The organism is Sphingobacterium paludis, from assembly GCF_004364125.1.
In the GTDB taxonomy this organism is placed as follows: domain Bacteria; phylum Bacteroidota; class Bacteroidia; order Sphingobacteriales; family Sphingobacteriaceae; genus Sphingobacterium; species Sphingobacterium paludis.
Window position 1 is genome coordinate 346,028 of record NZ_SNZV01000001.1, and the last position, 57,671, is coordinate 403,698.

Here is a 57,671-nt window from a genome sequence, read left to right on the forward strand (position 1 = left end):
GGTGCTTGGTAACCTGCGTCTTCCACATCAAAGCCCTTTGCTGGAAGCTCATCACCGGTGGGTGGATCAAGTTTTACTTCTTGGCCATCACGGTTTGTCAATGTATCGGTTACGGGGTTAAATCCAAGATCGCCGGATATGGCAATTGCAGCTACCATTTCTGGGGAAGTGACAAAAGCATATGTATTGGGGTTGCCATCGGCACGTTTGGCGAAATTACGATTGAAGGAGTGTACAATTGTGTTTTTTTCCTGTTTATCGGCACCTGCTCTATCCCACATCCCGATACATGGTCCGCATGCATTCGTAAAGATGGTTGCATTTAAATCTTCAAAAGTCTTGAGTAAGCCATCGCGGTCTGCGGTGTATCGTACCTGCTCCGACCCTGGATTTATACCAAACTCTGCTTTTGTAATCAAGCCTTTATCAATCGCCTGCTGTGCGATAGACGCTGCGCGCGACAAATCTTCGTAAGACGAGTTGGTACAGGATCCGATCAATCCCCATTCCACCTTGGTTGGCCAGCCGTTTTTCTCAGCCTCATCGCGCATGCGCGATACCGGTGTGTACAAGTCTGGCGTGAAGGGGCCGTTTAGCGAAGGCTCTAGTTCAGAGAGGTTGATCTCAATCAGTTGATCGAAGTATTGTTCTGGATCGGCATATACCTCGGGGTCGGCGGTCAAATGGGCCTTGATCGCATTTGCTGCATCCGCCACTTCCGCACGATCGGTAGAGCGTAAATAACGTTCCATTGACTCGTCATAGCCGAAGGTTGATGTCGTTGCACCAATCTCTGCGCCCATGTTACATATGGTACCTTTACCTGTACACGACAAGGATTCGGCGCCTTCGCCAAAATATTCAACGATGGCACCGGTACCACCTTTTACGGTAAGAATACCTGCAACTTTTAAAATTACATCTTTCGGTGCAGACCAACCGCTTAACTTACCCGTTAGTTTAACCCCAATTAATTTGGGAAATTTTAGCTCCCACGGTAAACCAGCCATAACGTCACAGGCATCCGCACCACCCACGCCGATCGCGACCATACCTAGGCCACCCGCATTTACGGTGTGCGAGTCTGTGCCGATCATCATTCCACCTGGAAAAGCGTAATTTTCGAGCACGACCTGGTGAATAATTCCAGCTCCAGGTTTCCAGAAGCCAATACCGTATTTGTTTGAAACAGAAGATAAGAAATTGAATACCTCCGAGCTTTCATTTTTTGCACGCGTCAAATCTTGCTCCGCGCCATCTCTGGCCTGGATCAAATGATCACAATGTACCGTCGAGGGAACAGCCACCTTAGGGCGCCCAGCCTGCATAAATTGCAAAAGTGCCATCTGGGCCGTTGCATCTTGCATAGCCACGCGGTCTGGTGCAAAATCAACATAAGAACTTCCGCGTTCGTAAGCCTCCGTTGCATTTCCATGCCACAGGTGGGCATATAAAATTTTCTCTGAAAGGGTTAAAGGTTTATTTACTACCTGACGTGCAGCGTTGATGCGCTCTTCGTACTGGCTATAAACCTTTTTGATCATCTCTATATCAAATGCCATATCGCTTAAATTTTATTATCAATTCTCAATTTTGTATGTTGAGTAGGATATAACAACTATCCTACCAACTCTTTCACTGGAGGCGCAAACTTTGTCAAATTAATGCCTTTTACTGCATTTTTGTATTCCTCTACGTTTGGAATGCGTCCTAAGATCGCTGAAAGAACAACGACTGGCGTGGAGGCCAATAACGATTCTCCTTTTTTACGTTCCGAATCTTCAACCACCCGTCCTTGGAAAAGACGAGTCGACGTTGCCAATACGGTATCTCCTTTAGCAGCTTTCTCCTGATTTCCCATACACAAGTTACATCCTGGACGTTCCAAATACATAATGTTTTCGTATTCTGTACGGGCATTGCTTTTTGGCAACAGATCACTGAACTCAAAACCAGAATAACGCTGCAGTATTTCCCAATCACCTTCAGCTGTTAACTCATCGATAATGTTGTAGGTAGGTGCCGCAACGACTAAAGGTGCATGAAAGGATACTTGACCCTGTTGCTCTTCCAGATTTTTAAGCATCTGCGACACGATTTTCAAGTCGCCTTTGTGCACCATACAGGATCCTACGAAACCAAGATCGACCTTTTTCTCGCCAGCATAGTAGGAGAGGGCGCGGATGGTATCGTGGGTATACCGTTTTGATACGTCTTCGTTGTTAACATCCGGGTCCGCGATCATCGGTTCTGCGATTTCGTCAAGATCGATAACCACCTCTGCGTAATATTTTGCATTGTCATCTGGCATCAAGGCTGGTTTTTCGCCAGATTTAATTTCAGCGATGCGTTTATCGGCCTTGTTGATTAGACCCTGAAGCACATGGCGCTCATTCTCCATGCCTTTATCGATCATGATTTGGATTCTGCCCTTCGCAATTTCCAATGACTCGATTAAGGTATCATCAAGTGATATACAGATGGAAGCTTTTGCTTTCATTTCTGCGGTCCAGTCGGTGAAGGTAAATGCCTGGTCGGCTGGAAGAGTGCCGATATGCACCTCAATAATCCGCCCTTGGAACACGTTTTCGCCAGCAAACTGTTTCAGCATTTGCGATTGCGTAGCGTGCACCACGTCACGGAAGTCCATGTAGTCTTTCATTTCGCCCTTGAAGGTAACTTTTACCGATTCTGGAATAGGCATAGAGGCTTCGCCTGTAGCGAGCGCTAGGGCAACTGTTCCGGAGTCGGCACCAAAAGCGACACCCTTTGACATCCGCGTGTGCGAGTCGCCACCAATGATAATAGCCCACTCATCCACCGTGATGTCATTCAAAACTTTATGGATAACGTCAGTCATCGCATGGTATTCACCTTTCGGATCACGCGCTGTAATCAACCCAAACTCGTTCATGAATTTCATCAACTTCGGAATGTTTGCTTGCGCTTTTTTGTCCCATACGGATGCGGTGTGGCAGCCCGATTGGTAAGCACCATCCACGATTGGGGAAATAACCGTTGCGGCCATCGATTCCAACTCTTGGGCGGTCATCAATCCTGTCGTATCTTGCGAGCCAACGATATTGACTTCAACACGAACGTCAGATCCAGCATGCAAAACCTTGCCTGGCGTAGTGCCCACTGCATTTCTATTGAATATTTTTTCTACGGCAGTAAGTCCTTGCCCTTCTACAGAAATTTCCTTGGAAGGTGCAAAAACTGGTGTTGCCTCGACGCCTAAGATTTTAGCAGCGACAGTTTGTATCTTTTTACCGAAGACGATAGCATAAGAGCCGCCGGCACGGATAAATTCTACCTTTTGTGGCGTGAAGGCTTTTGAAACGTCGATAAGCTCCTGCTCTCCGTTATATAGTTTCTTCGTTTTGGTGTTAATTGTTAATACGGTTCCCGTGGCTACGGAATAGGCTTCTTCAAGAATGGGTTCGCCTTTTTCGTTGCGCAACACGTTGCCCTCCGCATCTGTTTTCTTAACCCAATTTTTTAAGTCGATACCGATACCCCCTGTTACGTCTACGGTAGTCAAGAAAATTGGGGATATGCCATTGGTACCGCCTACGATAGGGGCGATGTTTACGAAGGGTACGTATGGGCTTGCTTGCTTGCCTGTCCAGAGTGCTACGTTATTTACACCGGACATACGCGAAGAACCGACACCCATGGTGCCTTTCTCTGCGATAAGCATAACGCTAGCGTCTGGATGTTGAGCCTGCAGGGCTTTGATCTGATCTTGCGCCGCCGGCGTGATCATACATTTACCGTGAAGTTCGCGGTCAGAACGTGAGTGCGCCTGGTTTCCCGGTGATAGTAAATCGGTGGAAATATCACCTTCGCCAGCAATAAACGTGACTACCTTGATCTCCTCCGCTACTTCGGGTAGTTGCGTAAAGAATTCGGCCTTGGCGTAGCTCTCCAATATCTCTCTAGCGGTGGTATTTCCTTGCTCGAAAGCTTCTTTCAGCCGCGCAATATCTGCATCGTAAAGAAATACTTGTGTTTTTAAGACGTTGGCCGCTTGGCGGGCAATGTCTGCATCGGCTCCCAACGCAAGATCCAGTAAAACTTCAATAGAAGGGCCGCCTTTCATATGCGAAAGGAGTTCGAAAGCATAGACCGGTGATATTTCTTCTACCAACGTTTGTCCGACAGCGATTTCTTTTAAGAACTTTGCCTTTACGCCCGCTGCACTCGTTGTGCCGGGTAACGTATTGTAAATAAAAAAGTGGAGGGCGTCTTTTCGGTTCGGATTGGTGCTGTCGTTTATTAGTGTGATGATTTCACTTAGTAGATCAGCGCCGTCAATTGGTTTAGGATGAAGGTTTTGCTGTTTTCTTTCAGCAATTTCTTGTAAATAGTCGTTATAAATACTCATTTTCTTAGAAGTAATTTCGAGGATTGTGCGCAGCGGTAAACGATTACAGCTGCTCTAGTCAATCTGTCGCGAAGCTCTGCCGACATAACACCGTACATGGCCCTTTGAACAGGTTTCTGTACGGAATGCTTTTTGTTAAAACATAACCGGTTACGCGATTTTTTGAATCACGACAAAAATACAAAAAAGAATAGGTTTTAGGTAGATTAACGCCAAGCGAAACGTTAATTTGGAATAAATCCAAACAATAAGATGACACTTTCGCGTGAGGCAAGAAAAAGGGGATGTATTGCTGGAAAGCGGCCGTAAAGCCGCCTTCTTTTAGCTTATGTTTAAATGCACGCGTCAACTGAAGATAGCCCAAGGGCTGCTGATTGCACAGCCTTAGGTTGCGAATCGCTTATGCAGATTGGATACCTGATTCGATATGCTTCAGTTCTTTGACGGCTACGATAGGGTCTGCCGCCCCAAATACGCTGCTTCCTGCTACCAATACATCTGCACCGGCATCAAGCAAAGCTGCTGCATTTCCGGTGCCGACACCGCCATCTATTTCGATCAACAATGCTGGGTTAACGTTTGCTGCCAATTCCCGTAGTTCTTTGATTTTGGTGTAGGTTTGTGGGATGAATTTTTGCCCACCGAATCCTGGATTAACCGACATGATACATACCAGATCAAGATCAGCGAGGACATCTTTCAGCAAGCTTACCGGTGTATGCGGATTTAAAGCGACGCCAGCCTTACAACCCAATTCACGAATAGCGGAAAGCGTTCTGTGTAAATGATGGCAGGCTTCGTAATGCACCGTAATTACGGCAGCGCCAGCGTCTTTACACGTCTTGAGGTAACGATCTGGATCCACAATCATTAAATGCACATCTAACGGTTTTTGGGCATGCTTAGCGATGGCCTGCATAACCGGAAAGCCAAAAGAAATATTCGGAACGAATACGCCATCCATGATATCGATGTGAAACCAATCTGCTTCGCTGTTGTTTACCATCTGCACGTCGTCGTAAAGTCTTGCAAAGTCTGCTGCTAGCACGGAAGGAGCAATCAAATGTTTTGTTGTAGACATCTTTCTTTTTTCTGCAAAGATAAGTATGTGAGCGGGATTTATCTGCGAAATTTCGTAAATTAATCCCTCCAGCGATTCCGAACATAAATTGTACCTTTGTTTGATATTGCGGTATTAACACATAAAAAACGTATAGTAAGTGGCTAAACTCAAGATTAATTATAGCAGAGAAAAAACGCAGAACAATTCTTTTTTGGTCAAGTTTGCCATGGTCGTGTTGGCGATCATGCTGATATGTATTTTTCTACCGAAGCAGCCTCGATTCCGGTACGAATTTCAAAAAGGAAAGGCGTGGAACCACGACAATCTTATTTCGCCCTACAATTTTGCTATTCTGAAGACACAGGAGGAACTGATTCGGGACAAGGAACAAATCTTAAAAACAGTACAGCCGATCTACACACTAAACGTTAGTGCCAGCAAAGAACAAATCGACCAGTTTAACACCGATATAGCAGAGAAATGGCAGATAGGAAGCATGGACTCCACGGGGCAGGGTACACTCGAGACGTATCAGGCTGTCGGAAATGCATTGCTCAATTATGTGTATAATCGCGGCATCGTATCGCTGAATAACCGCTACCAAAATAAGGGGGAAAATGGTGGAAATGTGGAGAAAACGGAGAGTCAATACAACTTTACATTGATTCATGAGAACATTGCACAGCAAAAGAACACTGCTGATATTTTTACGATTGAAACGGCGAACCAATATATTAAGCAATCTCTGGCTAAAAATGGGCGCATCAGTCAAAAAGATTGGCTTTCCGAAATATTGAAAAACTACGTCACGATAAACTACGTTTTTGATGAAAATTTAACGAATAAGGTAGAACAAAACGCCTTAGCCAATATTTCCAGCACGCGCGGTGTGGTGCAAAAAGGTGAACTTATTGCCGAGAAGGACAAGATTATAAATAATGAGACGTATCAAAAGCTGGAATCCCTACGGAAGGTATTTGAGGACGAGGCACGTATAAGTGGAAACCAAAATTTTGTGGCTTTCGGGCAGTTTGTCATGATCTCCATGTGCATAGCCCTGCTGATGGTGTTTCTCTACTTTTTTAGGTCGTCTATATATGATAACAACCGATTGGTTTTTATCGTTATGATCGTGATTGTATCCATGCTTGGCGTGCTCTCGTGGGCCTTGAAGATGAAGATTCCAAGCCTGTATTATATTCCATATTGTAGCGTGCCTATTATATTTAGGGTGCTTTTCGATACGCGTGTCGCGCTGAATATTCACCTGCTTATGGTGCTTATTGCGGCGCTGTTTGTACCGAATAGCTATGAGTTCGTTTTCTTACAATTTATCGCGGGGATGGTCGCTATATACAGTATAAAAACCTTGGTAAAGCGCGAACAATTTTTGGTGTCCTCTTTGATTATTTTGGCGACCTATATTGTGGCGTATGTAGGGCTTGTGCTGACCCGTAATGGTTCATTCAACAGTATCTATTGGGTCGATATCGCCCCGTTTATTGTGAGCGTGGGACTCACGCTGCTTGCTTATCCACTTATTTACGCCTTTGAACGCCTGTTCGGTATCGTCTCTGACTTAACCCTGATGGAGTTAACCAATAGTAATTCGCGGGTATTGCGCGAGCTTTCCCTGAAAGCCCCCGGTACGTTTCAGCACTCGTTGCAGGTCGCTAACCTGGCTGAGGCTGCCATTTACAAAATTGGGGGGAATCCGCTCTTGGTTCGCGCAGGCGCGCTGTATCACGATATCGGAAAAATGTTAAATCCGCTGTTTTTTATTGAAAACCAACGCTCAGGTGCCAATCCGCATGAGGAGCTGACACCTGAACAGTCGGCGCAGATTATCATCTCCCACGTGCACAAGGGGGTAGAGATGGCAAAAAAGAATTTGCTTCCCGAGGTGGTCATCGACTTTATACGCACGCACCACGGCACCACGCGGGTGGACTATTTTTATAATGTCTTTGTGAAAAAAAATCCGGATAAGTTGGTGGATGAGGGGATCTTTCGGTATCCCGGACCTGTTCCGTTTTCCAAAGAGACGGCTGTACTGATGATGGCGGATTCGGTGGAAGCGGCATCCCGCGCGCTGAAAGAGCCTTCGGAAGAGTCTATTAACAAGTTGGTGGACAAGATTATTGATTACAAGATAACGCAGCGCCAATTTATCAATGCGAATATTACCATGCGGGATATCACGGAGGTTTCTGAAATCTTTAAATCCATGCTGAAAAGCATTTATCACGTGCGGATTGATTACGACGTAAACAAAAAAACTGCCCCAGCCGAGGAGTAGAAAAAAATCGATTTGACAATCAGATCGTTATTGTTTTTTGTTAAAAAATGCCTTTTAAAGCTTTGCAGAATAAAATTTTTGCGTTATGTTTGCACAGTCAAAATAAGGAGAGGTGCCTGAGTGGCCGAAAGGAACAGTTTGCTAAACTGTCGTACTGGAAACGGTACCGCGGGTTCGAATCCCGCCCTCTCCGCAGACGTTACAAAAGTTCAACGGAAGTTGGACTTTTGTGGTTTTAGGGCAAGCTGAGGGATGAAGACCCGGCGGGTTCGAACTTCTCTCGTTTAGGGCAGAGTTTGGGGTTTGCGGGGCTAAACATATCCCGCCCTCTCCGCAGACGTTCAAAAGTTCAACGGAAGTTGGACTTTTGTGGTTTTAGGGCAAGCTGCGGGATGCGAACCCGGCGGGTTCGAACTTCTCTCGTTTAGGGCAGAGTTTGGGGTTTGTGGGGCTAAACATATCCCGCCCTCTGCGCAGACGTTACAAAAGTTCAACGGAAGTTGGACTTTTGTGGTTTTAAGGCAAGCTGCGGGATGCGAACCCGGCGGGTTCGAACTTCTCTCGTTTAGGGCAGAGTTTGGGGTTTGCGGGGCTAAACATATCCCGCCCTCTCCGCAGACGTTACAAAAGTTCAACGGAAGTTGAACTTTTGTGGTTTTAGGGCAAGCCGCGGGATGCGAATCCGGCGGGTTCGAACTTCTCTCGTTTAGGGCAGAGTTTGGGGTTTCGGTCTCTGAAAATTCAAGCTCGTTAAAGGCGGAGAGGTGTTTGTTCGCCTGCCTTCAGAAAAAGCTCTTTGACCGCTTGGCCCTTTAATCGGATGGCGACGGTCTGATCTATTTTTGAAACGAGCATAGCCTCAATTTGATCACCTTCCCACTTGAGTTCACGCACGATAATTCCGCCACGTAGGGCTAAATCCGTGATTGACCCTTTATGCCAGCTATCAGGTTTACACGGTAGCAACGAAATAAGGCCCGGCTCAGCATAGGTAAGCATTTTCATGACGAGTGAGGGATATCCGCCACTGATATCAAGATTGAACGTCTTTTTGGGATCGTGCGTGGAAACCAGATTGTTATTCCAGTAACTATTTCCTAACCAGGTGAGCATGTCATAGGCCGTTTCGTTTTCGCCCAGCGCCGTTGCGGCGAAGGCCAATTGGATCATGCCAAAAGCCATAATCCCTCCGTTTTCCTGACGGCGAATTTCCATTCTCCTGTCGATTACTTTTTTACTGGCTAGTCGTAACTCTTTATTGTTAACGATCAGGGGGTCGTGAAGGTCGAATAGCCCGAGCAGATGGGATGCATGACGATGATTATGGTTGTCTGCCAGATCATCCCACACCCATTCCCGAAGTTCTCCTTCGGCATTAACCTGGTAGGTCGGCATCTTACTTAACATGTCTTCCCATAACGCTATTTTTTCTTTATTTATGCCCTGCTTTTGGCTTACACTGATTAAGGCTCGTAGCAAAGCATTTACGGCCATCACGTCCATTGTAGCATTGATACACGCTTGGCTTTTATAGTTAAGCGGATGGTTTTCTGGGGAGTAAGAAGGATTAAATACATATTTGCCGTCTGTACCTTCTTTTAAAAAATCGCTGTAGAATAAGGCTGATTCCTCCATAAAAGGCAGCGCTCTGGTGCGCAGAAATTGCTCATCTTGTGTATATAAGTAGTAGTCGTAATAGAACATGGAGTACCAAGCGGCGCCAATGGTCCAAAAGGTCATCGGCCAGGTCGCATCCCAATGGTTGTTAAGCCCATGCGTACTATAGCGTGAAGGTACGTGGATGCCCCGGCAGTTATAAAGCTCCTTAGCATTGGTTCTGAAATCTTCTAGGTAATTTTCAAGATTGTCAAATAGCGGTAACATCAGCTCGGGGGTGTTGGCTTGTAGAAAGTGGGAAATGGCCACGGGCAAATTGCCGTTGGTGGTATAGTCACCTGACCAAGGCGGGGTCATTGTAGCTCCCCATATACCTTGTAGATTCGGTGGATTTATTCCTGTGGCACTGATTGCATTATAGCGCGCTGCATCAAAAAGCTTTTCGATCAACGCAGGATGTTCTCCGCCAAGCTCCAGCAGCTCTTCGGAAGATTTCATGCGGTCTTGTGCACTTGCATGCAGATCCAGCCGGACTTGATTGAACAAGGACTTGTGTAGCTTACGGTGCTCTTCTAATAAGTGTTCATAATTACTGCCAAACTGTGTAAGGGACTTTTGGATCGACACGACTTCATCTTCCTTCATTGTCTTGGATGGTTCAATACGTGCTAAAAGTACAACTTCAGTAGCATCATGGATTGTTAGTTGATTGTTTTGCGCCGATATTTTACCATTAGCATGTGTGACCTTGATGGCTCCATGGTAGCCTAGATAGCTTCCTTCCCAGGGATTATTGTACCAAGCTCGGCAGGTTATGCCGCTATCGATTGCAGATATCTCCATCCGCTTTATTCCTAGGTTGTCGTCCAATTGGTACTTCCCTTTTCGAGCATCATCATGGGTAAGGATACGCTTAATATCCAACGTTGTGTTTATTTCAGCACCTTCGAAAGCCTGTAATCGTATTACGACGACATTATCGGCTCGCGAGACGAAGGTTTTACGACTAAACTCGCCTTGATCGTTTTGCCATTGTACATCGATCTCGCCAGATTCAAAATCCACCGATCTGCGGTATGTATTGACTTTGGTGGAATCACTGACTAGGTTAAGCTGGAAACCGGGGATGAAACAATCGGTCGCGTGCTTTCCGTTGTATCCTTCAGAATTGGCAAGATCAACGACAAACTGTGCGCCTTCCTCGAATTTTTTTGCTAGCATAAGCTCCCGGATCTCATCAATATGCTTGCCTTGTGATACTGGCTTAAGCGGTTTGTGCAAGGGGAGATACAGTAGGGCATGGTTAAAGACGATGGACTCGTTGTACGGTGATCCCTGGACCATCACGCCCATTCTACCATTTCCAGACACGAGCGATTCTTCCCATTTCTGCGCGGGCCTATTACTATGAAAACCACGTGCAGGTGCCTCATGGGAAATTTGACTGTTGCTCTTACAGGCTCCTAAAACGATCAATAGCGCTAAGGCCATGCGTTTGTGTTTCTTGTTCATAAAATTTATCATCATAGGTTTGTGTATAACATTCGTAGTTTTGCGTGTTTGTTAATCTAAATTTTTTTCGACCAAAAAGGACTGCAGATCGACCCGTCCGCCATCATTTGTAAGGCCGGCTCTGCTGCAAAAGGTTCCAATCTTGGCGCCGATCCAATGTCCTTCCTTTAAATTAAACGAGCCGCCCAAAGTGGTATACGTCTCGCCATCTGTGCTGAAACTGAAGCTGGCCTGTTCACCATCGTGGACGGATACTCGCAACGAAATGGTTTCTGAATCTATACGTTGCGAAGCGTTTATCTTCTCCTTTGCACCTTTGTCGGCACCGTAACAGTCTATTTGTTCCAGTAGATAGCCACTCTCGGTTCGTTTCAAGGCGATAAGGCCGTAGTCCTTGCCCATAATTAACAAGCCGGTACGCTCCTCGGGTTGCTTGGGATCCAATTTGGGCTTAATTTCAAGTGACGCGGTGAAGTTCGCAGCAGGCATTTTCTGTAGCAACAGGTTGGGGACATCCCAAAGGTTTTTATAAGCTTCTGGCAGCGGAACGGAATATAGCGATAGCACTTTGCGTTTTGCATCGGCAAAATGCCACCAGTCTTGTGGATTGGCGTGCCATTGCCATTGAAGTCCCAACTGATTTGTCGCGAACTGATCGGATTCCTGTGGATTTATTTGCGTATTATAGGCAGAAGTTGGTTTGCGGTAAACCAATACAGGATTACCTGCTCCGTCACCATCCTCATCCAGCCCGATGACAGGCCAGTCATCTTTCCAAGCCATTGGCTGAAGATGTACGATCCGTCCAATAGTACCTACGTCTTGGAAGTGAAAGAACCAGTCCTCGCCATTAGGCGTGTCCACCCAAGCTCCTTGGTGGGGACCATTTACCGGTGTGTTTCCCTGTTGTAAAACAATTTTTCTTTCATATGGTCCAAATATCTCTTTGGAACGTAAAATAGTCTGCCAACCAGTTGATACGCCACCAGCTGGAGCAAAAACGTAGTAATATCCATTTCTTCGGTGTAATTTCGGTCCTTCAATGGTTGGATCAACGTCATGACCATCATAAATTATCCTGCTACTACCAATCGTCTTTTCTCCATCAGCAGATAGTTTACTAATGGCCAGTAGACTTTTTATGCGGGCCCTACTTCCAGCAAGGCCATGAACCAGATAGGCCTGGCCATCTTCATCCCAAAATGGACAGGCGTCAATAAGGCCCTTGCCTGCTTTAACGAGCTTGAGGGGCGTCCATTCTCCGAGGGGGTTCTTAGCCTTCGTCATGTAAATGCCGAAGTCAGGATCGCCGTAGTAAATGTAGAACTCGCCTGTGTGATAACGAATAGCTGGTGCCCAGATGCCGTTTCCATGCTGCGGCCGGTCAAAGAAGTTCTCCGGATGAAAGCCCGGAGCGCGAAGTTCCCGAACCGCGTGGTTAACAATCGTCCAGTTCACCATATCTTTTGAATGCAGTATGGGCAGGCCAGGTAGGGAGTTAAAACTTGACGCGGTCATGTAATAATCCTCGCCCACGCGACATACATCCAGATCCGAATAATCAGCGTGGATGATCGGATTTTTGTAGGTTCCGTTGCCTTGATCCGGAGACCAGACGGCGGAAAGGGCAGTTGACTTTTGTTGAGCGTGCAAGATGCAAATTGTCATATGGAGGACAACAAGTGTTTTTAAAAATTTAAGTAGCATAGCATGATATTGTTTTGTTGGCGGCGTGTCAGCCTCGGTTTACTTGACAAACTTAGCTAGTGCTTGTCGGGAGGAAGTTCATAAATTGATCAAAAAGTCTCAATTTTCCGGCGTACCCGAATGCTATTCCTTTGGGAATAGTTCATCTCGGCTTTCCCGGCGCTGCTGTGGGGAACATTGATGGGATGGTTAAGCGCAGTGCCACGGAAGAAGTAACTTACGCCGCTTTTGTTTTGTTCATGTTGATCTGACTACGAGCAAAGGGCAAATTGAATTGGAACTTTTCCAATAGCCATGTGGGCCATCAATTCCAACCATTTTGTTGGCCGGTCGTGGTATTCCTAGATTTCCTGTCGAAAGAAGCAAGACGGTGAAAGTTTAGAAAATACGAATGGTATATTGCTGATTTTTATCGCTTTAAATATGGGTTGTCAAATTTTAAACCTATTATGTCAATTTTTGAACCTGCCAAGCCCTGTGTAACAATATTTTTGCTATAGCTAAATGGCCTAGCACGCAAGCATACATGCGACGATAGGCACCAATTGTGATTTTTGACTTGGCTTCACTGCAAGCCGAGCCATGTAGGTAGCATATATAAACCAACACATAATAATACAACCATTGTAAACACAGCAAATCTATGAGACATAAGATCATTATGACAATTCTCGCATTTACCTTCATTTTACAAAGCTGGGGGCAAACAAGTAACACCATTACGGGGGTGGCGCTAGACGCAGACGGGAGGAAACCGCTAGCCAGCGTCACCGTTTCGCTATTGAGCGGGGGTTCAGCAACATCGACATCTACAAATCAAGTGGGTGAGTTTTCCTTACGCGTAAGTGAGCAAAGCGGACGTATTCGAGCTTCGCTAGTTGGCTACGGCGATGAAGAAGTAGCCTTCCAGCAAGGACAACCGGTGACTATTCTAATGCGCGCAGCGCAGTCTGAGCTGGATCAGGTCGTCGTGGTGGGCTACGGAACGGTGAAAAAGCGCGATCTCACCGGTTCCGTCGTATCGGTTAAAGGGGATGAGATTGCCAAGGTGCCATCGGCTAACATCATCGAATCGGTACAGGGCAAGGTACCTGGCGTCGACATCACGCGTAGTAATGGGTCAGCCTCTGCTGGCGTCAATATTGCGGTGCGCGGAAATCGTTCCATTACGGCGCAAAACGGGCCGTTATTTATTGTCGATGGTGTGCAGTATAGCAATATTCAGGATATCAACCCAAATGATATCCAATCGATGGAGATTCTGAAAGATGCGTCATCTACCGCCATTTACGGCTCGCGCGGGGCCAACGGCGTCATTATCATCACGACGAAACGTGGCGCCACAGGCAAAGCGCGTATCGATTTTAATGCTTATGCGGGGTTAAACCAAGTAGACCGATATCCTTCGGTCATGGATTTAAACCAATGGGTTCGTTTGCGTCGCGAAGCCTACCGCGCAACCGGCAGGTGGAATTCGGAAGCCGACGACAATATTGTCTTTAACGATGCGGAGCTTGCTGCCATTCGTAACAACGAGTATATCGATTATTTCGATTTATTGGTTAAGAATGGTTCCCAGCAGAATTACCAAGTGAGCGTGAGCGGGGGAAATGAAAACACAACGGTATATTTCAGCGGTGATTACCTAAGAGAAACCGGAATCTTCGAACGCGATGCGACGGATCGTTTTGGTGCTCGTCTAAATATCGACCAGAAGCTAGGAAGTTACTTTAAAGCGGGGATGCAAGCGAATGTGACCCGATATGAGATTGAACAACGGAGGGATCCTTTGAATCAAGCCAATAAAATCAATCCGTTGGGACGGCTCCGTGACGACGACGGTAACTTAATTTTGTATCCACTCAACGGATCAGCCATTTCGCCCTTGGCCGATCTAGAACCCAATGCCTACGCAGCGCAGACGAACAGAACACGCGTATTGACGAATGCTTATGTGGAGCTGACTGGTTTAAAAGGTTTCACGGCTAGATCCAATATCGGGATCACGCTGAGCAATTCTCGGGATGGTGTGTATGCCGGATCGTACACCATTGATCGCAACGGTGGTTTTTCACAGGCTACGTATGATGCGGACAACAGCTACCTGATCAACTGGGAAAATGTGCTAACGTATCAAAAGGAACTGGGGGATCATAATTTTACGCTATCTGGTGTTAATAGCTTTTTGTTAAACCGCTCCGACAACATCAATGCCTCCGGGCAAGATCTGTTGTTGGATGGACAACTGTTTTATGCCTTGGGGAATGCTCGCCGAAATCTAGCGACCAATACCAACTACGTCATGAACAACCTGCTTTCTTTCGCGGGCCGACTGAATTACAGTTTTAAGGGTAAATATCTGCTAACGGCTACTGGACGTTGGGATGGCTCATCGATCTTGGCCAAAGGGCATCAATGGGCATTCTTTCCTTCCATAGCGGCTGCTTGGCGTATTGTCGATGAAGACTTTATGAAAGAACAACAGCTGTTCTCGGAGCTCAAGCTACGCGCGACCTATGGTAAGGCTGGAAATTCGGCTGTAAATCCATACGATACGCAAAACAGCCTTACCCGTGTGGCCTTTGCTTATGACGATGTTGCGGCGACCGGTTACACCTTTTCTCCGCAAATCGGCAATCCTTTTTTGGGTTGGGAGATTACCGCTACATCCAACCTAGCGCTTGACTTTGGATTTTTAGGCAACCGGTTGAATGGATCGATCGATGTATATGATTCGCGCACGACGGATCTGCTGCTGAATCGTGGATTGCCGCCCACAACAGGCGTCACCTCTGTGATACAGAACGTCGGTAAAACGAGAAACCGTGGTATAGAGGTCGCGTTGAATGCTGAAGTATGGAAGAATACGGCCTTCGGCTGGAACACGGCCATTTCGTTTACCAGCAATAGGGAGGAAATCATGGAGTTGGTGACAGCAGACGATGATATCGGTAACGGTTGGTTTATCGGTCATCCTACTCAAGTATTCTACGATTACGAAAAACTGGGCATCTGGCAATTGGGACAAGAAGAAGAGGCAGCACGTTATGGGCAGAAACCGGGCGATATTCGGGTGCGCGATATGAATGGAGACGGTCAGATCGATGCTACGAATGATCGTCGGGTACTTGGTAACCCACGCCCGAATTGGCTGGCTGGGTGGGACAACAACTTTACGTATAAAGGTTTTGACTTGAATATCTATGTGTTTGTACGTTGGGGGCAAATGTTGAATCCGGATTTTTTGCGTCGCTATGATCCGCAAGGCTTAGGACAAAGTACGGCCGCCATCGATTACTGGACACCGGAGAACCCAAGTAACGACTACCCGCGTCCAAACTCGGGAATGTCGCTAGGCAGCATGTTGTTCTCCAGTTCATTGGGCTATGTGGACGGTAGTTTTGCACGGATTAGAAATATATCGTTGGGTTATACTTTTCAGGGAGATCGTTTAAAATCGAAGTACCTGCGTTCGCTGCGGATATATGGCACAGCACGCAACCCTTTTACCTGGACACGATCCAGTTTGCTAAACGAATACGATCCAGAGCGGGGCGGATCGGAGAATTTCCCTATGACCAAGCTGTTTGTTTTTGGCGTAAATGTTGGATTTTAATAAACGGAACCATGAAAAAAATAAGTATAAAACTATTATGCAGTGCTATCATCACCTTTATATGCGGTAGCTGTTCAAGTCTTTTAGATGAATACAATCCTAGCGGAATAACATCAGAAACGGTGTACAACACACCCGAGGGGTTCGAAACCTTAGTGAATGCAGCTTATTCCTATCAGCGTTGGTGGTATGGCAAGGAGGAGGGCTTTAGTATGGCAGAGATGGGCACCGATCTGTGGATGAGCGGTGCTGGCGATGCCCATCCGGCTCTAACGCGCTATGTGAATCTGCAAGGCAACAATCCGGCGATATTGGCCGAATGGAAAGCGCTTTACGCTGCGGTTAACGTTTGCAATGCCGGTATTGGTCGCATTGATGCAGCGGGCTTTGAAGAGGGCTTGAAAACCGTGCGCAGCGCTGAACTTCGCTTTCTACGTGCTTTCTACTACTGGCATATTGTGGAGACATGGGGTGCTGTTCATCTGAGCACGGAAGAAACATCGGGCATTGTGACCGAGGCTATAAAAACGCCAGTGGAAACCTTCTATAGCTTGATTGAGGAAGATCTGTTGTATGCGGTAGCGCATTTGCCGAATACGACTGCCGACTATGGACGCGTAACGGCGCCGGCAGCCCGTGCGTTTTTGTCGCGTGTTTACCTTTCTCGTGGAAACGATCGTGCGGCAAGCGACTATGCAACCTCCGTAATCCATGGAAATTTTGGTTTCGCATTGGTCAACGACTACGCCAGTTTGTGGTCCATGGCTAACCAGAAAAATTCAGAAGTAGTTTACGCCGTGAATTATTCTGCCGACTTCGCCCTGAACGATAAAAGCGACCCTATTTTGAACCCCTTGGGGCATAACCGCGGAAGCAATAGCGGGCACTTACTCTACATCATGAAGTATGATACGGAAACCGGTATGAAGCGCGACTTGGCCAATGGCCGGCCGTTTAACCGGTACATGCCTACACGCTTCTTGCTAGACCTTTACAGCGATGCAGATAGCCGTTATGAAGGCTCGTTTAAAGAAGTGTTTTACGTTAACAACCCGAGTGGATCGCTTGCCTTGGGCGATACCGCGGTGTACGCTACCCGACGCGCCGTGGCAGCACAGGGTGAGCCCTATAAGCTTTATGACAGGAATTACATTTACAATGCCAACGGCACGGTGCGCGATCAATTGCGCTACCCCACCTTGCGTAAATATTTGGATAACACCCGCAACTCGGCCGATGAAGCGCAAAGCTCCCGCGACGTTTTCGTAATTCGATTAGCCGAAGTTTATCTCAATGCGGCGGAAGCACAGCTGAAATTGGGGAATCTGGATTCAGCAGCCTATTTCGTTAATATTGTACGCACACGCGCCGCGAAGACGGGCCGTGTGGCAGAAATGCAGGTTGCACCGGCACAGGTAACCCTAGATTTTATCTTGGATGAGCGCGCAAGGGAGTTTGCGGGTGAGCAGATTCGCTGGTTTGATCTTAAGCGCACGAATACGCTACTGGATCGCATCGGCCGATACAATCCGGATGTCGCACCAATCGTCAGGGATTTCCATAGCGTGCGGCCTATTCCACAAGAGCAGTTGGATGCTATCTCCAACAAAGATCAATTTGTTCAAAATCAAGGATATCAATAAACGTAAAAGGAAGTGATATATAAAAAGAGATGTTTATGCGGAGAATAAAGGTACTTATTGCTTGCTTTCTGTTTTTAGGCAAAGCTGTTGCACAGCAAAATGCTATCGCTATGGCCGATTCAGAGATGAAGCGAAATCCGGAAGCTTGGATGATCGATTTTTCCACCGAACTGAAATGGAACTACTGCCATGGATTGCTCATGCAGGCGCTATTGCAAGTCGGGGAGCAGGTAGGAGATGAGCGTTATTACGAATATGTTTATCCTTATGTAGACACCATGGTGCTGGTCGATGGAAGCATTCGCACGTACCGACCTGAAGAGTACAATATTGATCGCGTCAATACGGGGAAAATTCTTTTTCCCATATTGGCCAGAACGAAAGAAGTACGTTTTGAGAAGGCGCTGAGGCTACAGCGCGAACAGATGCGTACCCATCCGCGTACAGCTGGCGGTAGCTTTTGGCACAAGAAGGTGTACCCCAATCAAGTATGGTTGGATGGGCTGTATATGGCAGGGCCGTTTTTAGCACAATATGCTGCTGAAAACGGTGATCAAGTGCTATTTGATGATGTTGCCTTGCAACTACTGGACGTCCGCAAGCATATGTATGATCCACAAACGGGGCTGTACTATCATGGCTGGGACGAGAGCCGGAAACAGCGCTGGGCCGATAAAACTACCGGTCTTTCGCCAAACTTTTGGTCGAGGAGTATAGGTTGGTATATGATGGCTATCGTCGACGTACTAGACTATTTACCGGAACAGCACCCCGCTAGGCCGAAGATCATTCTTCTTTTTCAGGAGCTGGCGGCTCGTGTGGAACACTTTCGGGATCCCGAATCGGGCATGTGGTATCAAGTCACTGATGCTTTGGATAAAAGAGAAAATTACTTGGAATCCACAGGATCTATTATGTTTATCTATGCTTGGGCGAAAGGTGCCAAAAATGGGCATTTGGATGCTAGTTATTTAGAAAAAGCAGAAGAGGCCTATGGGCAGTACGTCGACCGTTTTGTGAGGAAGGAAGTAGATGGTACGCTTTCTATCACAGATTGCTGCGCTGTAGCGGGTCTAGGTGGCGATAAAAACTATCGGGATGGTAGCTTTGCATATTACATCAGTGAACCGGTTCGAGATAATGATCCAAAAGCCGTTGCTCCCTTTATCATGACCAGTCTGCTGCTCAATAAGTAATTGATACAGAGGTTGATGGTGTGCCACGTAATTTTAGCTGGCAAAGATTGCCGGATGTTTACTTTTTTTGTCGATAGATCTTAGTCCGGCGTCTACTAGTTGCCATGTCTTACATCCTACGACAGCAATCCTGCTATTTCGGTAGCATCATCATCTTTTTTAATCTACGGATTGACGAAGTTGATATGAAAAAACAAAGAAACGAATCAATATGAACGATAATAGAAAACGACTGCTCCTAGCGTTGGTGTTTACTGTGCTTTTGCAATTTTCGTTGCCTGCGCAAGATAAATTGAAACTTTTTTATGATAGCCCCGCAGCAGACTGGAATGCTGCATTACCCTTAGGCAATGGCCGGCTTGGCGCTATGGTATTTGGTGGCGCCGCGCGTGAAGAAATACAGCTCAACGAAGAGACGATCTGGGCCGGGGAGCCTGGGAACAACGTTACCCGGGGTAAGCGTGCCGTGATTCAGGAAATTCGCGATTTGCTCGCGAATGGAAAAGCACGTGAAGCACAAGCGCTGTCAAATGAAGCTTTTCCACGAGCGGCACCAGAAAATCTGGATTATGGGATGCCTTATCAAACTTTTGGTAGCCTACACTTGGATTTTGCGGGGCATGATCAACCTAAACAATATTACCGCGAACTGGATATTGAAAATGCGGTAGCTCGAACAACGTATACCGTTGCCGGCGTAAGGTACGCTAGGGAAATATTTACGTCGTTTGATGATGATGTCGTGATCGTCCGCCTGACCGCCTCGAAACCCAACAGCCTGTCCTTAAAGGTGTCACTAACGAGCCCACAGTTGGTTCATCGCGTAGAAACGCGCGCTAACAATCTCCTGCTTTCGGGCCGTTCTGGATCGGCAGACCGCAAGATTGGAAAGGTACAGTTTACCGGTGCCGTTCGTCCGATTCTTGATGGTGGGAAATTAGAGGTAGGGGACGATACCTTGGAGATTAAGGAGGCCACTGCGGTGACCTTATATGTCTCGATAGCGACCAATTTTAAAAAATACAATGACCTTGGCGGCGATGCTTCGCTAAAGATGCAGAAACGGTTGGACAAAGCTGCAAAGCGTCAATATAAGGAGGCGTTAACTGCGCACATGCAGCTTTACAAGAAGCAGTTTGCGCGTGTTTCGATTGACTTGGGGACATCTGCCCAAGCGCTTAAAACGACCGACCGGCGTATTCATGAATTTGCTTCGGCCTCCGATCCGCAATTGGTCGCGCTTTATTTTCAGTTTGGGCGTTACCTGCTTATTAGCTCTTCACAGCCGGGTGGGCAGCCGGCCAACCTGCAAGGGATATGGAACCACAAACTTAATCCTCCATGGGACAGCAAATACACGGTAAACATCAATACCGAGATGAATTATTGGCCAGCAGAAGTGACCAATCTCAGCGAAACACACGAGCCGCTGTTTTCTATGTTGGAAGATTTGGCCGTGACGGGCCAGGAGAGTGCCCAAGCTATGTATGGCGCCCGAGGTTGGGTGATGCACCACAATACCGACTTGTGGCGTATTACAGGAATTGTAGATGGCGGTTTTTATGGGATGTGGCCCATGGGTGGTGCCTGGCTAAGTCAGCATATCTGGCAGCATTACCTGTACCAGGGCGATCGGAAATTCTTGGAGAAGTATTATCCTGTTTTGCAAGGGAAAGCACTGTATTATTTGGATGTGCTACACCAGGATCGATCCGGGAAGTATCTCGTCCTGAGCCCCTCCATTTCGCCGGAAAATAGCTACATGGATGGTGGCGTGGGTGTTTCTGCAGGTACCACGATGGATAATCAATTGATCTTTGATGTATTTCATAATTTTTTACAAGCGGCTGAAATCCTTGCAAAGGATGGTCAGCTGTGTGATAGCGTGCGCCAGGCGTTGGCGCACTTGGCACCCATGCAAATTGGTCAATATGCGCAATTGCAGGAATGGTTGGAAGATCTAGATCGGAAAACCGACCGTCATCGCCACATTTCCCACCTGTATGGTCTTTATCCCGCAGGGCAGATTTCGCCCTTCCGAAATCCGGAGCTCATGGAAGCCGCACAGAACTCCTTGACCTATCGCGGAGATAAGTCTACCGGCTGGTCAATGGGTTGGAAAGTAAATTGGTGGGCGCGACTATTGGACGGCAATCGGAGCTATAAACTGATAAAAGATCAGCTCAGCCCGCCGGAAGGCGAAACAGGGCAAGGTGGAGGAACCTATCCAAACCTATTGGATGCGCACCCGCCGTTCCAGATCGACGGTAATTTTGGTTGTACATCGGGTATTGCTGAAATGCTGCTGCAGTCCTATGATGGAAATATTTATCTTTTGCCCGCGTTGCCCGATGCCTTGCCGAATGGTAAGGTGACGGGGTTAAAAGCACGTGGCGGGTTTACCGTCGACTTGGCTTGGCAAAATAGCGTGCTTACCCAAGTTAACATTCATTCGGCGCTAGGAGGCACATGTAGGATACGCTTGCCGAAGGGACTTACGCTGCGGGGCAATGCTCCGATGACGGAGGCTACGACGGAAAATGATAATCCATTTTACAAAGTAAATGCTATTAAAAAGCCGTTGGTGTCTAACAAAGCCCAGCTGAAAGGGATTGATGTACCGGCAACCTATCTTGTAGATTTTAAAACACAACGCGGTAAGGAATACGTTTTTACAGTGGAAAAATTGCGCGTGCCCAATCCGTAGCTCATGCGTGGAGGCGATAAGCGACGCTGTGTTTGACCCTTGTAGGCGCAGGATGCATAAGATGAAAAAAAGACCTATATTGTCTACCTACAATAGCGCTAACAAACTCAATGTAAACATGGTTTTCCGATACTCCCTTTTGGTATGCATAGCTTTTTTCCAGATCTCTGTTGCAAAGGGACAGGAAATCGTGGAAATTACACCTTACACCGGCGAGCAAGGTGCTTCTCATCGTGCCATATCCAGTATCCTGAAAGATGACGATGGTTTTATGTGGTTTGGGACTTGGAACGGAATCAATCGATTTGATGGAAATACGTTCAAGACATTTGATTCCTTTACACCAGAAAAAGGTGTTTTTCCAGCGAACCGGCGGGTGGTGGACATTGCGGATAGCAGGGACAAAAGTCATATCCTTTGGGTAGTAACCTATGATAAACAAGCCTACTGGTTCAATAAAGAAACAGAAACCTTCTACTCGCTAAGTAGCGAAATCAATCGAATACTTGGGGAAAATTTTGGTATCACCAAGATCTACCATGTAGATAAAGGAGCGGTATGGCTTGCCACAGAAGACGAGGGTGTCATCGTGTGCAATTTTGAAAATAACAATCCGGAAGTTTATCATTTGAGCCAAAAGGCTCTCCCTGGCTCAGCTATTCCTTCCGATGAGGTGCATATCGTGCAGCTTGATCAAAGGGGGAAGGCTTGGATTGGTACAGGTCGAGGTCTGTATACAGCCGTGCGCAGCAATGGCCAATGGACGATAAGAAACAAGACCGCCTCAAGGCAAGAAGATGCAGTAACGATAGCAGCACAAGGCGCGTGGGGGCGTGCTTTTGTAGCTGGAGCGAACAGCATACAGCTCTATCAACATGGCAGTGACCACGTACAGGAGCTTGTCCTTCCTGGTAGTCATATCAATGCGTTACTGTTCTCCCAATATGGCACAAGCCTCTACGTGACCTGCGAGAATGGCGATCTGTTTAGCATTGACCTTTCTAATGGCAAATGCAACCGTTTGCTGAGGCACGAAACTTCGCTGTTGGCCCTTTTCGAAGATTCTAAAGGCAATCTTTGGATAGATCGCGGATTTGGTGTTCTTTACCTACAACGCAATAGCAGCAAAACAACAGTTTTTAAACCCAAATATCCTGAACGAAATATGGTCGTTCCTTTTTTTTGCTTTGAAGACATTAACAATAGGATTTGGATCAATATGCGAGCGGGTGGTTTCGGTTATTACGATGCAGAAAGTAACACGGTGAAATTTTCTACGGAACAGATGGCTTCCCATCGATTGGATCTGCCGCAGTATAATAGTCATTTTTTCTACGACAATGCTGGAACCATTTGGTTTACCTCCGAAGAAAGGGGATTGGTTAAATTGGTTTTTCCGAACACTAAATTCACGCACCATCATCTGGCTCGCAAAGACAACCGATTTTTAGATGACGAGGTCCGAAGTATCGTAAATGATTCCAAGGGGCGGTTGTGGACAGGTACGAAGAATGGTAATATTTATATCCGTGATGCTTCTGGCCGTTTTGCGGCTGCACTTAGCGACCGTAAGCTGGTAGAATCGGGTGGGGTGTATAGTTTGCTTGAGGATGCTGAGGGGACAATATGGATCGGAACGAAAAGTGCGGGCTTATTTGCCGCACGGGTTGACGGCAATGGGTATAGACTGGAGCACTTTTCGGCAAGAAATAAGGCATTAGCGGCTTTGCAAATTTACAGCATGGTGATTGATCGCCAGCAGAATATTTGGATTGGCACGTTTGATAATGGACTTTTTAAACTGGAACAGGCGTTTGGCGAAGTGAAGGTAAAGAAAGTAAACTGGAAAAACCTGCCGTCAGGCTACCGCAGCTTTAGTCGGATCAGACACATGATGCTGGATCAAGAGGATAACCTTTGGGTGGCCAGCACAGAAGGGCTGGTCGTGCAAAGTAGCGCAGGGGTATGTCGCTACTTCTACGATAACCCGCCCGATGGGGTTATATTTGGCGATAACGATATTCAGCATATTTTCAGCGATCTGGACGGTCGAATTTATCTTTGCACTTCTGGAGCCGGGCTGACCAAGTTTGAAGGAAAGCCTTTCGGGAAATTTAAATTTACCAATTACGGAGTTCGGCAGGGGCTTCAAAACGGTTATATTACCAGCGGGATAGCCGATGATAGCGGTGTACTTTGGCTGGCAACGGAAGGTGGATTGGTGAATTACGACAGTAAAATAGACCGGTTTTTTAATTTGGAAAGCAGCGCTGGTCTACGGGGAGTAGCGTTTTCAGAAAAAGTGGTCTCTGGCTCGCCCACGAAAGATATTTTTTGGGGTACACGGAGCGGTGTGTTGCAGTTTAAATCAAAAGATCTGATCGCTAAACGGGAAGCGCCAAACGTCGTCTTGACCAAGCTGTTGATAAACAGTGAAGAACGTCGGGTAGAAGAAGCGCAGGAACGCCGCGACATTCAGTACCTGGACCAGCTTCGTCTGGCGCACCACGAAAATAACCTCAGCATAGATTTTGCGTTAACTGACTACCAAAGTGCGCCGCATTACTTCAGTTATCGTTTGTTGGGGCTAGACACGTTGTGGCAGCAGAATGGAAGCCTGAACAGGGCTACATTTACGAACCTGAAACCCGGAACATATACGTTCGAAATCAGGGCCGATGACAATTTTTATGCAACTATGCCATTTCGACGGCTTGTCATTATAGTCGCATCGCCTTGGTGGGCTAGCTGGTGGGCTTACGCGCTTTACTTGGCGCTAGCAATAGGGCTGTGCTTTTTTATCCGTCACGCCGTAAAATCCATATGGCTATTGAAACAAAAAGTTGCCCTACAAAAAAAACTGGGCGAGCTTAAGATGCAGTTTTTTACCAACGTGTCTCATGAACTTCGTACCCCGCTAACCCTGATTTTGAGTCCGGCAGAGCGACTGGCAAAAAATCCTGCGCTAGACCACGATCAAAGGCAGTATGTAGAACTGATTACTAAAAATGCGCAGCGGATGCAACATTATGTTGATCAGCTATTAAGCCTTCGACAGGTTCAGGAAGGAAAATACAGATTGAACAAAGCGCCCGTATCGATTCACGGGATGCTTGCTCAAGTGGTCGACGCATTTAAGATGATGGCTAGGGAGAAAGCTGTAGACTTGCAACTGGAACTTCCGGAAAGGGAGTTTGTGCTGTATGTGGATAAAGATAGTTTGGAAATCATCTTGTATAATTTATTATCCAACGCCATTAAGTATACGATAGATAAGAGTACCGTGAAGCTGTGTGTGCAAGTTAAGGATAGTGAACAGACGCTTGAAATCGCTGTGGCTGATGAAGGGCCTGGGGTTCCTGAGGGGGAACTAAAGACGATTTTTGAACTATTTTACACGGGATCGTCCGATCGCTATGCCGGTAAAAAATCTGGGATTGGTTTACATTTTGTCAAAGAATTGATCGCACTGCACGGCGGAACTGTGCGGGCAAGAAATATAACCAATGGCGGGTTGGAGGTTCGATTTGCCCTACCTCTAGAAAAAGCGGGAGCAGATGTAGGGTTTGATAATTTTTCTGTTAGCAAGCGTGCAGTATTGTTAGATAGACCAATTTTGCACCTTGGACGATCTTCTAGCGATGCACCGGAAACTAAGCCGTTGGTTTTGCTTGTAGAAGACAATAAGGATTTGCAGGCCTATCTGGAATCCGAATTGTGTAGACACTACCGGGTGGCCAAGGCCGAAAATGGGAGCGAGGCGCTTGAAATTGCTGCGGAAGAGCTTCCAGAACTTGTTGTAAGCGACTTGATGATGCCCATCATGGACGGTGCTGCACTGCTGAAGACGCTTCGAGCGGACGATCGTACAAGCCACATTCCGCTTATTTTGCTCACCGCAAAACATGATATGGATACACAAATAGCCAGTTTGGATCAGGGCGCTGATCTTTACATCACGAAGCCTTTTCATCTGGAGTTTTTGCTCGTTTCCATCAACAACCTGCTGCGGAGTCGTCAGCAGCTTTTTGATCGTATGGTGAAGCGAAGAGATTTTTTGATAAGCCACGACCAGGCAACCATCACCGACCACGATCGCCAATTTCTAAAACAGGTTATCGCTTTGGTCGAGGAAAAAATGCTCGATCCGGATTTAAACATTGACAGCTTGGCGGACGCGATGAATTTAGGAAGAAATACCTTTTACAAGAAGTTTAAAAGCCTCACTAATTTGGCTCCGGTCGAATTTGTGCGCGATATGCGACTGGAGAAGTCGAAAATCCTGCTGGATCAAGGGATGGCTAATATCTCGGAGGTCGCTTACAGTGTGGGTTTTAATAACCCCAAGTATTTTAGTACCTGCTTTAAAGAAAAATTCGCCGTATCGCCTAAAAACTATCTTTTGCAGCATCGACAGCATTAATAATTGATAATTTGGTATTTGTAGCGGTATTTACTGAGGCAAAGATACGCCCTACAATTCGACATTGTACGAATGACACGCTATACGCAACAGTAACGCTTGTTAGCGCATCAACAGCAGGAATAGCCAAAAAAGCTGATCCTGCTGTTAGCATGACTATCTTCCCAATGCTTTTCGCCGCTCGATTTCCGCCTGTAAGCTTTGAAACCAGCCCTGATAGACTGCCGAATCATAAATCATTCGTTCTTTCGTGTTCTTATTGACATGTCCAGAGTCGTTATAATTGGTTGACTCCGCGCCTTCGTACAACGTTATTTTAACTTCTGTTAAGGAGTCATTAATTCCCTCGACATAGAACATCGCTTTGGACGTATTAGCGTCTCTGGAACTGCCCCATAACGCTTGTTGTATATTTGCATTCTTATTCTCGATACGTTTGTTCGCATTTATGATCCCAACGGCCACATCAGCTCGATCTATGATGTAGCTCTCCGACTGGAGCAAGCTGATAGCTGATTTAAATACCAAGCTCTGTTCAGCATCAAATTGTTTGGTAGTCAATATCTTCACTTCTGTCGGCGATTTTGTAATCATCTTCGTCGCGCAAGAACTTAATAGCATTATGGTAAAAAGGAATATACTAATTTTCTTCATGTTCATGTATTTTATGCGCTTAATAGGTGGTGGAAACAACGGAGTAGTTTGACACGATATCGTCTTTATCAAAGGTAATGATCAGATCAAATGTTGTGCTGCTTGTACTCTGGCTAGCACGTCGTCCGGCAAAAAAAGTCGTCGATCCTGACCTGTTCTCTACAGCCATTTTATTATAGCTCCAAACTTCTCGGTTGGCTTTGTTTTTCGAAATGAGATTCGGAGAGCCGAATAGTTTGATGATTTCTTCCTGCGTTGTTTCACGCTCGATGATCTTGCTTTTAACTATACCTACAGTTAGGTTGCTTTTCTCAGCAGATGCGTCTGCCGCATATCTGGGGTATTTACAAGCAACAGTGGATAAGATTAATAATCCGGAGAGTAATATTTTATACATATTTTTATTTTTTTGTAAATATATATAGTTTATGGCAATAAGTGTAGTTTTATATTTCTTTTTAATTATTTACTATCTATTAAAGTTGCATCAAAGTGAATTATTGATTTTAATTTAGGCTATTTTTTCTGTTTAAACACCTGTTTATTAGTTGTATAAAAAAATTACGTTTTATGAAATATAAACAATTTGTGATATAAAAATGAAAAATTATACCCAACCCTTTCCTTGTCCTAAGTCGTAAAGCCTTTGGAGCGGGTGCATAAGCGTACATTCACGATTTAATTCTGTTATTCATTGATTTGGCTACATCGATCAGCTCGCAATAGACCAATTTTGTTGCATCGATTTCAATCCTATAAAACAAAGAAAAGATGGAAACAAAAAAAGTATGGTTAGTCACTGGAGCATCGAAAGGTTTAGGACTCACCTTAGTGAAAAAATTGGTACAACAAGGCTATTGCGTGGCGGCTACCTCTCGAAAGGCGCAAGCGTTGATCGATAGTGTAGGGCCACTTTCAGCAAGCTTCCTACCCCTTGAAGTAAAGTTGACCGATAATGGCGACGTCAAAGCCGCTATTGAAAAAGCTATCGGGCATTTTGGTAGAATCGACGTCGTGGTTAACAATGCGGGGTATGGGCAAATAGGCACCCTCGAAGAGCTGAGTGACGAGGAGGCACGGGAAAATTTCGACGTCAATGTTTTCGGAACCCTACATGTTATCCGACACGTCATGTCTCATTTACGGGGTCAGCGATCGGGGAAAATCTTTAATGTTTCCTCTGTAGGAGGTTTCTTTGGGGGATTCCCAGGATGGGGTATTTATTGCTCCAGCAAGTTTGCGGTAGCGGGGTTTACGGAAGCATTAGCCGAGGAAGTAAAAGCATTTGGTATTAGCGCGACGGTGGTTTATCCCGGATATTTCCGTACGGAATTTCTCTCTCGAAGTTCTGTACGAACACCCGCCTCTCCTTTGGCTGATTATGAAGCCGCGCGGCAATCCGAACAGGCACATTTAGAAAGCATTGGCGGCAATCAGCCAAATGATCCAGAAAAGGCGGCAGACGTATTGATTGCGATCAGCAATCTTGAAACAGCCCCCTTACATTTGCTGTTGGGTGAAGATGCTTACGGGATGTTTGAGGAAAAGGTGAACCGTATGACACAAGACGTAGAACAATGGAAAAGCTACACGCTATCTACAGCATATTAATCGCGATCACCTTGTCGGTGATTGGTTGTAAACATCTTAAACATCCATCCATGGAATCAATAGAAGAAACCAAGGCATATATCGGTATGTGGGTCACTGCGGACGGCTACATCCGGCACGAACTTCTGCCAAACAATCGCTATGACGAGGCACGCGGAAACCGCAAAAGCGCTTATCAAGGTCGTTTTAAGGTCACCGGCAACCATATTGACTACAAAGACGACACCGGTTTTACGGCAGATGGTGAATTTAAAGATGGAATTTTGTACCATGCCGGTATGATTTTATATAAAGAAAAAAACTAATTTAGTAAGGATGAAAACAACATTCCGCCTCAACTCGATCGCCGAATTCCATGCGTTCTGTAAGCTACCTCATCCGGAGCACCCGTTGATCAGCTTGGTCGATTATAGCCAGGTTTCCTATCCGTTTGATGAAACTAACGTGAAGTGGGTTCAGAACTTTTACACCATCGGGTTGAAGCGGAATGTCCATGGCAAATTCAACTATGGGCAACAGGAATACGATTTTAATTCGGGAATTCTTTCTTTTATTGCTCCGGCCCAGTTTTTGAAATTAGAAATCGACCTCAATAAGGTGGTGGAGCCTACAGGTTGGTTGTTGCTTATCCACCCGGATTTTCTGTGGAATACTGCATTGACAAAAAAAATAAAGTCGTATGACTTCTTCCAGTATGCTGTTAACGAAGCCCTTTTTCTTTCCGACAAAGAAGAAAAAATAATTGTTGATATTCTCCGTAATATCGAAAAGGAGTACCAATCCAATATCGATAAATTCAGTCAGGAACTGATTATTGCGCAACTTGATATGCTGTTAATTTATTCCGAACGTTTTTATGAGCGTCAGTTTTTAACCCGAAGAAAGTCGAACTACGAGTTGTTAGCGCGTTTCGAAAATCTGCTCGCCGATTACTTTGATCAGGGTGCTTTATTGCAAAACGGAATGCCAACGGTTACCAGCATTGCCGAACAATTAAATATATCACCAAATTATCTAGGAACACTTTTGCGCTTGCATACCCAACAAAATACGCAGCAACACATCCAAAACAAATTGATAGACTACGCGAAGGAGCAGTTGAGCAGCACCAACCTCTCGGTCAGTGAGATTGCTTACGCCCTGGGATTCGAACATCCCCAATCGTTTAGCAAATTGTTTAAAAGTAAAACTAGCCAAACACCCGTAGCATTTCGACAGTCCTTTAACTGATTACGCGCACATTGCTATGCGATAAATGAACCCCGCTATCTTCTTTTGTGAACGATTGTATACAACTTTTTTTTGATGTTTAAACAGCTAAGCAATTGTCGCTGTGGTTGAATATCGAATAAAAACTACAAATATTTACGCAATCGATTGCTTTAAATGATTTCTATGATAACTTCAGCTTAGATTATCCGATATTTGCCTCCGATAAATCCACGATTTGAAATGGAGAGGAAGAGTTTAAAGAGAGTTGGCGACGCAATATTAACCGTGCATCCACCTAATAGTTCGTATGTAGCCAGTTACTTTATGGTTGAACATACTGACCAGATCACCGGCGTCGGACTTTTTCATGACGCCAACGAAGATTGTACGGTGGCTATGGTACGTGATGTCGATGGTTTAAAAATGACGTTAGCCTATTGTGCCGATAATTATCCGATCAATTACAGCGATATTCAAGAATTAAAAAAAATATACGAATCAAAATTCCCCCGTTAACGTTTTATAAGAAGACACAACGATAATGACCATCAAATTTTTCGCTATTTTTGGCGGTTGATAGCGTTGTTGTTACTTATATAAAACGTCGCAATGGATAGAATGGAATTGGTAAAAACAGGAGAATCTATATTAACGACTACTGTTTTAGATGGTCTTTATAGAGCCTCCTATTGGTTGGTTTCTTACCGGGAAAAAATCGTAGGCGTAGCCCTGTACCACAACAGCAATAAGCACTGTACACTGGCACTCGTAAGCGATAAAAACGGCGAGAAACAGATGCTCGGCCATTTCCGCGATGGCTATCCCGTACCCGACAAAGAGTTTTACGAATTACATAAAATATACGACTGGGCCTTCCAGAAGTAAAGGGATTTTAAATATTTATTACGTACATTAGTGCACTATGGAATTAGTAAAAGTTACAAAAGAGGTGCTACAAGATGCCCAAAGCAGAGGATACACCGCCATTGTCACACAACATAATTCAAATCCACTTGAGCCCATTTGGATCTTTGAAAAAGTTAAAGAAGATAAACTTATCCAGTTCGAAGAGGATCTCCACTCCTCATTTCAGGTTTGTTATGCCATTGCCGATGCGATTGAAACCATCGATGAGCATCCGTTCATAGGAAAGGTAAATTTGCGTTCCTGAAATTTAGGCCATTCCGCTACATCAGCCATCTATAATTGTTTGGAATAGCTGCGCATAGCCCTTTACCATTTTATTCCATCCAAAGTGTGAAATGGTAAATGCTCGATATGCTAGCTTTTTGTTTGTGTAGTCTTCCTGCGCGGAAAGAACCTGCTCAATGGTTGTGGTCCAGGCGGCTGCATTTCCATGCTGCACATGTATACCATTTTTATTATCTAAGATGGCATCGGTAATTCCTTCTATGTCTGCAGCAAGCACCAGGGTGCCGCACATGCTGGCCTCTAAGCAAACCAAGCCAAAACCTTCCATATCCCCACGAATTTTTATGTTGGGCATCAGGAAGGCGTGTGCATGGGTCAACAAGATCCTGAGGTCGTCTAAAGGCAGTTTGCCCAAATGGCGTATGCGCTGCGTGTGGTTTCCTTCGTGTAATACATGTCGAATGTCTGCTTGATCGGAAGGAAAACCAAGAAATAGCATAATCAGGTGTTGCCAGTGCTTGGGTAGCCACCTCAGCCATTTTTCGATTTTCGTAGGTTGGTGCTGGAAGGGACCCGCCATCAGGAGTAATACATCTTCCGGTAGTTGGGGTAGTACCTCGCGAATGAACCACGAAAAGCCTTTTCGCCTCACCGGTCTGCCGAGCATCACCAGTATTTTTTTATACGGAGGTAGCGCGTATGTACGCTGAAAAACATCCCATTGCTTCGCACAGGGTGCCGAGGAGAGCTGATGATCGATGCCGTTCAAGACCACGGATACCTTGTGCTTTTCTACGCCGCGGTTAATAATGGCTTGGGCTGTCGCTCCGCTAACGGCAATGATGTGGTCAAACCGATTGAACTGAGGGAGGACAAATTGCTGGTACAAGGCTAGAGGAAACACCACATCGAGCCCATGTACGGTGACTACCCGCTTAACATGACCGTAGCCGCTGTGCCAAAGGCTGAATGCAGCAATCAATCCGTCGTTGAAGTGTATCAGCGCAATCTTCGGGTGGCTATGAATAGCTTTTAATATCCGACTATTTAGCTTCCTGAAAAATTGGAAATAGCTCTCTTCACCGGTATGAACAATGTGGTGTACCTTTGCACAGCTGCGCATACCATTGATCAGTTCGTAGCTTTGTTTTTCCATGCCGCCTGTAGCTGGCGGATACTTGTGGCTGACGAATAGCACTTCCATATCAAACGATTGTTAAGGCGGTGGTTTTTTTTGCGAAGCCGTAGCAGATCACACCTATCAGGAGCCAGAACAGCTGTCGCGAACGTCGCAAAATGGAAACCGCCAACCAAATGGATGTTGCCTCAATGCCTATCACACCCAAAACAAGTTTGTTTCCCAACTCCTCAACCCCGATCTGTCCCGGAACAAAAGCACCTAAGCTCTTCACGATGATGACGCCCATATCCAGCAAAACGCCATGCATGATTTGTATGTCATAGCCGAGAAAAAGAAGAATGAAAAAAAACTCTAAACTACCTACCACCCAGTGCAACAACGAGAAGAAATACGAAACCCAGAACGCCTTCGGTTGCTGCTGATAAAAGTGTTGCGATTGGTAAACCAGTTTTCGAATCTGCCGATAAATACGCCTTGAGAAAGAACGTTCAGCGTCATCTGTATCTATTTTCAGGGTTTTATGCAGCAGATAGAAAAAAGCACATTTCAAGACAAGGAGTGTGATGACCAAGAGCCCAATAAATTGTTCGAGGTATAATGGCATTGCGTTCGCCGAGTATAAAACCAACCACGCCGCTGCAAACGTGAAGAGGAGCAGTTGAGAAAGTACAATCGTAATTCTAGAGACCACAATAGAAGAGGCTGACTGGGTACGAGCTATAGCGTAGGGTCTCAATAGTTCATCTTTCAACAAATCCCCGCCCACCACGCTTGAGGGATTGTATAAGCCTACCGTCTCGCCAACCTGCCGAACAACAAACAACTGCATCAAACTGATCTTTTTTCGCTCACCGCCCAAACAGATCCACCAGGAGAACGTTGCCAGAAAGTAAGCGATACCGGTGCACAGCAATAGGTAGAAAAAACGAAACCCAATTTTATATAGTTCTTGCCATACCCTATTAAAATCCGTTTGCAGAATAAAGATAGTTAAGGGGACAAGAATGGCAGCGACGAAAAGTGGCTTCAGCCATTTCTTATTTCTTAACAGGCTGTCCATAGCAAGTTAGCGATTGACGATCCAGCCAAGGTTTTAACATCTTCGAAGTAGCGTTCTGCAAGATTTTCCCAATTCAATTGCTGTACCTGCGCTAAAGCAGCATGGCTGATAACCTGGTGAAGCTCGGCATCGCGAAGCAGCAACGATAAGTGAATAAGGTAGTCTTCTGGAGATTTCGGCATGCACGTATAGCCGGTATGGCGATGGCGGATGAGATCTGCGCTGCCGCCACCATCTGCTATAACGCAGGGTAGACCAGAGGCCATGGCTTCGATAACAACATTGCCGTAGGTTTCGGAGGTGGATGTAAAAACAAAAGCATCGCACGATGCGTATAGCTTTGCCAGCTCATTATGTTCAAGTTTTCCAAGAAAATGTGCATTTGGCATTTGCCGTTGCATGTCTTCACGTGCTGCACCATCGCCCGCGATGATCAGGTTGTGTTCCAGGTCTCTACGCTGCAACCGCTGGTAAATTTCAATCAACGTTTGCACATTTTTTTCCCATACCAACCGACTTGCAAATAGGATGTTAGGCTTGTTATTTCCCGTTATCTGCATTACGTAACTTCGGTCTCTTTTGCTGGGATGGAAGAGATTCAGGTCAATACCGCGCTGCCATAGCGTAAGTTTAGCAGGGTCTACGCCGAAGTGCTCCAATTGTCTGATCATTGACTGCGAAGGCACATAAACGCTTTCGCAGCTGTTGTAAAATTTTCGACTGGCCGAAATCATCCAGCGCTCCACCGGTTTAATTAAAGCAGGCATTTTCCGAAAGTAATAGGGGATATAGGATATGAAATTCGTATGGTAGATGCTAATGACCGGTATATTGCGTTGGCGTGCATAGCGCGAGGCAAAGAAACCCAACAGGGAGGGGGTAGCAATGTGGATCACATCAGGCTGAAAGGCATCTAATTCTTGTTTTAGTTGTTCCTTGACAAGCATGGGTATCGCGAGGCAATAGTCTTTGTTCACACCCGTATTGATGGTCGGAATTTTAAACGAGGCGTGCCCTGTGATGTGATCTGGCCCTTTTCCGTACACAAATAGGTAGGAGAAACGCGATCGATCGATTCTGTTAATGATCTGGAACATGGTCCGCGAGGCGCCGTCAAACTCTTCAATCAGTATCTCTGCAAAGAATGCTACTTTTACCATATGATCAGGTTTCGTTATTTCTACGAAAATAGGTGATACATGTTTCCTAAATAAACACTGATTGTTAACGATTTATGAATTTTTTACCCGTCTTTAAATCGATTAAATAATTCCGATATAAAAGATTCATTGTGAATTTACGAAGACATAACATGGGCTCCGTAGCTTTGAAACAGCATCATCAACCGTTTCATTATGGACTTACATGTTGTGTGGCATCACCAAAAAAAATGGATAACAGCAGTTTCTGTTTTCCTTGTTTTTGGTTGGGCAATATACCTCACGAAATTTAATCAAGGTGCTTTCGGCGAGCGTTGGTATCCCCCTTCGGCTATTTCTTTTGCAAATGATGCTACCGAAGGCGAATTAACACTGCTTACCTACAACGTTGCTGGTCTGCCACAGCTGATATCCGCAGCTGAAAGCCCTCGGGCCGCTAGTATGAAAGAGATCGGGCAAAAGATCAATGCATTTGACATTGTGAACGTGCAGGAAGATTTTCACTACCATAACGAGTTGTATTATGCAGGGAATCGGCATACCTACCGAACGAGACATAAAACATCGATCCCCTACGGCGATGGATTAAACACCTTGTCAAAATATCCCATACTGTTTACGAAACGTATCGCGTGGAAAGACTGTCACGGCACAGATTGTCTGGCAGAAAAAGGTTTTTCTGTTGCTCGAATACAATTGGCGAATGATGTTATGGTGGATGTGTACAATGTCCATGCGACATCACAAGACCATGATGCTGCGGCATCTGCCCGGCGGCGCAATATCAAGCAACTTTCCGCATATATCAATGAGCACTCAGCAGGACAAGCATTGCTTGTTATGGGCGACTTCAACGCGCATTACGCCGCAAATTGGGATAATCTGCTCGATTTTACCCAGGCTACCGCGGTACAGGATGTCTGGTTGAGTATGTGGAAGAATGGCATAACGCCCGGGGTACATGAAAACTTCGCTTCTCCGGAAAAACTTGCATTGACAGATACTTGCGAAAGTATCGATAAGATTTTTTTTAGAAGCAGCAACCATATCGAATTTACACCACGCTCGTATAAAATAGAAAAACAGCGATTCTTCAATCGAACCGGACAATCCCTTTCTGATCATTGTGCTGTCTCCTTCACCATGACTTGGAAAAAGAAATCAAACGATTTGCTGTTGAAAAGCCAACTTACAGCTAGTATGCACTAATGCTTCAATTGCTCGCATAGTATTCTGGCGTAGATGGCTACTTGATTGATCAATACGGATTCCTTACATGGGTCATATTGAATTGATGGCATAAGACTTAAGTCTCCCCGGCTTAAGTCTTATGTATTTATTTGAAGAACATGCTCAGGCTCATGTGCCTGTCGGCAGATCGTTTGCGAATAGTTTTCCCCAAATATTGCCTATTATTGTATGATGATATGGGAAAAGGCCAAGCAAGATTTTAAGCGCTATTTACAGTTGGAGCGTAATCTATCAAAGAATTCGGTAGAAGCTTATCTCAATGACGTGCAGAAGCTTGAAGCATATTGTGCCTATGTAAAAAAGAACTTGGAACAGGTCGATAGACGAACCATTCAGCAGTTTTTGGTTTTTATCAATGACTTTAATATCTCTCCTTACACGCAGGCACGCTTACTGTCCGGAATGAAAACCTTTTTTGCCTTCTTGCAGATTGAATACGACTGGCCAACAAATCCCGCAGAGCTGTTGGAATCGCCAAGGTTAAGCAGGAAAATTCCGAGTGTACTTCAAGTCCAGGAAATCGATGCACTGATTGCGGCAATCGATCTGTCTACCCCTGAAGGCACGCGCAATAAAACTATGCTCGAGGTGCTTTACGGATGCGGTTTGCGCGTTTCAGAGCTGGTTGGTTTGAAGATATCGAATCTATACCTCGATGTGGAGTTTATTAAGGTAGAGGGAAAGGGAAATAAAGAAAGGCTTATCCCTATCGGACAGCAAGCCTCGAAGTATCTCGGTATCTATCTCAACGAGGTGAGGCCGCTTACGCCGCCAAAGCCCGGGCATGAAGATGTTGTTTTCCTGAATCGCCGCGGCGCGCAATTAACCCGTGTGATGGTCTTTCTGATCATCAAAGATTTGGCAAAACGTATAGGCCTGACGAAGACCATCAGCCCCCATACTTTTCGGCATTCCTTTGCGTCCCACTTGGTAGAAGGAGGCGCAGATTTACGCGCCGTCCAAGATATGCTGGGACACGAGAGTATCACGACGACGGAGATCTACACGCACATCGACAAAGACTATCTGCAATCCATTATTACGCAATATCACCCGCGCTCTTAAAATCCGAGGTATAACGGAAGTACGATATAATTTGCAATGCTGTTGCATTTGTGTTACCTTTGTCTCACAGATGTTGAAACGAGTACTATTGCACGTATGGCTACTATGTAGTGTCGCAGGCTTATTGTCCGCGAGCGGACTGCAGTATACCCATGACACAACCCACCATGCTTGTGCTTCTCATGCGACCGAGCATCAGGCACTTGCTGATGATTGCGCGCTCTGCTGGTTCGTTTCTCATCAAGTTGTGTTTGGTTTTCGTCTGGATGTAATGCTTCCCGAAGCGCAGGTGTCTAACCGAGACCTGCCCAAAATCAACACATTAGCGCTAGCACTACCGGATAGTGCTCCTTCCAAAAAGAGTAATAAAGACCCTCCTTACTCGGTATAAACCAAAGAAATAAGTTTATATACAACAAAATAAGTAAATACAATACATGCAAAAAACATGGATTGGGCTTTTGCTGTTGCCACTATTTTTGTGGTTGTCTGCAAATGCCCAAGAGGGGTGCGCTATACGCATTCAAGGAACGGTAAAATCCAATCTTGGGAAACCGCTGGCGGATGTTAGCATTCGGCTAGATAAAAACAGGGCCGCCACGACGGATGGGGTTGGGCAATTTTTGTTCAGCAAGATTTGTGCAGGCAACTATCGCTTCGCCGTAACACATCTGGGCTACCATGGACAGGAGGTTTCCTTATCAATCACCAAGGATACGACATTGGTTTTCGAATTACTGGCCGATGCGATACACCTGCAAGATGTCGAAATTATTGGGCAGCAACAGGGCTCACTTTCCAGCAGTGTTCACCGGTTAACCGCGCAGGAGCTTCAGGAAAGCCGAGGGAAAACCTTAGCCGAATCGCTCACGGCCATTTCCGGCGTATCTACTGTGGGTATGGGGAACAGTATTGTGAAGCCTGTGATCAATGGGTTGCATAGTAACCGTATTTTGATTATGAATAACGGCATTCGCCAAGAAGGGCAGCAGTGGGGCGTCGAACATGCGCCTGAGGTTGATCCCTTCCTTGCCGATCGGTTAGAGGTTGTTAAAGGGGCACAGGGTGTTCGTTACGGTGCAGATGCGTTAGGTGGTGTCGTGCTGGTCAAGCCCAAAGCAATCGATACATCAAAGCCTTTCGGTGGCGAAATCGATCTTCAAGGGCGTAGCAACGGTAGAGGAGGTGTTGTGAATGCATCCCTAGAAGGCGCTATCAAGAAAATGCCAGCCCTCGGCTGGCGCTTGCAGGCCTCAGCAAAAAAGCTTGGGGATTATGAAACGCCGCATTATGTCGTTGGAAACACCGGCGTGGAAGAGTTGAACTACAGCGCTGCGGTGGACTATAAACGCGATAAAAATACGTTCGAATTATTTTACAGCCACTTCGGCACGACGCTTGGCATTTTTACCGGGGCGCATATTGGAACGGTTGCTGATATTGAGGCGCGTATTCAAAACGGACGGCCTTTCGAAACCTATGATTTCACCTACAACATCGGAGCACCAAGGCAAAAAGTGTCACACGATTTAGCCAAGGCTAGCTGGAAGCATCGCTTCGATGCGGACCGCAGTATCGACGTGCAATACGGGTACCAACGCAACCATCGGCGTGAATACGATGTGAGACGCGTAGAAGCTGACGATCTGCCCATGGCCGACATGGTGCTTTCCACCCAATCCTTGGATGTGGTCTTGAAAGATGGAAATAGCTCTATTGGTATACAGTCCCTCGTACAGATCAACAACAATACGCCGGGGACCGGCACAACGCCTATTATCCCCAATTTTGATAGCTACAACCTTGGTGTTTTTGGAATACACCAGTTCCATATAGGCCGTTTGCATGCAGAGGCTGGTGCGCGATATGATTTCAAGTATCTCGACGTGGCAGGCTATCGCTACCGGCGTGATGCGGTGAATGAAGATGGAAGCGTGGAGCAATATCTGTTAACCGATACCCGGAAGTTCCACAATGCCTCCGGTACGGTAGGGGTGCTATATCATTTTTCGCCGCAATGGAGTTTGAAGAGCAATATTGGCTTAGCCTGGCGCGCGCCCTCAGCGAATGAGCTGTATAGCGACGGAGTTCATCATGGCAGCGCGACATATGAACTTGGCAATCAAAACCTGCGAAGCGAGAAGGGCTTAAAATGGATGAGCTCGCTGATCCGAAGCAGCAGCCGCATGCAGTTTACGGCAGATGTTTATGCGCAATTGCTTTACGATTACATCTACGCCCAGCCTAATCCAGACTCCGTAAGGCAGACCATTCGGGGTACCTTTCCGCTGTTTGTCTATGAACAGCATGATGCGCTATTCTATGGTGTAGACCTGCGGTTCAGCTATCAATTTGCGAAAGACTTACACTATGATGTGAATGCGTCCCTGCTGCGCGCGCGCAATATATCGCGCGACACCTATTTACCCTATATTCCAGCAGATAGAGTGCAACACGGCATTTCTTGGAACCTATTTGGCGAATCACAGCCCCATAGCTACCTTAAGGTAGCCCACCGTTTCGTAGCACAGCAGCATCGCTACGAACCAAATTCAGACTACGCGGCTCCGCCGCCGGCCTACCATCTGGTAGACTTTGTTGCCGCGAAGCAATTTCAATTGAATACAGCCCATCAGCTCAACCTGTTGCTGGCTGTCGACAATGTATTCAATACCGAATACAAAGATTATATGGACCGTTTGCGGTATTTTACCCACCAAATGGGACGAAACGTTAGTTTAAAAATTTCTTATCATTTCTAAATAATACGATCATGAAAAAAATCAATCTAGTTATTCTTGCCCTCAGTATCCTGTTCTTCGCTCCATCTTGCTCGAAGGACGACCCTACACCTGAAGTCGATCAGGAAGAAGTAGGTACTGCGAAGCTAATATTTACTGAAGTGGAACGCGAAGACCATGGCGATCATGGGCATTATAAGGACATACAAAATCCCGAAGTGGTTACCGTTACGTTCTCCGGTGCGGATATGCTTCCACCGGTGGGCGAACATCTTCACTTAGAGGTGGGAAAAAGCTACCGACTACAGCTTGTCGCGACGGATTTTGCTGGTCGCGAAACGCAGCAGACGTTTGTCGCCCGTGCGGACATCCATCAAGCGTTTATCTTAGGAGCCCCTGCAAACAGCTTGTCTTATACGTATGGCGATGTAGATGCCAACGGTCAAGCCTTAAACGTTGGGGTGACAGGTTATTTAACCGTTAACGCCTTAGCGAATACCTTTACCATGAACTACGTCCTTCGCCATTTAAATGCCGGAGTGAAGTCCAGGATAACCGCTGCCGACTGGAACAATACCGGTTATAACCAGTTTACAGGGGAGAACGATTTGGACCTGAAGGTTAGCGTTCACTTGGTCGCGGAGGGCGATCACGATCACTAAAATACTAGCCTGTAGGCCGTTTGTCAAAACGGTACGCATGGTATGCGAGCAGAAATAATATTTTAGCAAATATCTGTATGAAGTAAAGTAAAAAGTGTTATTTTTGCTCGCAAGTCTTCGTAGTTCAATGGATAGAATTTCAGATTCCGGTTCTGACGATGTGGGTTCGACCCCCGCCGAGGACACGACAAGGGTTTAGCGACAGCTAGACCCTTTTTTATTGGAGATAGGCCGTTCACAGATGGAAGCCATTTTCGTTCGTTATCCAATAAAAAAGGTAGTCCCCCGCGTTGTGGAGACTACCTTTTCGAATTATGTTGTATGGATATTCGTATTAGATATCGCTTGGCATAGGGCTGTCTGTAGACGACTCTGGCGCTTTATCAATCAGTTCCATAAATTGATCCAGTTTAGGCGTGATGATGATTTGTGTACGACGGTTTCTTGCCTTTCCATCAGCCGAGGAATTGTCTGCAACCGGATTGTATTCGCCTCGACCACCGGCGGTCAATCGTTTCGGTTCCACGCCATATTGATTTTGTAGCGCTTGCACCACAGATGATGCACGCAAGGCGCTTAAATCCCAGTTGTTGCGAATATTTGGTTTAGATATAGGATCCGTATCCGTATTACCTTCTATCAACACCTCATAATCTTTGTAATCCTGGATAATTTTAGCAATCTTACTCAACGTTTCACCAGCCTTGTCCGAGATTTCGTAGCTTCCCGATTTGTAGAGCATATTGTCTGATAGTGAAATATAAACGACACCTTTTAACACCTTCACATCGACATCACGCAGCTCTTCACGGCTCAGCGAGCGAGTCAGGTTGTTGGTGAGCACCAGGTTGAGCGAGTCGCTTTTATTTTTCGTATTGACCAGATGCTGGATGTACTTATTGGATGCATTGATTTCATCGACCAATTTCGAAATATTGGCATTGCCTTGACTATTTTGGTTGATACTCATATCAAGTGTTCCCTGTAGTCGACCTAGGGCCTCTTTCAACGATGCGTTGTTTTTGCGCTCATATTCCAATTGGTCTTCCAAATTTTTAATTTTACCTCTGGCTTCGGTCAGATCCATCTGTCCTTTTTGGTATTGCGCCGCAAGATCTTGATGTTGCGTTTGCAGGGCGGTATACTTTTTATTGCTGACGCAGCTGGCTAGAAACAAGCCAGACATCAGCACGCCCATAGTAATTATTCTATTGTTAATCATACGATAGCTTTTTAATAGGAATAAAGTTACAAAAGTGATGCCTAAACAAATTATGCGTAAATATTAATTATTGTTAAAAAATAAAATTTGTAGGATAATTGCTTCGTTTCTAACAGGTTAGTTTCGGTTGGGAAATCTAGGTAAGGCAAAAAAAATGCGCAGCTTTTAAGCTGCGCATTGCGTACATTGTGTAGGCTATATTAGCCCAAATAAGATTTTAAAATTTTACTACGCGATGTGTGACGAAGACGTTGCAGGGCTTTATCCTTGATCTGGCGCACACGTTCTCTGGTCAAGCTAAATTTCTCGCCAATTTCTTCCAAAGACAATTGGTGATTAGTACCTAACCCGAAAAACAAAACAATTATTTCGCGTTCTCGTTCCGTCAGCGTAGCTAACGAGCGTTTGATCTCTTCGGATAGTGACTCATCAATCAATAAACTATCTGTATCTGGATCAGCATTTTCCAAAACATCCAATAAGGTGTTTTCTTCCCCCTGTACAAATGGGGCATCCATGGATACATGTCTCCCTGAATTACTCAACGTATCAGACACCTTGTCTACCGTTGTTTCGAGTATATCCGCTAATTCTTCTGGAGAGGGTTCACGCTCGTATTCTTGCTCTAGTTTTGAAAAGGCTTTGCTGATCTTGCTCAATGAACCCACTTGGTTCAACGGAAGACGTACAATACGAGATTGTTCAGCGATGGCCTGCAAAATAGATTGACGGATCCACCAAACGGCGTATGAAATAAACTTAAAACCCTTTGTTTCGTCGAAACGCTTTGCCGCTTTTATTAAGCCTAAATTGCCCTCGTTAATCAAGTCACCCAAGGTGAGTCCTTGATTTTGGTATTGTTTTGCAACAGAAACAACGAAACGTAAGTTGGTTTTTGTTAATTTCTCCAAAGCTACTTGGTCGCCTTCGCGAATGCGCTGCGCCAGGATAACTTCTTCCTCCGCGGTGATTAAATCCACTTTACCAATCTCGTGCAAATACTTATCAAGCGATTGCGATTCACGATTGGTAATAGATTGTGTAATTTTGAGCTGTCTCATCTAATGTTTAAAAACCTTTCTCTTTGAAATGTTTGCAAAAATAGTAATTTTTTGCGAATTAACCTTCATTTGAGTGTAAATTAATGACTCTGTATGAGGGAGTTAAGAATGGGTAATTGATGCATCTTGTACAGCAAAAATTATTCCAAATCTTGTATCGCTAATGGAATAACGTGGATATTCCAGATTTGTTTTCGCGCATAATTAAAATCATTCATGTTGTAACAGCTTTATTATACAATGTGTTGCGCATTGCGGAGTAAGGCTTTGTTTCGTTTCATAGAACTATTAGTTGCGATCGTTGTTATATCGTTAGCATTTTGAAAAATAAATCGATCAGCTTATGCCTATTAGAATATACCTCGATGACATTATGTCAAAAAAAAAGGTTTCTTTGAACGACCTGAGTCAGAAGGTCGGTATCACCCTATCCAACCTTTCGATCATTAAAAATGAGAAATCAAAAGCCATTCGCCTCAGTACTTTGGATGCGCTATGCAAGGCGTTGAAATGCCAGCCCGGAGATATTATGCAATACGTAGATGATGATGAACAAAGTTAAATTATCCAAGAGGTGGCCAGCGGGCTATTCAAATCGATAGCCCCTCAAAAACTCGTCAACACGCATCTTCTTCTTACCTTCCAGTTGGAGCACGTTCAACCGTAGAGAGCCATCTGCCGTTGCGTATTGCACAAAGGTTTTTCCATCGCTGCTGTACTGACCGGGGCTAAGGTTCGTTTTCCCTGCCTTTTCGACTTCAAATACCTTTAAGCCTTTCCCGTTTAGCTTGGTAAATGCTGTTGGGTAGGGACTCAATCCCCGGATGTGATTGTATACCTGTTCTGTTGTACGGTTCCAGTCAATTTCACAATCTTCTTTGAAAATCTTTGGTGCGGTTTTTAATGGCGTAGCCTCGCTTTCTGTTTGGGGTATAGGCGTTACAGCGTTTGTTTTCAACGCCTGTATGGTTTCCAGCAGTACTTCCGCCCCCGCAACCATGAGCTTATCGTGCAGCACACCGGCGTTATCTGTCTCCGCAATACTTACTTTCTTTGAAAAAAGAATATTACCCGTATCGATTTCCTGTTGCAGCAGAAATGTTGTTACGCCAGACTCCCGTTCGCCGTTCATAATAGCGTGGTTGATCGGCGCGGCACCTCGATACTGGGGTAGCAGGGAAGCATGAACATTGATTGTGCCTTTCGGGGGCATGTTCCATACCGCTTCTGGCAGCATACGAAAGGCGACCACAACCTGCAAATCTGCTTCGTAGGATGCCAGCTCCTCGAGAAAGGATGTGCTTCTTAATTTGTTCGGTTGCAGCACCGGAATATGATGTTCGACTGCATATTTCTTTACGGCAGATTCATGCATTTTCTGTCCGCGCCCCGCTGGTTTATCTTCGCCGGTAACAACGGCAACTACGTCTTCTCCAGCTTCCAATAAAGCCTGTAAAGAAGCCACGGCAAAATCGGGCGTACCCATGAATATAATGCGCATATTTTTATTCTTTTTGTTGTTTTCGTTAGGTGTCGTGAAGTGACAAAAAATGCTAACTTTGCGAAGGTACAAATTATTTTCAGCTTGAATTTTCCCTATTTCCTCGCCAAGCGTATGCTGTTTACCGGCAATCGAACGTTCTCGAAGCTTATCGTGCGGGTCACGATCGGCGCCTTGGCGTTAGCGATATCGGCAATCATTCTTTCTGTCGCGATTTTGAAGGGATTCAAAACGGAGATTATCGAGAAACAACGTGGCTTTTTTGGGGATATTATTATCACGAAAAATGATTTAAATGCCTCGTATGAAAATGCACCTATCACCCTTTCCGAGCACGATATTCAACGCGTAAAAAGTCTGCCCTGGGTGCGCGAGCTTACCCCTTTTGCCACGAAAGCAGGTATTATGAACGTCAAAGGTGAGGTCGAAGGCGTATTGCTAAAGGGTGTGGATAGGACCTACAATCAACAGTACATACAGCATAATATCATCAAGGGCGATACCTTGAACTTTACCGAGAACGCAACGACGCAGCTGCTCATTTCGGAGTACCTGGCCAATCGCTTGTCGCTTGACGTGGGGGATAAATTTATTATGTATTTCGTGCAAGATCCAGTCCGTAAACGACCTTTCAGTATTCGGGGGATATACACCACCCATTCCGAAGAGCTGGATAAAACGTATGTGATTGGCTCATTGGATCTTATCCGGCGACTGAACGATTTGGACGATGCCGATGTAGGAGCCTATCAAATCCGCATCAGTAACTTTGACTCCCTACAGGTTGCCACCCAGCAGATCGCTGATCTGTTACCGATAGAAATGAATGCAACAAATATTGTCGAGCAAATGCCTGATATTTTTAATTGGTTAAACATGCTGGATATGAACGATAACATCATTTTTGTATTGATGATGTTAGTTGCCATCATCAATATGGTGTCTTCCCTGCTCATCAGTATCTTGGAACGATCGGCGATGATCGGAGTCCTTAAGGCACTAGGCTACGTGAATACAGGCATCCGGCAAGTGTTTTTATATGGTTCTATGTATTTAATAGGCCTAGGGTTGTTCATCGGTAATGGCATTGCACTGCTGTTGTATATCTTCCAGACACAAACGCATTTCTTCGCGTTGGATCCGGCCACCTACTATATCGAATACGTGCCCATGCAGATTCATTGGTATCAGGTTGTGGGGCTAAATATCGCCGTCGCGGTGATTGGACTGCTGGCCCTTTTTATACCGGCGATGCTTATCAGTAGGATATCACCGATAAAGACTATACAATTCAAATAATAAGCTGTTATTCCCTTCTTTTGGCCCGATTTTTCTGCAAGCCGAACTACGGCCCGCATTAGGAAATCGGGCAAATAATTGTTAATTTAAGCTCAGTTTTTTTAAGACTCTTTATAACATAGTACATGGATAAATTTTTTGACCATATTTCGCACGTATTCTCCACGCCCATAACCAACCCGGTTCTCGTATTCACGATTATCCTGACGATTATATTGCTGTCGCCCATTATCCTTCGTCCGATCAAGGTGCCAGGGATAATTGGGCTGATCCTGTTCGGTGTACTATTCGGTCCACATGGCCTCAACTGGCTGGCCAAAATCGATAAGGTAACCCTGCAGGGCAATGGGGTCGATGCTATTGATCTCTTTTCGACAATAGGCTTGCTGTATATTATGTTTATAGCAGGCCTGGAACTGGATATGAACGAGTTCAAAAAAACAAAAAATAAAAGCCTGCTATTCGGCTTTCTTACCTTTATCATTCCGATAAGTATAGGTTTTCCGGTTTGCTATTACTTTTTAGGTTATGAATTATTGCCCAGCATATTAATTGCAAGTATGTTTGCTACGCATACCTTGGTTTCTTATCCTATCGTAAACAGTTACGGTATATCCAAGAATGAGGCGGTCGCCATTACGATCGGTGGTACCATTTTGACCGATACAGCCGTTTTGATTATATTGGCCATTATCACGGGCGCCGCTCAGGGGGAGATCAATCAACAATTTTGGGTTACGCTGGGTGTATCTTTCGCGCTGTTTCTTTTTATTATGTTTGGCGTTATCCCGCGGATTGCGAAGTGGTTTTTCCAAAAAATAGAAAGTGAGAAAACGGCGCATTATATCTTTGTGCTGGCGGTTGTTTTCTTCGCGGCGTTTCTTGCGGAACTTGCCGGTCTAGAGCCTATCATTGGGGCGTTCGTGGCCGGTCTTGCGCTCAATAAACTTATTCCGCATTCATCAGCCTTAATGAATAGGATTGAATTTATCGGGAATGCTATATTCATTCCTTTTTTCCTAATCTCGGTAGGCATGATCGTCGACGTTAGCGTCCTGACGAAAGGGCCTATGGCACTGATTATCGCGGGCACGCTTACTTTAGTCGCCGTTACGGGTAAGTTCTTGGCGGCAACGGCCACGAAATTCGTTTTCAAGTATTCCAAGAATCAACGTAACCTTATTTTTGGGCTGAGCAATGCCCATGCTGCGGCTACGCTTGCCATCATCATGGTGGGGTATGATAAAGAGATCATCGATGAGAATGTGCTGAACGGCACAATCGTGCTTATCTTAATTACCTGTATTATTGCTTCCATCGTCACGGAAAATGCTTCACGCCGAATAGTCATGGAGGGACATCAAGATGATGAACATATTGAAACCGTGCCTGAGCGTGAAGAGCAGATTCTTATTCCGATAGCGAATTTGGCCAGTATGGAGCCCATATTAGACTTTGCGACATTGATAAAATCGAAGAAGTCGCCACATCCGTTGAATATTCTCAGCGTGGTGCCCGATAATGAACAAGCAGAGCTTAATTTGGCCAATGCGCGTAAAAATCTGGACAATATGGCCAAGTATGCGTCTGGATCCGAAACTGAGGTGGAGCTTTTAACAACCATCGATTATAACATTGCAAGTGGTATTGGTCGCACCTCGAAAGAACTTTTTGCGGACTGCTTAATTTTGGGTTGGCCAAGTGCGACATCATTCATCGAAAAAATCGTAGGTGAAAAAACGGAAAGCATCCTTAACCGTACGGATGCGAACCTATTTATGTGCAAGCTTGATAAATCATTCGTTTCCCATAAATCAATCATTGTTTTTGTTCCGCCGCTGGCCGAATCGGAGGTAGGTTTTGAATATTGGTTAGAAAAGGTGTTGAAACTGGCACAGGAAACTTCGCTGCCCCTTACCTGTGTTACAAACAACAGGACAGAAGGCGCCGTAAGCGAGGCCTTGACCGCCGCCAATACAAGCGTTCCGTATACTTTTGAAAATTATGAAGATTGGGACAACATCTATGGCTTAGCGGCGTTCTCTACGGTAGATGCCCTGTTGGTTTTTGTATCATCGCGTTATGGCGAGGTATCCTATCGCGATTCCTTGGATGGACTTGCTAAGCGCATAGGGCGATACTTTAAGAATCAAAACCTGCTGTTAATTTTTCCGAGCAGGCGTGAGAACCAACACATCGACGAGTATGAGGACGTGCAAACAGCGCCTATTTTCCGCAAGATAAGTCGTGAAATAGGCAACATGTTTAACAAAGACAAATAGAAAAAGCGTATGGCAGATAAGATAGCGATGAATCCGGACGGAACACTACATGTTCCGGATAATCCTACTATTCCATTTATAATAGGTGACGGTATTGGTCCAGATATTTGGCGGGCAGCAGTTCGCGTTTTTGATCGGGCGGTCGAGAAGTATTACGGTGCGGCTCGAAAAATTACCTGGAAGGAGGTGCTTGCCGGCGAGAAAGCCTTCCAAGAGACAGGTAATTGGCTCCCTCCGGAAACATTGGAAGCGTTTAGGGCATACCTTGTGGGCATCAAAGGACCGTTGACCACACCGATCGGTGGCGGAATTCGCTCGTTGAATGTTGCCCTCCGAAAGGAATTGGATCTATATGTTTGCCTACGACCCACAACGTGGTATCCCGGCACACCTTCCCCCGTGAAGCATCCAGAGGATGTCGATATGGTTATTTTCAGGGAAAATACCGAAGATATTTATGCGGGCATCGAGTTTGCCGCGGGCTCTATACAGGCAGATAAGATCCAGGCGTTTATGGCCGGTGAGCTTAACGTAAATTACGGATTTTCGGATACCACAGGTGTAGGGATCAAGCTCGTGTCGGAAGAAGGATCAAAGCGTTTGGTGCGTGCCGCCATACAGTATGCCATCACACACAAAAGGCCGTCCGTTGCGATCGTGCATAAAGGTAATATCATGAAATTTACCGAGGGCGCGTTTAAGCAATGGGGCTTCGAAGTAGCGGAAGAGGAATTTGCGAACACTACCTATACCTGGGGGCAATGGGAACGTACGAAACAAGCGAAAGGTCAGGAGGCCGCGAATGAAGAGCAGCGGGAAGCCGAGCAGGCTGGCAAAATTATTGTGAAAGATATCATTGCTGACAATTTTCTGCAGCAGATTCTCTTAGCACCGAAAGACTATGCGGTTGTGGCGACGTTAAACCTTAACGGAGACTATATTTCTGATGCACTGGCTGCTATGGTGGGTGGCATTGGCATTGCGCCCGGCGCAAACATCAATTACCGCACTGGCCACGCGATCTTCGAGGCTACCCATGGCACAGCGCCGCGTTTCGCCGACACCGATAGCATGAATCCGTCATCCGTCATTTTAAGCGGCGTCATGATGCTCGAATATCTAGGATGGCAGGAGGCCGCAGACGGCATCCGGCAGGCACTTGCCGAAACAATCAAACAACGCACCGTGACGGTCGACTTTTTCAATCTGATGGAGCACGCTACACTGTTGCGTACCAGCCAGTTTGCCGATGCCATTATTGAAAAGTTTTAAAAGAAATTGGTAAAGAATAAAGATTTCACATGCCGCTAGAGAGCCTGCCCGCATTTGTGCGCAACACGACTATATTATCGGATGAAGACCGTTTTAAGTTGGCATCGGTAGATAAATTGCCTGAGGAAGAAGCGGTGGATGCCGTACGCAGCCTGCCTGAAATTCGAGACCTGTTGCAGGCTTTTATTGGCGACGAAAGTACACGAAATACCCATCTGCAATTAAAAGCGAAGAGCTATCTCGATCAAAATGATCCGATTATGGCTTGGAAGGTGTTGTTGCTTTAAAAAGTAAAAAGTAAAAAGTAAAAATTCAAAAGTAAAAATTCAAAAGTTAAAAGGGTGAAAAGTTAAAATTGAGAAATAAGACTGTACACGGTACTAAATCTATATATTACTTACTGATATCTAACTTCATTACGCACCAGCAATTAAGTCCATCCCACCACCTTTCCGTCCTTAGCCAGGACATGGCGTTCCTTTTGTAGGGCAAAAGGAACCAAAACCCCGTCGCTTGAAACCTTTGCAAGGGATGGATTATGCATTGGCAAATTTCTACAAACTGCAAAGCTTTCGATGCGACATTTTGGTTAATAATAGGCATTGCAATTATTTGATCTTGATATTATCCTTGATTGTTATCAGCAGTACAGTAACGTATTACATTTTCTATCTCACTACCCACCACCAATATATTACCGCCCACATCGATCTTACGTACTATGTACTATCTACTAAAGTCTAATTCGCACTACCCACCACTTACTACCTATCCGTAGACTCCCTAGCTAGCAAAAGCGGTTCAAGGATGACGGGTTCAATGTTGTTCTTATCAGCTGTATTGCTTTCAATAATCTTTAAAAACATCTTTGCGCATTCCTTACCCATCTTGATCGCCTGTTGGTCTATCGTTGACAAACTTGGGATGATATGTTCCGAGAAATTCTGGTTGGCAAAACCTATTACGCCGACGGTCGGCGGCGTAATCTTGTTTTCATGTAAAGCCCTGATGATGCCCAGCGCCACATAGTCGTCACCACCGATAATAGCATCCGGTTTGTCTCGCAGCTTGAGCAAAGTCTGCGTACCCTCGTAACCACCTTCGACAGTTAATTCGCCAAATAACGAATAAGCCTGATTGATGGGACGCTTTGCCTCTTCCAATGCTCGTAGATAGCCTTCGTAACGCTCCTTAAATATTTTTATGCCGTGTTTGGTAGTGATGTAAGCAATATTTTTGTAACCCTTATCTAATAGGTGTTTGGTAACAATATAGCCCGCTTGCTCATCGTCAATCTTAACCGTCGGCGTGTGCTGCAGGTCGTCGTGGGTACGATCGAATATAATCAAGGGTTTGCCTTCTTCTTTTACTTTCAGAAAATGCGAAACCTCTTGCGTTTCCAAAGACATTGACGCAATAATTCCATCTACTTGGGCCTCCAAAAGGGTACTTATGCCGTTTTTTTCAGACTCCAACGATTCATTGGTTTGGTATAGGAGAATACTGTAACCAAAGGATTTTAGGTATTTCTCCAAAGCGTGGATAACTGATGCAAAAAATTGAATCTGCGCGCTTGGCAGGAGTACGCCGATGATATAGGTCTTTCCGGAGGTGAGGGAGGACGCCACCTTGTTTGGTCTATAGTTCAGCCGCTTAGCCGTCTCCATCACCGCATTGCGCGTGCTTTCACTAATGGTAGATATATTGTTTAATGCTCTGGATACGGTTGATACGGTAATGTTCAATTCCCGTGCGATATCATAAATCGTGGTTTTCTTTGCCAAAATACAATGTGTTTAGGAAATATATTTTGTAAATATAAAATTTTATAAATAATTTTATGCAAGCGGTTGCAATTAAGCCAATTCAAATATGTTATTACTAGGAATAGATTTAGGGACTTCGTCAATCAAGGTTTCCATCGTTGACGTACAAACGACCAAGCGGATCATTTCTGCCCAATATCCGGAGGCAGAGGCAGCTATCCTGTCAGCACAGCCGGGTTGGGCCGAGCAGGATCCGAATACATGGTGGGCCTACACAAAATTGGCCATAAAAAAGGCGAACGATAGCGGGCTATATGATCCGAAGGATATCCAGGCCATTGGGATAGCCTATCAGATGCATGGTTTAGTGGTTGTGGATAAGGCGCATCAGCCTTTGCGGAATGCCATTATCTGGTGTGACAGCCGAGCTGTAGCCACGGGGGATCGGGCCATGCTCGCGCTGCAACAGGATGACTTTTTAGCTTCACATCTCAATTCTCCGGGAAACTTCACCGCCTCTAAACTGGCTTGGGTAAAGGAAAACGAACCAGCCGTTTATGAGAAAATCTACAAGTTTATGCTGCCCGGCGATTACCTCAGCATGTGCCTCACGGGGGAGATCAATAGCAATATAAGTTCTATATCGGAAGGTGTACTCTGGAATTTTGAGACCAACAGCTTGTCGACGGCCTTGCTTAACCACTATGGTATCGACGCCAGTTTAGTCCCGGAACTACGCCCTGTCTTTTCCGCCTACGGCCGTTTGAAGCCCGAAGTAGCGGATGAACTTGGCTTAGCTAGACAAGCTCAAGTGAGCTATAAAGCGGGAGATCAGCCTAATAACGCCTTGTCTTTGAATGTGTTTGAGCCTGGCGAGGTCGCCGCAACAGCGGGCACATCGGGCGTTATCTATGCCGTAACCGATAAGCTGCTCTATGATAAAGAATCACGTGTAAATACTTTTGCGCATGTTAATCATAGCACGGAAAACCCCAACTTAGGCGTGTTGCTATGTATCAATGGCACCGGCATTCAAAATAGCTGGATCAAAAAGCTGACCGGCGCCGCTTATGACTATCATCAAATCAATCAGCATGCTGCTACCGTTCCAATCGGATCTGATGGTCTGCAGATCTTGCCCTTTGGCAATGGTGCAGAACGCATGTTAAAGAACAAAATTTTACAGGCACATATCGAGCATATTGATTTTGTGCGGCATGAAGGCCCGCACTTATGGCGCGCGGCGCAAGAAGGGATCGCTTTTGCTTTCCGCTATGGTTTGGATATCTTGAAGGAAAATGGGTTGGCACCGCAGGTGATTAAGGCAGGGCATACCAATCTTTTTTTAAGTTCAGTGTTTCAGCAATCATTCGCCGGGGCGACGGGCGTGCCAGTCGAGCTTTATGAAAACGATGGGAGTGTAGGCGCTGCATTGGGTGCGGGCCTAGGCGCCGATCTTTACGCGAACAGGGGAGAAGCCTTCTCTGGCCTACAGCGGCTTGCCACGGTGGATCCTCAAGAGGTGAACCGCTACGAAGAGCTCTATCAGCAATGGAAGCAATTATTAGAACGTAAACTATTAAATGTATTATAATGGAAATTTTATTAGGCAATCAAGAGTATTTTAAACATGTCGGGCAGATCAAGTATGAAGGACCTGAGTCAGACAATCCTTTAGCCTTTCGCTGGTACGATGCTTCACGCGTTGTTGCTGGAAAGACGATGGCAGAACATTTTAAGTTTGCCTGTGCATACTGGCATTCGTTCAATGCAAATGGTGCTGACCCTTTTGGTGGCGCAACGCATTTCTTTTCCTGGGATCGCAAACCAACGATTATGGAGCGGGCCAAAGATAAAATGGATGCAGCGTTTGAGTTTATGACTAAAATGCAATTGCCGTATTATTGCTTTCACGATGTTGATTTGGTAGATTTTACAGATAATATTGAGGAAAACGAGCGCAATCTGAGCGATATCGTTAGTTATGCCAAAGAGAAGCAGGCAAAAAGCGGCGTGAAATTACTGTGGGGTACGGCGAATCTTTTCAGCCATCATCGTTATATGAACGGCGCTTCTACCAATCCAGATTTCCACGTCTTGGCACATGGTGCAGCCCAGGTGAAAGCGGCGTTGGATGCGACGATAGCATTGGGTGGCGAGAATTATGTATTCTGGGGAGGTCGCGAAGGCTATATGTCGCTGCTTAATACCAATATGAAACGCGAACAAGAGCACCTAGCACGCTTTCTGCATCTTTCAAAAGACTATGCCCGTAAAAATGGCTTTCAAGGTACGTTCTTCATCGAGCCAAAACCCTGCGAGCCTACAAAACACCAGTATGATTATGATGCCGCGACGGTCATCGGCTTTTTACAAAAATACGATCTGTTAAACGACTTCAAACTGAACTTGGAAGTAAACCATGCTACACTGGCCGGCCACACCTTCCAGCATGAGCTGCAAGTAGCGGCGGATGCCGGACTGCTCGGATCGATCGATGCAAATCGTGGAGACTACCAAAACGGCTGGGATACGGATCAATTCCCGACCGATTTAAACGAGCTTGCCGAGTCGCTTTTGATCATCTTGGAAGCCGGTGGACTTCAAGGCGGCGGGGTTAACTTCGACGCTAAAATACGGAGAAACTCCACGGATCCGGCAGATTTATTTTACGCGCACATCGGGGGTATGGATAATTTCGCACGCGCGCTGGTTATCGCTGATAATATCTTGCAAAAGTCTGATTACAAGAAGATTCGTGCTGATCGCTATGCGAGTTTCGATGCTGGTGCAGGTGCTGATTTTGAAGCCGGAAAGCTAAGTCTCGAAGAGCTACGTAACTACGCAGTACAGCATGGCGAGCCCGCTATCATCAGTGGCAAACAGGAGTATCTAGAAAATTTAATCAATAGATATATCTAAATTTGAGATCTTTTGTTACCTTAGTGACATTGATCAAATAAACCGTATGAACAATATACTATCTACCAAAGATTACTTGGTTTTTCTCGTCTACTTCGTTATCGTTGCTGCCTATGGTATCTGGGTGTATAACAAAAAAAGATCTCGGGTTATTGGGGGCGATTCTAAAGATTACTTTTTAGCCGAAGGTTCCTTGACTTGGTGGGCGATTGGAGCGTCTTTAATAGCATCCAATATTTCCGCAGAGCAGTTCATCGGTATGAGTGGCTCGGGGTTTAAAATGGGGCTGGCTATTGCCACCTACGAGTGGATGGCCGCCATCACCTTAATTATTGTCGCTGTATTTTTTATTCCCGTGTATCTGAAGAATAAAATCTTCACGATGCCGCAGTTTCTGAACAAGCGGTACAATGGCACGGTAGCGATGATTATGGCGGTGTTTTGGTTAATGCTTTACGTCGTCGTCAATTTAACGTCCATTTTGTATTTAGGAGCGCTGGCGGTAAGTAGTATCTCCGGGTTTAGCATTGACGTTTGTATGTATGCCATTGCGGTGTTTGCCGTGATTATCACCCTTGGAGGGATGAAAGTGATCGGCTATACGGATGTTATACAGGTTTTCTTTTTAATTCTGGGCGGTTTAGCGACAACCTATCTGGCGCTCGATCTGGTTTCTCAGCATTATGGTGGCGAAGGCGTTATCAATGGCTATGGTATCATGGTCAACAAAGCTTCCGAACATTTTCATATGATCCTAAAAACTGATAATGAAAGCTATTTGGATCTTCCGGGTCTCTCCGTATTAATAGGCGGTATGTGGATTGTAAACCTAAATTACTGGGGATGTAATCAATACATTACCCAACGGGCCTTGGGAGCAGATTTGAAAACGGCTCGCAATGGACTGCTGTTCGCCGCATTCTTAAAGCTATTAATGCCGATAATCGTGGTGTTACCGGGTATTGCTGCCTACGTGCTATGGAAAGATGGTTTGTTTCAGGCGGAAATGTTGCAGGGCGGGGAAGTAAACCCTGACCGCGCGTATCCGGTGCTGCTTAACTTGCTACCGGCGGGGTTGAAAGGCCTGTCATTCGCCGCTTTAACGGCAGCAGTAGTGGCATCTCTAGCCGGAAAAGCCAATAGTATTGCCACTATATTTTCACTAGATATTTACCAAAAGGTCTTTAATAAGACTGCTAGTGAGCGCCAGTTGGTCAATACGGGCAAGCTAACTATTATCGTATCCATGATTTTGGCTGTGTTGATTGCACCCCATTTGGGCATCGATAAAAAAGGTGGGTTTCAGTATATCCAAGAGTATACCGGATTTGTGTCACCAGGTATTTTTGCGATGTTCATTCTCGGTTTCTTTTGGAAGAAAGCAACACCCAATGCAGCGTTATTTGCAACTATTGGCGGCTTCTTATTGTCTGTGTTCTTTAAATTCCTGCCGACCTTTGCAGATTTATCATTCTTAAGCTCAACCGGATTTTCAGTGCTGAGCCCCGTCAGCGGTCTTTATGAAATTCCATTCTTAGATCGTATGGGCTTTGTATTCGTGATTTGTATTTTGGGTATGTACATCATCAGTGTGGTAGAAAATGCAAGAGGTGTGGTACCTAAGGGACTCGAAGTGGATGCCAAAATGTTCAAAGCACACCCGGGTTTCGTTGCTGGGGCGTTAGCTGTAGCGGTGGCAACAGCTGTATTGTATGCGATCTATTGGTAATAGTAAACTAGTAATGAGATAAAATAAAAAGAGTTTGCCAGACCGCTGGCAAACTCTTTTTATTTTATCCAATTTTGACGGAGGTCATGGTTAAGGCGCCTGCGATAGGACTATCGTTAAATAAGATAATATCTTCCTTTTCATCTTGCAGCGCCAAACTGTATAATAGTGGCAAATAATGTTCTGGTGTCGGAATGGCTAAATCAAATGCGCGGCCTTGTCTTTTGAAATTAATGAGGGCCTCGTGGTTGCGGTCTTTAATAAATCCTTTCATGGCTTCATTGGCTTCTATAGCCCAATCGTAGCCGTAGCTTTCATGCAGATGCTTCCATGATACCATACGTAAATTGTGCACCATATTGCCGCTACCAATGATAAGCACCCCCTTACTCCGGAGCTTCGTCAATTCTTTGGCCAGCGCATAGTGATAGCTTGCTGGCTGCGTGTAATCAATACTCATTTGTATTACAGGTATGTTGGCCTGCGGATATAGATGTTTCACAACCGACCAAGCACCATGGTCAAGCCCCCACTTATGATCTAGTTGTACTGTCGTACTCGTCACAAGGGCTTTTGTCGCTTGGGCAAGTTCAGGACTTCCAGGAGCTGGATAGTGTACGTCAAAAAGTGTCTGCGGAAATCCCCCAAAATCATGTATGGTGTTGGGGTGCTCCATAGCCGTGACAAAAGTACCTCGCGTTTCCCAATGTGCAGAAATCACTAAAATGGCACTAGGCTTCTCCATTTCTCGGCCCAAACGACGGAACTCGTCCACAAATTCGTTTTCCTCAATCGCATTCATCGGACTGCCATGGCCTAGGAAAAGCACGGGCATTTTTTCGGTATTGTTTGCTTCATCCAAAAAGCGATTAAGCGCATTCAGCTTAACGGATTGCGCGATTGGAGGTCGTATCGTAGTTTGTGTACTAAAATCTTTTGTTGACATGGTTTCTATCCTTTCTTGTCTTACACAACAAAAGTCCACAATTCGCAGGGCAGGCGGTATGATGAATCGGAAAAAAGGTAGTGCTATTAGGATAAAAGCCGTTTAATCTCCTTCCGAAATGCCGTTGGGGTTTGGCCAGATTTCTTTTTAAAAATATGGGAGAAATGTGCCTTATCTGTGTAGCCAAGCTCATAACCAATAGTGGCAACTGGCTTGTCACTTGTCATCAATAAATTTTTTGCCTCAATAAGCTTTCGCGTCTCGATTATTTCTGAAACAGATTGCTGCATGATACGATGACAGATGAGGTTCAGATTCCGTGCGCTCATAAACAGTTTTTCTGCATAGTAGTTGACGCCCTCAGGACGCCTGAAATTCTCCTCCAAAATAGAGAGGAAATTTTGGAACGTAATATTTTGGTTGCTGATCAGCGCGTCTGTTTCCGGCATTTGCTTTTTGCGCTCCGATTCAATCATAACGAAGAGGGCGCTCAATAAACTTTTGACAATGCCAAGATCGGGATTCACTTGTTTCATTTCGCTATCCATAAGCTCACAAAGTGTCAGTAAGCGGTCGAAGCATCTGTTCTGCTGCATGGGGATGTTTGCGTTGTTATGGTAGGCCGCATAAAGAGTAAACGTTGTTTCTGGGATAAACTCGCTCCTGAATCGAATAACCCAAAAGTCACATTCGCCATCCACGGCAAGTGGCTGAATGCGATGCATCTTTCCCTTGGCAACGAATATTGCAAAAGGGGTGGAGTATGTAGCTGATTCATAATCAATGAAATGCGTTGCCTCGCCTCGGATTCCAATGATAAGCTCTTCGAAATCATGATGGTGTATGTTGTTTGTCGAAGGATCGATATGAACAACATCCTTCAGCTCAATCCTGTAAATTTTGAATAGGTCAGTCATGTGTTTTGTTCATCCTTTACTAACATACATAATGTAAAACCTCTTATGATCTTTCTTTTCCAAAAGACCGTCGGCTTACGTTAGAGAAAAAGAAAAACCCAATTGCTCGTCCCTACGGCCTAGCCGCCGGTGCTTTGCATCGGGTTTCTCTCTCTTTATTTTAGTTAAACACGCCGTTAATAACCTGGGTTTTGTTGCGCGGCAATTCCTGGATTGGCGTTTATTTCATCTTGCGAGATGGGAAGTATCGTTTTAAAGAACGTGCGGTCGATCGTTGTCTCCCGTGTAGGCACACTGATTCCGGCGAACGCGTCATCGAAAGTGATCGGTTTGTTAAGGCGTACCATATCAAAGAAGCGAATGCCTTCCTGGAAAAACTCCTTACTCTTCTCGCTTAAGATCAAATCTTCACTCACCGTGGTTGCATCCACCGCTGGCAGGTTTGGCGATCGTCTGTGGATTTGCTGGGTGTAGTTTGCAGCTTTCACGCGATCTGGAGTAGGTAGTTTAAGTGCAGCTTCAGCGGCAATAAGATAGACTTCAGATAGTCTGACTACTTTGATGTTAACAGCAGTGTAGTTGGACGATCCTTTATCGCCGCTGAAGGTGGTCGACCCAAGGTATTTGTAGCAAGACCCTAGCCGAGACGCCGATGATTCATCACGTGCCATTACTCCCCAACGAACATCGCTCATGTCTTGACGCAGCGCATTTAAAAACGATGTGCTGGCCAAGAAATTGCCCAGTGCGCCGGTTTGGTGTCCGCGCCGCATAAAATAGAAGCCTAGAGAGGCCCGTGCGAGGTCGGCTTGATTTTGCTCAATGACTAGCTCATAAAGTGATTCCGAACCGAATTGCGTTTGCCATGAGTT

At 45.5% G+C, this 57,671-nt stretch carries 42 protein-coding genes and 2 tRNA genes (2 of these 44 running past the window's edge); 27 read left to right on the forward strand and 17 right to left on the reverse strand.

What is annotated here, in order from left to right:
* The 3 genes from B0I21_RS01480 to rpe form a co-directional block, all read right to left on the reverse strand.
* On the reverse strand, positions 1-1,562 hold the 5' portion of the coding sequence (locus tag B0I21_RS01480; protein WP_133638564.1) for an aconitate hydratase. The gene continues 709 nt to the left of window position 1, outside the view; the window shows 1,562 of its 2,271 coding nt (coding positions 1-1,562); its start codon is at positions 1,560-1,562; the stop codon falls past the left edge of the window.
* A 56-nt stretch (positions 1,563-1,618) separates the two neighbouring features.
* Entirely contained in the window at positions 1,619-4,390 is a 2,772-nt protein-coding gene (locus tag B0I21_RS01485; protein ID WP_133638565.1) for a bifunctional aconitate hydratase 2/2-methylisocitrate dehydratase, read from the reverse strand.
* 400 nt (positions 4,391-4,790) lie between these two features.
* Complete coding sequence (gene rpe / locus B0I21_RS01490) at positions 4,791-5,471, reverse strand: ribulose-phosphate 3-epimerase (RefSeq protein WP_133638566.1); 681 nt, start codon at positions 5,469-5,471, stop codon at positions 4,791-4,793.
* A gap of 139 nt (positions 5,472-5,610) precedes the next feature.
* Here rpe and B0I21_RS01495 point away from each other — a divergent pair, with 139 nt between their 5' ends.
* A complete protein-coding gene (locus B0I21_RS01495) occupies positions 5,611-7,752 on the forward strand; it encodes an HD family phosphohydrolase (protein WP_133638567.1) in 2,142 nt (713 codons plus the stop codon).
* Between the two features lie 106 nt (positions 7,753-7,858).
* Positions 7,859-7,945, forward strand: a tRNA-Ser gene (locus tag B0I21_RS01500).
* Between the two features lie 557 nt (positions 7,946-8,502).
* Here B0I21_RS01500 and B0I21_RS01505 read toward each other — a convergent pair.
* A complete protein-coding gene (locus B0I21_RS01505) occupies positions 8,503-10,881 on the reverse strand; it encodes a glycosyl hydrolase family 95 catalytic domain-containing protein (protein WP_208292238.1) in 2,379 nt (792 codons plus the stop codon).
* Between the two features lie 51 nt (positions 10,882-10,932).
* A complete protein-coding gene (locus tag B0I21_RS01510) occupies positions 10,933-12,588 on the reverse strand; it encodes a glycoside hydrolase family 43 protein (protein ID WP_133638568.1) in 1,656 nt (551 codons plus the stop codon).
* Positions 12,589-13,231: 643 nt separating this feature from the next.
* Here B0I21_RS01510 and B0I21_RS01515 point away from each other — a divergent pair.
* The 5 genes from B0I21_RS01515 (at position 13,232) to B0I21_RS01535 (ending at position 26,173) form a co-directional block, all read left to right on the forward strand.
* Entirely contained in the window at positions 13,232-16,204 is a 2,973-nt protein-coding gene (locus tag B0I21_RS01515) for a SusC/RagA family TonB-linked outer membrane protein (protein ID WP_133638569.1), read from the forward strand.
* A gap of 11 nt (positions 16,205-16,215) precedes the next feature.
* Positions 16,216-17,847 (forward strand): RagB/SusD family nutrient uptake outer membrane protein, encoded by a 1,632-nt coding sequence (locus B0I21_RS01520; RefSeq protein WP_133638570.1) that lies wholly within the window; start codon positions 16,216-16,218, stop codon positions 17,845-17,847.
* A 35-nt stretch (positions 17,848-17,882) separates the two neighbouring features.
* Entirely contained in the window at positions 17,883-19,043 is a 1,161-nt protein-coding gene (locus B0I21_RS01525) for a glycoside hydrolase family 88/105 protein (protein ID WP_208292239.1), read from the forward strand.
* A gap of 211 nt (positions 19,044-19,254) precedes the next feature.
* On the forward strand, positions 19,255-21,750 hold the full coding sequence (locus B0I21_RS01530; RefSeq protein ID WP_133638572.1) for a glycoside hydrolase family 95 protein: 2,496 nt from the start codon (positions 19,255-19,257) through the stop codon (positions 21,748-21,750).
* 61 nt (positions 21,751-21,811) lie between these two features.
* Positions 21,812-26,173 (forward strand): hybrid sensor histidine kinase/response regulator transcription factor, encoded by a 4,362-nt coding sequence (locus tag B0I21_RS01535; RefSeq protein ID WP_166637749.1) that lies wholly within the window; start codon positions 21,812-21,814, stop codon positions 26,171-26,173.
* Between the two features lie 156 nt (positions 26,174-26,329).
* Here the strand turns inward: B0I21_RS01535 and B0I21_RS01540 are convergent, their stop codons facing one another.
* Positions 26,330-26,827, reverse strand: a complete 498-nt coding sequence (locus B0I21_RS01540) for a hypothetical protein (protein WP_133638574.1) — start codon at positions 26,825-26,827, stop codon at positions 26,330-26,332.
* 19 nt (positions 26,828-26,846) lie between these two features.
* Positions 26,847-27,224: a hypothetical protein gene (locus B0I21_RS01545; protein ID WP_133638575.1), complete on the reverse strand. Its 378-nt coding sequence runs from the start codon at positions 27,222-27,224 to the stop codon at positions 26,847-26,849.
* Between the two features lie 374 nt (positions 27,225-27,598).
* On the opposite strand from B0I21_RS01545, the gene B0I21_RS01550 reads away from it, so the two are divergent.
* From B0I21_RS01550 to B0I21_RS01575, 6 genes are all read left to right on the forward strand, one after another.
* Positions 27,599-28,438, forward strand: coding sequence for an SDR family NAD(P)-dependent oxidoreductase (locus tag B0I21_RS01550; protein ID WP_133638576.1), 840 nt, complete (start codon positions 27,599-27,601; stop codon positions 28,436-28,438).
* 50 nt (positions 28,439-28,488) lie between these two features.
* Positions 28,489-28,743, forward strand: a complete 255-nt coding sequence (locus tag B0I21_RS01555; protein WP_208292240.1) for an Atu4866 domain-containing protein — start codon at positions 28,489-28,491, stop codon at positions 28,741-28,743.
* Positions 28,744-28,753: 10 nt separating this feature from the next.
* Complete coding sequence (locus B0I21_RS01560; RefSeq protein WP_133638578.1) at positions 28,754-29,668, forward strand: helix-turn-helix domain-containing protein; 915 nt, start codon at positions 28,754-28,756, stop codon at positions 29,666-29,668.
* Between the two features lie 222 nt (positions 29,669-29,890).
* On the forward strand, positions 29,891-30,166 hold the full coding sequence (locus B0I21_RS01565; RefSeq protein ID WP_133638579.1) for a hypothetical protein: 276 nt from the start codon (positions 29,891-29,893) through the stop codon (positions 30,164-30,166).
* Positions 30,167-30,259: 93 nt separating this feature from the next.
* Positions 30,260-30,535 (forward strand): hypothetical protein, encoded by a 276-nt coding sequence (locus B0I21_RS01570; RefSeq protein ID WP_133638580.1) that lies wholly within the window; start codon positions 30,260-30,262, stop codon positions 30,533-30,535.
* 37 nt (positions 30,536-30,572) lie between these two features.
* Positions 30,573-30,821: a hypothetical protein gene (locus B0I21_RS01575; RefSeq protein ID WP_133638581.1), complete on the forward strand. Its 249-nt coding sequence runs from the start codon at positions 30,573-30,575 to the stop codon at positions 30,819-30,821.
* Positions 30,822-30,842: 21 nt separating this feature from the next.
* Here the strand turns inward: B0I21_RS01575 and B0I21_RS01580 are convergent, their stop codons facing one another.
* The 3 genes from B0I21_RS01580 to B0I21_RS01590 are packed head-to-tail and all read right to left on the reverse strand — an operon-like array spanning position 30,843 to position 34,163.
* Positions 30,843-32,006 carry a glycosyltransferase family 4 protein gene (locus tag B0I21_RS01580; RefSeq protein ID WP_133638582.1) on the reverse strand — a complete coding sequence of 388 codons (1,164 nt, stop codon included), beginning with the start codon at positions 32,004-32,006 and terminating at the stop codon, positions 30,843-30,845.
* A 1-nt stretch (position 32,007) separates the two neighbouring features.
* Positions 32,008-33,003 (reverse strand): lysylphosphatidylglycerol synthase transmembrane domain-containing protein, encoded by a 996-nt coding sequence (locus tag B0I21_RS01585; protein WP_133638583.1) that lies wholly within the window; start codon positions 33,001-33,003, stop codon positions 32,008-32,010.
* The gene (locus tag B0I21_RS01590) at positions 32,988-34,163 is read right to left on the reverse strand and encodes a glycosyltransferase family 4 protein (RefSeq protein WP_133638584.1); all 1,176 of its coding nucleotides are present in this window, start codon (positions 34,161-34,163) and stop codon (positions 32,988-32,990) included. Before B0I21_RS01590 ends, B0I21_RS01585 begins: the two co-directional genes overlap by 16 nt.
* 195 nt (positions 34,164-34,358) lie before the next feature.
* Here B0I21_RS01590 and B0I21_RS01595 point away from each other — a divergent pair, with 195 nt between their 5' ends.
* From B0I21_RS01595 to B0I21_RS01620, 6 genes are all read left to right on the forward strand, one after another.
* On the forward strand, positions 34,359-35,372 hold the full coding sequence (locus tag B0I21_RS01595) for an endonuclease/exonuclease/phosphatase family protein (RefSeq protein WP_133638585.1): 1,014 nt from the start codon (positions 34,359-34,361) through the stop codon (positions 35,370-35,372).
* Between the two features lie 213 nt (positions 35,373-35,585).
* The gene (gene xerD / locus B0I21_RS01600; RefSeq protein WP_133638981.1) at positions 35,586-36,479 is read left to right on the forward strand and encodes a site-specific tyrosine recombinase XerD; all 894 of its coding nucleotides are present in this window, start codon (positions 35,586-35,588) and stop codon (positions 36,477-36,479) included.
* A 70-nt stretch (positions 36,480-36,549) separates the two neighbouring features.
* Positions 36,550-36,870: a hypothetical protein gene (locus B0I21_RS01605; protein WP_133638586.1), complete on the forward strand. Its 321-nt coding sequence runs from the start codon at positions 36,550-36,552 to the stop codon at positions 36,868-36,870.
* A gap of 46 nt (positions 36,871-36,916) precedes the next feature.
* Entirely contained in the window at positions 36,917-39,241 is a 2,325-nt protein-coding gene (locus B0I21_RS01610) for a TonB-dependent receptor (RefSeq protein WP_133638587.1), read from the forward strand.
* Between the two features lie 11 nt (positions 39,242-39,252).
* The gene (locus B0I21_RS01615) at positions 39,253-39,882 is read left to right on the forward strand and encodes an SRPBCC family protein (protein ID WP_133638588.1); all 630 of its coding nucleotides are present in this window, start codon (positions 39,253-39,255) and stop codon (positions 39,880-39,882) included.
* A gap of 113 nt (positions 39,883-39,995) precedes the next feature.
* Positions 39,996-40,067, forward strand: a tRNA-Arg gene (locus B0I21_RS01620).
* A gap of 149 nt (positions 40,068-40,216) precedes the next feature.
* On the opposite strand, the gene B0I21_RS01625 is transcribed toward B0I21_RS01620, so the two are convergent.
* Both B0I21_RS01625 and B0I21_RS01630 read right to left on the reverse strand, forming a co-directional pair.
* Complete coding sequence (locus tag B0I21_RS01625) at positions 40,217-41,104, reverse strand: OmpA/MotB family protein (protein WP_133638589.1); 888 nt, start codon at positions 41,102-41,104, stop codon at positions 40,217-40,219.
* A 200-nt stretch (positions 41,105-41,304) separates the two neighbouring features.
* The gene (locus B0I21_RS01630) at positions 41,305-42,165 is read right to left on the reverse strand and encodes a sigma-70 family RNA polymerase sigma factor (RefSeq protein ID WP_037494269.1); all 861 of its coding nucleotides are present in this window, start codon (positions 42,163-42,165) and stop codon (positions 41,305-41,307) included.
* Between the two features lie 343 nt (positions 42,166-42,508).
* Between B0I21_RS01630 and B0I21_RS01635 the strand changes: the two genes are divergently transcribed.
* The gene (locus B0I21_RS01635; RefSeq protein ID WP_133638590.1) at positions 42,509-42,727 is read left to right on the forward strand and encodes a helix-turn-helix domain-containing protein; all 219 of its coding nucleotides are present in this window, start codon (positions 42,509-42,511) and stop codon (positions 42,725-42,727) included.
* Between the two features lie 24 nt (positions 42,728-42,751).
* Here B0I21_RS01635 and fmt read toward each other — a convergent pair whose 3' ends face one another.
* Positions 42,752-43,666, reverse strand: coding sequence for a methionyl-tRNA formyltransferase (fmt, locus tag B0I21_RS01640; RefSeq protein WP_133638591.1), 915 nt, complete (start codon positions 43,664-43,666; stop codon positions 42,752-42,754).
* Positions 43,667-43,705: 39 nt separating this feature from the next.
* Between fmt and B0I21_RS01645 the strand changes: the two genes are divergently transcribed.
* The 4 genes from B0I21_RS01645 to B0I21_RS01660 all read left to right on the forward strand — a co-directional run bounded on the left by B0I21_RS01645 (position 43,706) and on the right by B0I21_RS01660 (position 48,806).
* Positions 43,706-44,965, forward strand: a complete 1,260-nt coding sequence (locus B0I21_RS01645) for an ABC transporter permease (RefSeq protein ID WP_243835913.1) — start codon at positions 43,706-43,708, stop codon at positions 44,963-44,965.
* Between the two features lie 125 nt (positions 44,966-45,090).
* The gene (locus tag B0I21_RS01650) at positions 45,091-47,247 is read left to right on the forward strand and encodes a cation:proton antiporter (RefSeq protein ID WP_133638592.1); all 2,157 of its coding nucleotides are present in this window, start codon (positions 45,091-45,093) and stop codon (positions 47,245-47,247) included.
* Positions 47,248-47,256: 9 nt separating this feature from the next.
* The gene (icd, locus tag B0I21_RS01655) at positions 47,257-48,519 is read left to right on the forward strand and encodes an NADP-dependent isocitrate dehydrogenase (protein ID WP_133638593.1); all 1,263 of its coding nucleotides are present in this window, start codon (positions 47,257-47,259) and stop codon (positions 48,517-48,519) included.
* Positions 48,520-48,548: 29 nt separating this feature from the next.
* Entirely contained in the window at positions 48,549-48,806 is a 258-nt protein-coding gene (locus tag B0I21_RS01660; protein ID WP_133638594.1) for a hypothetical protein, read from the forward strand.
* A 477-nt stretch (positions 48,807-49,283) separates the two neighbouring features.
* Here B0I21_RS01660 and B0I21_RS01665 read toward each other — a convergent pair whose 3' ends face one another.
* Entirely contained in the window at positions 49,284-50,303 is a 1,020-nt protein-coding gene (locus tag B0I21_RS01665) for a LacI family DNA-binding transcriptional regulator (RefSeq protein WP_133638595.1), read from the reverse strand.
* An 88-nt stretch (positions 50,304-50,391) separates the two neighbouring features.
* Between B0I21_RS01665 and B0I21_RS01670 the strand changes: the two genes are divergently transcribed.
* From B0I21_RS01670 to B0I21_RS01680, 3 genes are read left to right on the forward strand one after another with little or no spacing between them, the layout of a single operon-like run.
* On the forward strand, positions 50,392-51,879 hold the full coding sequence (locus B0I21_RS01670; protein ID WP_133638596.1) for a xylulokinase: 1,488 nt from the start codon (positions 50,392-50,394) through the stop codon (positions 51,877-51,879).
* Entirely contained in the window at positions 51,879-53,207 is a 1,329-nt protein-coding gene (gene xylA, locus B0I21_RS01675) for a xylose isomerase (RefSeq protein WP_133638597.1), read from the forward strand. Before B0I21_RS01670 ends, xylA begins: the two co-directional genes overlap by 1 nt.
* Positions 53,208-53,253: 46 nt before the next feature.
* Positions 53,254-54,936 (forward strand): sodium:solute symporter family transporter, encoded by a 1,683-nt coding sequence (locus B0I21_RS01680; protein ID WP_133638598.1) that lies wholly within the window; start codon positions 53,254-53,256, stop codon positions 54,934-54,936.
* A gap of 64 nt (positions 54,937-55,000) precedes the next feature.
* On the opposite strand, the gene ygiD is transcribed toward B0I21_RS01680, so the two are convergent.
* From ygiD to B0I21_RS01695, 3 genes are all read right to left on the reverse strand, one after another.
* Positions 55,001-55,882, reverse strand: a complete 882-nt coding sequence (gene ygiD, locus B0I21_RS01685) for a 4,5-DOPA-extradiol-dioxygenase (protein WP_133638599.1) — start codon at positions 55,880-55,882, stop codon at positions 55,001-55,003.
* 86 nt (positions 55,883-55,968) lie between these two features.
* A complete protein-coding gene (locus tag B0I21_RS01690; protein ID WP_133638600.1) occupies positions 55,969-56,799 on the reverse strand; it encodes an AraC family transcriptional regulator in 831 nt (276 codons plus the stop codon).
* A gap of 176 nt (positions 56,800-56,975) precedes the next feature.
* Positions 56,976-57,671, reverse strand: partial view of a RagB/SusD family nutrient uptake outer membrane protein gene (locus tag B0I21_RS01695; protein WP_133638601.1) — the 3' end only. 774 nt of this gene lie beyond the right edge of the window; the window shows 696 of its 1,470 coding nt (coding positions 775-1,470); its start codon lies off the right edge, out of view — the gene reads right to left on this strand; its stop codon occupies positions 56,976-56,978.

Coding starts and splice junctions, on each gene's coding strand:
- B0I21_RS01520 (WP_133638570.1), top strand. CDS start 16,216: ATGAAAAAAATAAGTATAAAACTATTATGCAGTGCTATCATCACCTTT.
- B0I21_RS01485 (WP_133638565.1), bottom strand. CDS start 4,390: ATGAGTATTTATAACGACTATTTACAAGAAATTGCTGAAAGAAAACAG.
- B0I21_RS01580 (WP_133638582.1), bottom strand. CDS start 32,006: ATGGAAGTGCTATTCGTCAGCCACAAGTATCCGCCAGCTACAGGCGGC.
- B0I21_RS01515 (WP_133638569.1), top strand. CDS start 13,232: ATGAGACATAAGATCATTATGACAATTCTCGCATTTACCTTCATTTTA.
- B0I21_RS01615 (WP_133638588.1), top strand. CDS start 39,253: ATGAAAAAAATCAATCTAGTTATTCTTGCCCTCAGTATCCTGTTCTTC.
- B0I21_RS01505 (WP_208292238.1), bottom strand. CDS start 10,881: ATGAACAAGAAACACAAACGCATGGCCTTAGCGCTATTGATCGTTTTA.
- rpe (WP_133638566.1), bottom strand. CDS start 5,471: ATGTCTACAACAAAACATTTGATTGCTCCTTCCGTGCTAGCAGCAGAC.
- B0I21_RS01660 (WP_133638594.1), top strand. CDS start 48,549: ATGCCGCTAGAGAGCCTGCCCGCATTTGTGCGCAACACGACTATATTA.
- B0I21_RS01545 (WP_133638575.1), bottom strand. CDS start 27,224: ATGTATAAAATATTACTCTCCGGATTATTAATCTTATCCACTGTTGCT.
- B0I21_RS01525 (WP_208292239.1), top strand. CDS start 17,883: ATGCGGAGAATAAAGGTACTTATTGCTTGCTTTCTGTTTTTAGGCAAA.
- B0I21_RS01585 (WP_133638583.1), bottom strand. CDS start 33,003: ATGGACAGCCTGTTAAGAAATAAGAAATGGCTGAAGCCACTTTTCGTC.
- B0I21_RS01590 (WP_133638584.1), bottom strand. CDS start 34,163: ATGGTAAAAGTAGCATTCTTTGCAGAGATACTGATTGAAGAGTTTGAC.
- B0I21_RS01605 (WP_133638586.1), top strand. CDS start 36,550: ATGTTGAAACGAGTACTATTGCACGTATGGCTACTATGTAGTGTCGCA.
- B0I21_RS01690 (WP_133638600.1), bottom strand. CDS start 56,799: ATGACTGACCTATTCAAAATTTACAGGATTGAGCTGAAGGATGTTGTT.
- B0I21_RS01555 (WP_208292240.1), top strand. CDS start 28,489: ATGGAATCAATAGAAGAAACCAAGGCATATATCGGTATGTGGGTCACT.
- B0I21_RS01635 (WP_133638590.1), top strand. CDS start 42,509: ATGCCTATTAGAATATACCTCGATGACATTATGTCAAAAAAAAAGGTT.
- B0I21_RS01680 (WP_133638598.1), top strand. CDS start 53,254: ATGAACAATATACTATCTACCAAAGATTACTTGGTTTTTCTCGTCTAC.
- B0I21_RS01550 (WP_133638576.1), top strand. CDS start 27,599: ATGGAAACAAAAAAAGTATGGTTAGTCACTGGAGCATCGAAAGGTTTA.
- B0I21_RS01610 (WP_133638587.1), top strand. CDS start 36,917: ATGCAAAAAACATGGATTGGGCTTTTGCTGTTGCCACTATTTTTGTGG.
- B0I21_RS01535 (WP_166637749.1), top strand. CDS start 21,812: ATGAAAAAAAGACCTATATTGTCTACCTACAATAGCGCTAACAAACTC.
- icd (WP_133638593.1), top strand. CDS start 47,257: ATGGCAGATAAGATAGCGATGAATCCGGACGGAACACTACATGTTCCG.
- B0I21_RS01510 (WP_133638568.1), bottom strand. CDS start 12,588: ATGCTACTTAAATTTTTAAAAACACTTGTTGTCCTCCATATGACAATT.
- B0I21_RS01575 (WP_133638581.1), top strand. CDS start 30,573: ATGGAATTAGTAAAAGTTACAAAAGAGGTGCTACAAGATGCCCAAAGC.
- xylA (WP_133638597.1), top strand. CDS start 51,879: ATGGAAATTTTATTAGGCAATCAAGAGTATTTTAAACATGTCGGGCAG.
- B0I21_RS01540 (WP_133638574.1), bottom strand. CDS start 26,827: ATGAAGAAAATTAGTATATTCCTTTTTACCATAATGCTATTAAGTTCT.
- B0I21_RS01670 (WP_133638596.1), top strand. CDS start 50,392: ATGTTATTACTAGGAATAGATTTAGGGACTTCGTCAATCAAGGTTTCC.
- B0I21_RS01625 (WP_133638589.1), bottom strand. CDS start 41,104: ATGATTAACAATAGAATAATTACTATGGGCGTGCTGATGTCTGGCTTG.
- B0I21_RS01630 (WP_037494269.1), bottom strand. CDS start 42,165: ATGAGACAGCTCAAAATTACACAATCTATTACCAATCGTGAATCGCAA.
- B0I21_RS01560 (WP_133638578.1), top strand. CDS start 28,754: ATGAAAACAACATTCCGCCTCAACTCGATCGCCGAATTCCATGCGTTC.
- xerD (WP_133638981.1), top strand. CDS start 35,586: ATGATATGGGAAAAGGCCAAGCAAGATTTTAAGCGCTATTTACAGTTG.
- fmt (WP_133638591.1), bottom strand. CDS start 43,666: ATGCGCATTATATTCATGGGTACGCCCGATTTTGCCGTGGCTTCTTTA.
- B0I21_RS01530 (WP_133638572.1), top strand. CDS start 19,255: ATGAACGATAATAGAAAACGACTGCTCCTAGCGTTGGTGTTTACTGTG.
- ygiD (WP_133638599.1), bottom strand. CDS start 55,882: ATGTCAACAAAAGATTTTAGTACACAAACTACGATACGACCTCCAATC.
- B0I21_RS01565 (WP_133638579.1), top strand. CDS start 29,891: ATGGAGAGGAAGAGTTTAAAGAGAGTTGGCGACGCAATATTAACCGTG.
- B0I21_RS01570 (WP_133638580.1), top strand. CDS start 30,260: ATGGATAGAATGGAATTGGTAAAAACAGGAGAATCTATATTAACGACT.
- B0I21_RS01650 (WP_133638592.1), top strand. CDS start 45,091: ATGGATAAATTTTTTGACCATATTTCGCACGTATTCTCCACGCCCATA.
- B0I21_RS01595 (WP_133638585.1), top strand. CDS start 34,359: ATGGACTTACATGTTGTGTGGCATCACCAAAAAAAATGGATAACAGCA.